Annotated in this window: 55 protein-coding genes and 2 tRNA genes (1 of these 57 running past the window's edge); 41 read left to right on the forward strand and 16 right to left on the reverse strand. The window is 71.7% G+C overall.

What is annotated here, in order from left to right; translation table 11 throughout:
- From U5640_RS27905 to U5640_RS27940, 8 genes are all read left to right on the forward strand, one after another.
- A protein-coding gene (locus tag U5640_RS27905) for a nitrate/nitrite transporter (RefSeq protein ID WP_340378465.1) crosses the window boundary here: on the forward strand, positions 1-869 show its 3' portion. Its footprint begins 538 nt before the window's first position; only the last 869 of its 1407 coding nucleotides appear in the window; its start codon lies beyond the left edge, outside the window; the stop codon is at positions 867-869.
- A gap of 100 nt (positions 870-969) precedes the next feature.
- Positions 970-2145 (forward strand): uroporphyrinogen-III synthase, encoded by a 1176-nt coding sequence (locus tag U5640_RS27910; protein WP_340378466.1) that lies wholly within the window; start codon positions 970-972, stop codon positions 2143-2145.
- Between the two features lie 137 nt (positions 2146-2282).
- A complete protein-coding gene (locus U5640_RS27915) occupies positions 2283-2903 on the forward strand; it encodes an ABATE domain-containing protein (RefSeq protein ID WP_340378467.1) in 621 nt (206 codons plus the stop codon).
- Positions 2904-3239: 336 nt separating this feature from the next.
- The gene (locus U5640_RS27920) at positions 3240-3761 is read left to right on the forward strand and encodes a sigma-70 family RNA polymerase sigma factor (protein ID WP_010039908.1); all 522 of its coding nucleotides are present in this window, start codon (positions 3240-3242) and stop codon (positions 3759-3761) included.
- Positions 3762-3811: 50 nt separating this feature from the next.
- Positions 3812-4588: a zf-HC2 domain-containing protein gene (locus tag U5640_RS27925; RefSeq protein WP_340378559.1), complete on the forward strand. Its 777-nt coding sequence runs from the start codon at positions 3812-3814 to the stop codon at positions 4586-4588.
- 96 nt (positions 4589-4684) lie between these two features.
- Entirely contained in the window at positions 4685-7078 is a 2394-nt protein-coding gene (locus U5640_RS27930; RefSeq protein WP_340378560.1) for a UvrD-helicase domain-containing protein, read from the forward strand.
- A gap of 339 nt (positions 7079-7417) precedes the next feature.
- Complete coding sequence (locus U5640_RS27935) at positions 7418-8836, forward strand: NAD-dependent malic enzyme (RefSeq protein ID WP_340378562.1); 1419 nt, start codon at positions 7418-7420, stop codon at positions 8834-8836.
- A 322-nt stretch (positions 8837-9158) separates the two neighbouring features.
- Complete coding sequence (locus tag U5640_RS27940; RefSeq protein ID WP_004000874.1) at positions 9159-9440, forward strand: HU family DNA-binding protein; 282 nt, start codon at positions 9159-9161, stop codon at positions 9438-9440.
- A 94-nt stretch (positions 9441-9534) separates the two neighbouring features.
- On the opposite strand, the gene murA is transcribed toward U5640_RS27940, so the two are convergent.
- A complete protein-coding gene (gene murA, locus U5640_RS27945; RefSeq protein ID WP_340378584.1) occupies positions 9535-10881 on the reverse strand; it encodes a UDP-N-acetylglucosamine 1-carboxyvinyltransferase in 1347 nt (448 codons plus the stop codon).
- A gap of 346 nt (positions 10882-11227) precedes the next feature.
- Between murA and U5640_RS27950 the strand changes: the two genes are divergently transcribed.
- The 7 genes from U5640_RS27950 to U5640_RS27980 all read left to right on the forward strand — a co-directional run bounded on the left by U5640_RS27950 (position 11228) and on the right by U5640_RS27980 (position 21048).
- Positions 11228-11800, forward strand: a complete 573-nt coding sequence (locus U5640_RS27950) for a YqgE/AlgH family protein (protein WP_067243668.1) — start codon at positions 11228-11230, stop codon at positions 11798-11800.
- A gap of 29 nt (positions 11801-11829) precedes the next feature.
- The gene (locus U5640_RS27955) at positions 11830-12120 is read left to right on the forward strand and encodes a DUF3039 domain-containing protein (protein ID WP_079078617.1); all 291 of its coding nucleotides are present in this window, start codon (positions 11830-11832) and stop codon (positions 12118-12120) included.
- 503 nt (positions 12121-12623) lie between these two features.
- Positions 12624-14282 carry a beta-N-acetylhexosaminidase gene (locus tag U5640_RS27960; RefSeq protein ID WP_340378589.1) on the forward strand — a complete coding sequence of 553 codons (1659 nt, stop codon included), beginning with the start codon at positions 12624-12626 and terminating at the stop codon, positions 14280-14282.
- A gap of 254 nt (positions 14283-14536) precedes the next feature.
- Complete coding sequence (locus U5640_RS27965) at positions 14537-15430, forward strand: FAD binding domain-containing protein (protein ID WP_340378591.1); 894 nt, start codon at positions 14537-14539, stop codon at positions 15428-15430.
- Positions 15427-17244: a 2Fe-2S iron-sulfur cluster-binding protein gene (locus U5640_RS27970; RefSeq protein ID WP_340378593.1), complete on the forward strand. Its 1818-nt coding sequence runs from the start codon at positions 15427-15429 to the stop codon at positions 17242-17244. The genes U5640_RS27965 and U5640_RS27970 overlap by 4 nt, the downstream gene beginning before the upstream one ends.
- On the forward strand, positions 17241-19550 hold the full coding sequence (locus U5640_RS27975) for a molybdopterin cofactor-binding domain-containing protein (RefSeq protein ID WP_340378595.1): 2310 nt from the start codon (positions 17241-17243) through the stop codon (positions 19548-19550). The genes U5640_RS27970 and U5640_RS27975 overlap by 4 nt, the downstream gene beginning before the upstream one ends.
- 307 nt (positions 19551-19857) lie before the next feature.
- Positions 19858-21048 (forward strand): SUKH-4 family immunity protein, encoded by a 1191-nt coding sequence (locus U5640_RS27980; protein WP_340378597.1) that lies wholly within the window; start codon positions 19858-19860, stop codon positions 21046-21048.
- A gap of 101 nt (positions 21049-21149) precedes the next feature.
- On the opposite strand, the gene U5640_RS27985 is transcribed toward U5640_RS27980, so the two are convergent.
- Positions 21150-21221, reverse strand: a tRNA-Cys gene (locus U5640_RS27985).
- Positions 21222-21654: 433 nt separating this feature from the next.
- On the opposite strand from U5640_RS27985, the gene U5640_RS27990 reads away from it, so the two are divergent.
- The 5 genes from U5640_RS27990 to U5640_RS28010 all read left to right on the forward strand — a co-directional run bounded on the left by U5640_RS27990 (position 21655) and on the right by U5640_RS28010 (position 26048).
- A complete protein-coding gene (locus tag U5640_RS27990) occupies positions 21655-21849 on the forward strand; it encodes a hypothetical protein (RefSeq protein ID WP_340378599.1) in 195 nt (64 codons plus the stop codon).
- Positions 21846-22244, forward strand: a complete 399-nt coding sequence (locus U5640_RS27995) for a type II toxin-antitoxin system death-on-curing family toxin (protein ID WP_340378601.1) — start codon at positions 21846-21848, stop codon at positions 22242-22244. Before U5640_RS27990 ends, U5640_RS27995 begins: the two co-directional genes overlap by 4 nt.
- Before the next feature lie 104 nt (positions 22245-22348).
- Positions 22349-24151 (forward strand): DEAD/DEAH box helicase, encoded by a 1803-nt coding sequence (locus tag U5640_RS28000; protein WP_340378603.1) that lies wholly within the window; start codon positions 22349-22351, stop codon positions 24149-24151.
- Between the two features lie 370 nt (positions 24152-24521).
- Positions 24522-25163: a helix-turn-helix domain-containing protein gene (locus U5640_RS28005; protein WP_059202790.1), complete on the forward strand. Its 642-nt coding sequence runs from the start codon at positions 24522-24524 to the stop codon at positions 25161-25163.
- 93 nt (positions 25164-25256) lie between these two features.
- The gene (locus U5640_RS28010; protein WP_340378606.1) at positions 25257-26048 is read left to right on the forward strand and encodes a S16 family serine protease; all 792 of its coding nucleotides are present in this window, start codon (positions 25257-25259) and stop codon (positions 26046-26048) included.
- Here the strand turns inward: U5640_RS28010 and U5640_RS28015 are convergent.
- From U5640_RS28015 to U5640_RS28025, 3 genes are read right to left on the reverse strand one after another with little or no spacing between them, the layout of a single operon-like run.
- Entirely contained in the window at positions 26038-26232 is a 195-nt protein-coding gene (locus tag U5640_RS28015) for a hypothetical protein (RefSeq protein WP_340378608.1), read from the reverse strand. The genes U5640_RS28010 and U5640_RS28015 overlap by 11 nt on opposite strands.
- Before the next feature lie 14 nt (positions 26233-26246).
- A complete protein-coding gene (locus U5640_RS28020; RefSeq protein ID WP_340378610.1) occupies positions 26247-26819 on the reverse strand; it encodes a helix-turn-helix domain-containing protein in 573 nt (190 codons plus the stop codon).
- Between the two features lie 51 nt (positions 26820-26870).
- Entirely contained in the window at positions 26871-27350 is a 480-nt protein-coding gene (locus U5640_RS28025) for an Lrp/AsnC family transcriptional regulator (RefSeq protein WP_340378612.1), read from the reverse strand.
- A gap of 122 nt (positions 27351-27472) precedes the next feature.
- Here U5640_RS28025 and hppD point away from each other — a divergent pair, with 122 nt between their 5' ends.
- Complete coding sequence (gene hppD, locus U5640_RS28030) at positions 27473-28645, forward strand: 4-hydroxyphenylpyruvate dioxygenase (RefSeq protein WP_340378614.1); 1173 nt, start codon at positions 27473-27475, stop codon at positions 28643-28645.
- A gap of 5 nt (positions 28646-28650) precedes the next feature.
- Here hppD and U5640_RS28035 read toward each other — a convergent pair whose 3' ends face one another.
- A complete protein-coding gene (locus U5640_RS28035) occupies positions 28651-30090 on the reverse strand; it encodes a hypothetical protein (RefSeq protein WP_340378616.1) in 1440 nt (479 codons plus the stop codon).
- A gap of 92 nt (positions 30091-30182) precedes the next feature.
- On the opposite strand from U5640_RS28035, the gene U5640_RS28040 reads away from it, so the two are divergent.
- The gene (locus U5640_RS28040) at positions 30183-31589 is read left to right on the forward strand and encodes an FAD-linked oxidase C-terminal domain-containing protein (RefSeq protein WP_340378618.1); all 1407 of its coding nucleotides are present in this window, start codon (positions 30183-30185) and stop codon (positions 31587-31589) included.
- A 19-nt stretch (positions 31590-31608) separates the two neighbouring features.
- On the opposite strand, the gene U5640_RS28045 is transcribed toward U5640_RS28040, so the two are convergent.
- Positions 31609-32022, reverse strand: coding sequence for an SsgA family sporulation/cell division regulator (locus U5640_RS28045; RefSeq protein WP_340378620.1), 414 nt, complete (start codon positions 32020-32022; stop codon positions 31609-31611).
- A 253-nt stretch (positions 32023-32275) separates the two neighbouring features.
- Here U5640_RS28045 and U5640_RS28050 point away from each other — a divergent pair, with 253 nt between their 5' ends.
- Both U5640_RS28050 and U5640_RS28055 read left to right on the forward strand, forming a co-directional pair.
- On the forward strand, positions 32276-33760 hold the full coding sequence (locus U5640_RS28050; protein ID WP_340378622.1) for an RDD family protein: 1485 nt from the start codon (positions 32276-32278) through the stop codon (positions 33758-33760).
- Positions 33761-33841: 81 nt separating this feature from the next.
- Positions 33842-34591: an RDD family protein gene (locus tag U5640_RS28055; RefSeq protein WP_340378624.1), complete on the forward strand. Its 750-nt coding sequence runs from the start codon at positions 33842-33844 to the stop codon at positions 34589-34591.
- Between the two features lie 65 nt (positions 34592-34656).
- On the opposite strand, the gene U5640_RS28060 is transcribed toward U5640_RS28055, so the two are convergent.
- Positions 34657-34950 (reverse strand): hypothetical protein, encoded by a 294-nt coding sequence (locus U5640_RS28060; RefSeq protein WP_340378626.1) that lies wholly within the window; start codon positions 34948-34950, stop codon positions 34657-34659.
- A 356-nt stretch (positions 34951-35306) separates the two neighbouring features.
- Here U5640_RS28060 and U5640_RS28065 point away from each other — a divergent pair, with 356 nt between their 5' ends.
- Together U5640_RS28065 and U5640_RS28070 are read left to right on the forward strand one after the other, a co-directional pair.
- Positions 35307-37652, forward strand: a complete 2346-nt coding sequence (locus U5640_RS28065; protein WP_340378628.1) for an immune inhibitor A domain-containing protein — start codon at positions 35307-35309, stop codon at positions 37650-37652.
- A 133-nt stretch (positions 37653-37785) separates the two neighbouring features.
- The gene (locus tag U5640_RS28070) at positions 37786-38118 is read left to right on the forward strand and encodes a hypothetical protein (RefSeq protein ID WP_340378630.1); all 333 of its coding nucleotides are present in this window, start codon (positions 37786-37788) and stop codon (positions 38116-38118) included.
- Between the two features lie 88 nt (positions 38119-38206).
- Here the strand turns inward: U5640_RS28070 and U5640_RS28075 are convergent, their stop codons facing one another.
- Together U5640_RS28075 and U5640_RS28080 are read right to left on the reverse strand one after the other, a co-directional pair.
- Positions 38207-38794 (reverse strand): isochorismatase family protein, encoded by a 588-nt coding sequence (locus tag U5640_RS28075; protein ID WP_340378632.1) that lies wholly within the window; start codon positions 38792-38794, stop codon positions 38207-38209.
- 117 nt (positions 38795-38911) lie between these two features.
- The gene (locus tag U5640_RS28080) at positions 38912-40261 is read right to left on the reverse strand and encodes a nicotinate phosphoribosyltransferase (protein ID WP_340378634.1); all 1350 of its coding nucleotides are present in this window, start codon (positions 40259-40261) and stop codon (positions 38912-38914) included.
- 58 nt (positions 40262-40319) lie between these two features.
- Between U5640_RS28080 and clpS the strand changes: the two genes are divergently transcribed.
- From clpS to U5640_RS28125, 9 genes are all read left to right on the forward strand, one after another.
- On the forward strand, positions 40320-40637 hold the full coding sequence (gene clpS / locus U5640_RS28085) for an ATP-dependent Clp protease adapter ClpS (protein WP_055638081.1): 318 nt from the start codon (positions 40320-40322) through the stop codon (positions 40635-40637).
- An 11-nt stretch (positions 40638-40648) separates the two neighbouring features.
- On the forward strand, positions 40649-41257 hold the full coding sequence (locus U5640_RS28090; protein ID WP_340378637.1) for a DUF2017 domain-containing protein: 609 nt from the start codon (positions 40649-40651) through the stop codon (positions 41255-41257).
- Positions 41258-41607: 350 nt separating this feature from the next.
- Complete coding sequence (locus U5640_RS28095) at positions 41608-43047, forward strand: amino acid permease (RefSeq protein WP_340378639.1); 1440 nt, start codon at positions 41608-41610, stop codon at positions 43045-43047.
- Between the two features lie 138 nt (positions 43048-43185).
- Positions 43186-43608 carry a M67 family metallopeptidase gene (locus tag U5640_RS28100; protein ID WP_067243753.1) on the forward strand — a complete coding sequence of 141 codons (423 nt, stop codon included), beginning with the start codon at positions 43186-43188 and terminating at the stop codon, positions 43606-43608.
- A gap of 117 nt (positions 43609-43725) precedes the next feature.
- On the forward strand, positions 43726-43821 hold the full coding sequence (locus tag U5640_RS28105) for a putative leader peptide (protein ID WP_319180349.1): 96 nt from the start codon (positions 43726-43728) through the stop codon (positions 43819-43821).
- A gap of 98 nt (positions 43822-43919) precedes the next feature.
- Complete coding sequence (locus U5640_RS28110) at positions 43920-44198, forward strand: MoaD/ThiS family protein (protein ID WP_067243754.1); 279 nt, start codon at positions 43920-43922, stop codon at positions 44196-44198.
- 15 nt (positions 44199-44213) lie between these two features.
- Positions 44214-45164: a cysteine synthase gene (locus tag U5640_RS28115; protein ID WP_340378646.1), complete on the forward strand. Its 951-nt coding sequence runs from the start codon at positions 44214-44216 to the stop codon at positions 45162-45164.
- Positions 45165-45422: 258 nt separating this feature from the next.
- Positions 45423-47480 (forward strand): putative Ig domain-containing protein, encoded by a 2058-nt coding sequence (locus tag U5640_RS28120; protein WP_340378648.1) that lies wholly within the window; start codon positions 45423-45425, stop codon positions 47478-47480.
- 98 nt (positions 47481-47578) lie between these two features.
- Positions 47579-48034 carry a hypothetical protein gene (locus U5640_RS28125; RefSeq protein ID WP_340378650.1) on the forward strand — a complete coding sequence of 152 codons (456 nt, stop codon included), beginning with the start codon at positions 47579-47581 and terminating at the stop codon, positions 48032-48034.
- Between the two features lie 28 nt (positions 48035-48062).
- On the opposite strand, the gene U5640_RS28130 is transcribed toward U5640_RS28125, so the two are convergent.
- Complete coding sequence (locus U5640_RS28130; RefSeq protein WP_340378652.1) at positions 48063-48521, reverse strand: type II toxin-antitoxin system PemK/MazF family toxin; 459 nt, start codon at positions 48519-48521, stop codon at positions 48063-48065.
- 225 nt (positions 48522-48746) lie between these two features.
- On the opposite strand from U5640_RS28130, the gene U5640_RS28135 reads away from it, so the two are divergent.
- On the forward strand, positions 48747-49499 hold the full coding sequence (locus U5640_RS28135) for an MBL fold metallo-hydrolase (protein WP_067243772.1): 753 nt from the start codon (positions 48747-48749) through the stop codon (positions 49497-49499).
- Between the two features lie 147 nt (positions 49500-49646).
- On the opposite strand, the gene U5640_RS28140 is transcribed toward U5640_RS28135, so the two are convergent.
- A complete protein-coding gene (locus U5640_RS28140; RefSeq protein WP_340378655.1) occupies positions 49647-50897 on the reverse strand; it encodes a PTS transporter subunit EIIC in 1251 nt (416 codons plus the stop codon).
- Positions 50898-51147: 250 nt separating this feature from the next.
- Here U5640_RS28140 and U5640_RS28145 point away from each other — a divergent pair, with 250 nt between their 5' ends.
- From U5640_RS28145 to rdgB, 4 genes are all read left to right on the forward strand, one after another.
- On the forward strand, positions 51148-51381 hold the full coding sequence (locus tag U5640_RS28145; protein ID WP_067243776.1) for a PTS glucose/sucrose transporter subunit IIB: 234 nt from the start codon (positions 51148-51150) through the stop codon (positions 51379-51381).
- A 74-nt stretch (positions 51382-51455) separates the two neighbouring features.
- Entirely contained in the window at positions 51456-52193 is a 738-nt protein-coding gene (gene rph / locus U5640_RS28150) for a ribonuclease PH (RefSeq protein ID WP_340378658.1), read from the forward strand.
- Between the two features lie 98 nt (positions 52194-52291).
- On the forward strand, positions 52292-52711 hold the full coding sequence (locus U5640_RS28155; RefSeq protein WP_340378660.1) for a hypothetical protein: 420 nt from the start codon (positions 52292-52294) through the stop codon (positions 52709-52711).
- 46 nt (positions 52712-52757) lie between these two features.
- Positions 52758-53360 carry an RdgB/HAM1 family non-canonical purine NTP pyrophosphatase gene (gene rdgB, locus U5640_RS28160; protein ID WP_340378662.1) on the forward strand — a complete coding sequence of 201 codons (603 nt, stop codon included), beginning with the start codon at positions 52758-52760 and terminating at the stop codon, positions 53358-53360.
- 45 nt (positions 53361-53405) lie between these two features.
- On the opposite strand, the gene U5640_RS28165 is transcribed toward rdgB, so the two are convergent.
- From U5640_RS28165 to bcp, 4 genes are all read right to left on the reverse strand, one after another.
- Positions 53406-53489 (reverse strand) — tRNA-Leu (locus U5640_RS28165).
- A gap of 13 nt (positions 53490-53502) precedes the next feature.
- A complete protein-coding gene (locus tag U5640_RS28170) occupies positions 53503-54015 on the reverse strand; it encodes an HNH endonuclease (RefSeq protein WP_340378664.1) in 513 nt (170 codons plus the stop codon).
- A complete protein-coding gene (locus tag U5640_RS28175; RefSeq protein WP_340378667.1) occupies positions 54012-54662 on the reverse strand; it encodes an HNH endonuclease signature motif containing protein in 651 nt (216 codons plus the stop codon). Before U5640_RS28175 ends, U5640_RS28170 begins: the two co-directional genes overlap by 4 nt.
- Before the next feature lie 133 nt (positions 54663-54795).
- Positions 54796-55263: a thioredoxin-dependent thiol peroxidase gene (gene bcp, locus U5640_RS28180; RefSeq protein WP_340378669.1), complete on the reverse strand. Its 468-nt coding sequence runs from the start codon at positions 55261-55263 to the stop codon at positions 54796-54798.
- Positions 55264-55370: 107 nt separating this feature from the next.
- Between bcp and U5640_RS28185 the strand changes: the two genes are divergently transcribed.
- The gene (locus tag U5640_RS28185; RefSeq protein ID WP_340378671.1) at positions 55371-55700 is read left to right on the forward strand and encodes a DUF3618 domain-containing protein; all 330 of its coding nucleotides are present in this window, start codon (positions 55371-55373) and stop codon (positions 55698-55700) included.
- Positions 55701-55765: the final 65 nt, after the last annotated feature.

A 55765-nucleotide genomic window follows, 5' to 3' on the forward strand; every position in this document is an offset into this window, starting at 1 on the left:
GCGGCGGCAACATCGGCGTGCCGGTCCTCCAGCTCGTCGGCCTCGCCGTGATCGGCGCGAGCGGCGGCCCGCGCGTCCTGCTCGGGATCTACATCCCGCTGATCCTGATCGCCGCGGCCCTCGCCGCGCTTTACATGGACAACCTGGCCTCCGTGAAGAACGACACGGGCGCCGCCGTCGACTCGGCGAAGGACGCCCACACCTGGATCATGTCCTTCCTGTACGTCGGCACCTTCGGTTCGTTCATCGGCTACTCCTTCGCCTTCGGCCAGGTGCTGACGAACCAGTTCGGCCGTACGCCCCTCCAGGCGGCCTACCTCACCTTCATCGGCCCGCTGCTCGGCTCCCTGATCCGTCCGCTGGGCGGCTGGCTCGCCGACAAGTACGGCGGCGCCCGCATCACCCTCTACAACTACGTCGGCATGGCCGCCGCCACCGCGGTCCTGGTCTTCGCCAGCATGCAGAAGTCGCTGCCGCTGTTCGTCTCCGTCTTCGTGGTGCTGTTCGTGCTCAGCGGCCTCGGCAACGGGTCGACGTACAAGATGATCCCCGGCATCTTCCAGGCGAAGGCCGTCGCCCGGGGGCTCCAGGGCGAGGAGGCCGCCGCGTACGGCCGGCGGCTCTCCGGGGCCTCCATGGGACTCATCGGTGCGGTCGGCGCGCTCGGCGGCGTCGGCATCAACCTGGCCTTCCGTCAGTCCTTCCTCTCCTACGGCTCCGGCACCGGCGCGTTCGTCGCCTTCCTCGCCTTCTACGCGGCCTGCTTCGCGGTCACCTGGGCCGTATACCTTCGCCGCCCGGCGGGGAGGATCACCGCCGCAAGCCCCTCCTCGGAGGCGAAGGCACAGCTCAGCTATGCCGAGGTGTGACGTAACACCGGCGACATGAAGCCGAACCGAGCCTGTCACGCACCGTTGACAGGCTCGTCGGCATGTAGGTGCAGGGCGACTCGAGTGCGGGACGAGAGTGATGTACGTGGAACAGCAGCGACCGGACGCCACGACGCGGGAATCCGTCGAACACGGCCCCCTCGCGGGTTTCACCGTGGGCGTGACGGCCGCGCGCCGGGCCGAGGAGCTCGGCGCGCTGCTCCAGCGGCGTGGGGCGTCGGTGCTGCACGCGCCCGCGCTGCGGATCGTGCCGCTCGCCGACGACGGTGAACTCCTCGCCGCCACCAAGGACCTCATCGACCAGGCGCCCGACGTGGTCGTGGCGACCACCGCGATCGGCTTCCGGGGCTGGGTCGAGGCCGCCGAGGGCTGGGGGCTCGGCGAGCCGCTGCTCACCCGGCTCGGCCAGGTCGAACTCCTCGCCCGCGGGCCCAAGGTGAAGGGCGCGATCCGTGCCGCCGGGCTCACCGAGGAATGGTCGCCGTCGTCGGAGTCCATGGCCGAGGTGCTCGACCGGCTCCTGGAGGAGGGCGTCGAGGGCCGCCGGGTCGCCGTCCAGCTCCACGGGGAGCCGCTGCCCGGGTTCGTGGAGGCGCTGCGGGCCGCGGGCGCGGAGGTGGTGGGCGTCCCCGTGTACCGGTGGATGCCGCCCGAGGACATCGCGCCGCTCGACCGGCTCCTGGACGCGGCCGTCTCGCGCGGCCTGGACGCGATCACCTTCACCAGCGCGCCGGCCGCCGTGTCCCTCTTCTCCCGCGCCGAGGAGCGCGGGCTGCTGTCCGAGCTGCTCTCCGCGCTCCACCACGACGTGCTGCCGGCCTGTGTCGGACCCGTCACCGCGCTGCCGCTCCAGGCGCGCGGCCTGGACACCGTGCAGCCCGAACGCTTCCGGCTCGGCCCGCTGGTGCAGCTGCTCTGCCAGGAACTCCCGGGCCGCGCACGGGCGTTGCCGGTCGCCGGGCACCGGATGGAGATCCGCGGGCACGCCGTGCTGGTCGACGGCCTCCTGCGGCCCGTGCCGCCGGCCGGGATGTCCCTGCTGAGGGCGCTGTCGCGGCGGCCCGGCTGGGTCGTCCCGCGCGCCGACCTGCTGCGCGCGCTGCCCGGTGCCGGCCGCGACGAGCACGCCGTGGAGACGGCGATGGCCCGGCTGCGCACCGCCCTCGGCACGCCCAAGCTGATCCAGACGGTGGTCAAGCGCGGCTACCGGCTGGCCCTCGACCCCGCCGCCGACGCGAAGTACGCGGACGCGTGAGCCACGGCTGACGGGCCGGACCGGTGGTACGGGGGTTCCGGCCGGGGCGGGACTCAGGGCACTGTGAGGGGAACGCTTTTCCGGTTCCTCTCTCGTTCTGCTGTTTCCCGTTCATCTGTCGGTGCAGGCGGTGGCGCATGACACTGGGCACGGCCACGGACCCCTACGAGCTGCGGTTCGACGCCGGACGCAGTTGTCTCGACCTCCTCGCGACCAGCCATCCCCGTGAACACCTGGACGGCGTCGGCCCGTTGTGCGCCTGGATCCGCGGCGCCGGGCTCGTCCCGCCGGGCACCCCGCTCGCCCACGCCGACCCCTCCTGGCCCCTCGCCTTCCGTGAACTGCGCTCCGGCGTCGACCGGTTGGTGCGGGACTGGCTGGGCCGCACGCACCCCGGCCGCTACGACGTCGACCTCGGCCGGCTCAACGACGCCGCGCGTGCGGCGCCGCCCGTCCCCCGTGCCGTGCGGGACGAGGACGGGACCCTCGTGCGGGAGTTGGACGGTCCGCCGGAGTGCGCCGCGCTGCTGGCCGCCGTCGCGCGGGACGCCGTCGAACTGCTCACGGATCCCGTGGCGCGGGCGGCGCTGCGGCAGTGCGCGGGGGACGGCTGCCCGATCGTCTACCTCGACACCTCCCGCGGCCGGCGCAGGCGTTGGTGTTCGAGCGAGGTCTGCGGCAACCGGGAGCGGGTCGCGCGGCATCGACGGCGCGCCGCCTTGGCACGCGACCAACTGCCCGGTATACGCCTTCTCTGATGACCTGACAGTAATTGCACAGGGTCACACGATGGCTCGCCGAAAAATCGACGAAGTGATTTGGGCAACATCATGTTTGCCCACGTCTGGGTAAGGGCAGCCCGCGTGATTCCGCCCGTGTGGCGAAAAGGTGAAGAAGAAGCGGTGGGAATGTGCCGCCATGTCCCCCTCGTCATGACACCCCGAAGAAAACTGTCGCCTCGGTTTGAACACGCCGAACACCCCTTCCGTACCTGTCAGCGAGCGACCGACTGGGGGATCCCCCGGACACCGGAGGTGGGCGTGCGCAAGGATGCGGCCGTGGCCAATGAACATGGATCGAGGGCCCGACATCGCATGTCCCAGCCCTCGGAACCCGACGAGGAGCTGATGCGTGCTCTGTATCGGGAGCACGCCGGACCCCTGCTTGCGTATGTCCTGCGCCTGGTTGCCGGAGACCGCCAGCGTGCCGAGGACGTGGTGCAGGAAACACTCATCCGTGCCTGGAAGAACGCCGGCCAGCTCAATCGAGCGACCGGATCGGTACGCCCCTGGCTGGTGACGGTCGCTCGCCGCATCGTCATCGACGGCCACCGCAGCCGGCAGGCCCGGCCGCAGGAGGTCGACCCGTCGCCGCTGGAGGTCATCCCCGCGGAGGACGAGATCGACAAGGCGCTGTGGCTGATGACGCTGTCGGACGCGCTCGACGACCTGACCCCGGCCCACCGGGAGGTGCTCGTCGAGACCTACTTCAAGGGGCGTACCGTCAACGAGGCGGCCGAGACGCTGGGCATACCCAGCGGCACCGTCCGCTCCCGGGTGTTCTACGCCCTGCGGTCGATGAAGCTGGCTCTGGAGGAGCGGGGGGTGACGGCGTGATGAGCATGTACGGGGGATTCGGATCAGGTGGTGCGGGTATGTCTGGCCCCATGCAGGGATCTGTAGGATCTCCGAGCCCGAGCGAACACGAGACCGTGGGCGCCTACGCCCTCGGCATCCTCGACGACGCCGAGGCGACCGCCTTCGAAGCACATCTCGCCGGATGCGAGTGGTGCGCGCAGCAGCTCGACGAGCTCGCCGGGATGGAACCGATGCTCGCCGCGCTCGCGGACCTGCCCGGCTCCGGCACCCCGGCCATCGGCGACTCGCTCTCCGCCCGGCCCAGCCCGCGCCTCGTGGAGAAGCTGGTCGACGAGGTGTCCGAACGGCGCGCCCAGAAGCGCCGGCGCGGCTTCTACCTCGTCGCGGCCGCCGCGGCACTGATCATCGCGGGCCCGGTCGGCGTCATGGCCGCGACCGGCGGCGACGACGGCGGCAAGGCACCGGTGGCCAGCAGCACCACCAACCCCGCCAAGTCGACCTTCGAGACGCTCTCCGACAAGGTCTCCGCGACCGACTCCGCCAGCAAGGTGACGGCCACCGTCGCCATGGGCGAGAAGGCCTGGGGCACCGAGGTCGGCGTCGAACTGAAGAACGTCTCGGGCCCCGAGAAGTGTTCGCTGATCGCCGTCGGCAAGGACGGCAAGCGCGAGACCGTCTCCTCCTGGTCCGTCCCGGAGTGGGGCTACGGCCTCCCGAACGCCAAGACCGAACAGGCCAAGAACCCGCTCTACGTCATCGGCGGCGCGGCCTTCAAGCCGAACGAGATCGACCACTTCGAGGTCATGACCTTCGACGGCAACAAGCTCGTCCAGGTCGACGCCTGACGGAGGACGCCGGGCCCGCCTCCGGGCGGGCCCTCGCCTCCACCGGTCCCCTTCGCGTACGGTTGACGGCTGCCCAGCACGTCAGAAGGGGGCCCGGTGGCCGCACAGGCTCAGCAGGAAACCGCGGTCAGCGCCGCACCGGACACGGTCCGGGACCGCGAGATCGGCGTCGAACAGGAACACCTCGACCGGGTGTACCGGCGCCTCGAGGAGAAGATCCACGAGGCGGAGTTCCTCATGAACGACGCGGCGAAGCGCGGCCAGGTGGGAACACCCGGCGCCCTCGCCGAGCGTGACGCCCAGGTCTTCCGGGCCGGGGTCCACCTCAACCGGCTCAACAACGAGTTCGAGGACTTCCTCTTCGGCAGGATCGACCTCCTCCTCGGCAAGGACGGCAAGAAGGGCCCCGACGGCGCCTACACCGCCGTGGAACCCGCCGAGGGCGCCGTACGCCCGGACAACACCGCCGACATCGCCGAGACCCTCCACATCGGCCGCATCGGAGTCCTGGACTCCGAGTACGCGCCCCTGGTCATCGACTGGCGCGCCCCCGCCGCCGCCCCCTTCTACCGCTCCACCCCGGTCGACCCCGGCCGGGTGGTGCGCCGCCGCGTCATCCGCTCCAAGGGCCGCCGCGTCCTCGGCGTCGAGGACGACCTGATGCGCCCCGAGCTGACGGCCTTCCTCGACGGCGGCGCACTGCCCGTCATCGGCGACGGCGCCCTGATGGCCGCGCTCGGCCAGGCCCGCGGCCACACCATGCGCGACATCGTCGCCTCCATCCAGGCCGAGCAGGACCTGGTGATCCGCGCCCCCGCCGCCTCCGTGACCTACGTCGAGGGCGGCCCCGGCACCGGCAAGACCGCCGTCGCCCTGCACCGCGCCGCCTACCTCCTCTACCAGGACCGCCGCCGATACGCCGGCGGCATCCTCATCGTCTCGCCCACCCCGCTGCTGGTGGCCTACACCGAGGGCGTCCTGCCCTCCCTCGGCGAGGAGGGCCAGGTCGCCATCCGCGCCATCGGCTCCCTCGTCGACGGCGCCGAGGCCACCCTCTACGACGCCCCCTCCGTGGCCCGCGCCAAGGGCTCCTCCCGCATGCTCCGGGTGCTGCGCAAGGCGGCCCGGGGCGCACTGGAGCTGGGGCCGGGCGGAACCCGGACGGGCGGTGACACCGACGGCGACGGACAGCTCGCCTTCGACGACACCCCCTCCGGCAACACCCCCTCCGGCACCGCGGCCGTCACCCCCACCCGGCTCCGGGTCGTCGTCTTCGGGCGGCGGCTGGAACTGGAGGGCGCCGACCTGGAGCGGATCCGGCAGAGCGCCCTCGGCGGCACCGCCCCCGTCAACCTGCTGCGCCCCCGCGCCCGCAAGCTCCTCCTGGACGCCCTGTGGGAGCGCTCCGGCGCCGCCGGCCGGCACACCGACCCCGAGCTGGCCGCCGAACTGCGCTCCTCCTTCGACGAGGACGTGACCACCGAGGACTCGTTCCTCGCCTTCCTCGACGCCTGGTGGCCCGAGCTGACCCCGGCGGCCGTCCTCGCGGCGATGGCCGACGAGCGCCGGCTCGGCCGCTGGGCCCGCCGCATCCTCAACCCCGGCGAGATCCGCCGGGTCGCCCGCTCGCTGCGCCGGGACGGCCTGTCCGTGCACGACATCGCGATGCTCGACGAGCTCCAGGCGATCCTCGGCATCCCGGCCCGCCCCCGCAAGAAGCGCGAGTACGACCCGCTGGACCAGCTCACCGGTCTGGAGGAGCTGATGCCGGTGCGCGAGGAGTCCCAGCGCGAGCGCGCCGAGCGGCTCGCCGCCGAACGCGTCGAGTACGCCCATGTCATCGTCGACGAGGCCCAGGACCTCACCCCCATGCAGTGGCGCATGGTCGGCCGCCGCGGCCGGCACGCCACCTGGACGGTCGTCGGCGACCCCGCCCAGTCCTCCTGGTCCGACCCCGACGAGGCCGCCGAGGCCCGCGACGAGGCCCTCGGCACCCGGCCCCGCCGCCGCTTCCAGCTGACCGTCAACTACCGCAACCCCGCCGAGATCGCCGAGCTGGCCGCCAAGGTGCTGGCCCTCGCCATGCCCGGCGCAGAGTCCCCCTCGGCGGTCCGCTCCACCGGGGTCGTCCCCCGCTTCACCGCCGTGCGGGACACCCTCGGCGCCACCGTCCGCGCCGAGGCCGAACGCCTCCTCGGCCAGGTCGACGGCACCGTCGGCGTCGTCGTCGCCATGCAGCGCCGCGAGGAGGCCCGCCGCTGGCTCGCCGGGCTCGGCGACCGGGTCGTCGCCCTCGGCAGCCTGGAGGCCAAGGGCCTGGAGTACGACGCCACGGTCGTCGTCTCGCCCGCCGAGATCGCCGACGAGTCCCCGGCCGGCCTGCGGGTGCTGTACGTCGCCCTGACCCGGGCCACCCAGCAGCTCACGGTGGTGTCGGGGGAGCGGGACGACGCGGACGCGCGGGGGGTGCCCGACCTGCTCCGGGACTGACCCCGCCCGGGTCCGGACGAACGTTTTCCGTGAACCGCCCCGGACGGGAATGGTGTTCGGGGATCCGTTTGTTAGCCTGGGTGTGACACCGGCTCGATCCAAGCCCCCGGGCCCAACCTTCGTCGCCACGAGCGACCACTTGCCGCGAGGCGAGCATGGCGGGTCGGTGTCATGAACGGACGGAGAGGCCCACATCCGATGTGATGTGGGCCTCTTCGCGTGACGTCCCCGCACGAACAAAACGACCGTAAGTTGAGGCGACTTTCCCGTACTCATCAGTAGGTGCGACGATCGGACGGCAATCCCGCGACCCACCCAGCAGTGCAGAGGAAGTCGGCCATGGCAACGGCGCCCAGCGTCTCCTACTCGATGACGGTCCGGCTGGAGGTGCCCGCGAGCGGAACCGCGGTCTCTCAGCTCACCACGGCCGTCGAGTCCCACGGAGGCTCGGTGACCGGCCTCGACGTCACCGCCTCCGGGCACGAGAAGCTCCGCATCGACGTCACCATCGCGGCCACCTCGACCGCGCACGCCGACGAGATCGTCGAACAGCTGCGCCACATCGAGGGCGTCACGCTCGGCAAGGTCTCCGACCGTACGTTCCTCATGCACCTCGGCGGCAAGATCGAGATGCAGTCCAAGCACCCCATCCGCAACCGTGACGACCTCTCCATGGTCTACACGCCCGGTGTGGCCCGGGTCTGCATGGCGATCGCCGAGAACCCCGAGGACGCCCGCCGCCTCACCATCAAGCGCAACTCCGTTGCTGTCGTGACCGACGGCTCCGCCGTGCTGGGCCTCGGCAACATCGGCCCCAAGGCCGCGCTGCCCGTCATGGAGGGCAAGGCGGCCCTGTTCAAGCGGTTCGCCGGCATCGACGCCTGGCCGCTCTGCCTCGACACCCAGGACACCGACGCGATCGTCGAGATCGTCAAGGCCATCGCCCCGGGCTTCGCCGGCATCAACCTCGAGGACATCTCCGCCCCCCGCTGCTTCGAGATCGAGGCCCGGCTGCGCGAGGCCCTCGACATCCCCGTCTTCCACGACGACCAGCACGGCACCGCGATCGTCGTCCTCGCCGCGCTGACGAACGCCCTGCGTGTGGCGGCCAAGAGCATCGAGTCGATCCGCGTCGTGATGTCCGGCGCCGGCGCCGCCGGCACCGCCATCCTCAAGCTGCTGATCGCGGCCGGGGTGAAGAACGCGGTCGTCGCCGACATCCACGGCGTGGTGCACGCCGGCCGCGAGGACCTCGTCGGCGCCGCCCCCGGCTCGGCGCTGCGCTGGATCGCCGACAACACCAACCCCGAGGGCCTCACCGGCACCCTCAAGGAGGCCGTGCGCGGCGCCGACGTCTTCATCGGCGTCTCCGCCCCGAACGTCCTCGACGGTGACGACGTGGCCGCCATGGCCGAGGGCGCGATCGTGTTCGCGCTCGCGAACCCCGACCCGGAGGTCGACCCGGCGGTGGCCCGTCAGACGGCCGCCGTCGTGGCCACCGGCCGCTCCGACTTCCCGAACCAGATCAACAACGTGCTGGTCTTCCCGGGTGTCTTCCGCGGCCTGCTGGACGCGCAGTCCCGCACCGTCAACACCGAGATGATGCTCGCGGCCGCGAAGGCCCTCGCGGACGTCGTCAGCGACGACGAGCTGAACGCGAACTACATCATCCCGAGCGTCTTCAACGACAAGGTCGCGGGCGCGGTCGCGGGCGCCGTCCGGGACGCCGCGAAGGCGGCCGGGGCGTCGGCCTCGTAGTCCCGCAGGACGTACCCGAAACGCCGCACGGACCGTCGCGCAGGCCGTGGCGGGGACTGTGAGGATCACCACGGTCCCCGCCTCCGGCGCGTCGGGGGACCCGGTCCGGGGGGCTGTGTCTATCGTGGCCAGAGCCACAGGCGCGCTTCGGGTGACTCCCAAGGGTGTTCTCCCGACTCCTGCGGGTGCCGGATTGGCTTTCCCGCCGCAGGTAGGGGCAGGATGCGTCCCTGGGCGCGAGCACATCGCACTTCGCTGTGCCCGCTATGCGGCTCCGCCGCGTGGCACGCCGCAACGGCAAGAAGAACACGGGAGTAACAACATGAACCGCAGTGAGCTGGTGGCCGCGCTGGCCGACCGCGCCGAGGTGACCCGCAAGGACGCCGACGCCGTGCTGGCCGCGTTCGCCGAGGTCGTCGGCGACATCGTCTCCAAGGGCGACGAGAAGGTCACCATCCCCGGCTTCCTGACCTTCGAGCGCACCCACCGTGCCGCTCGTACCGCGCGCAACCCGCAGACCGGTGACCCGATCCAGATCCCGGCCGGCTACAGCGTGAAGGTCTCCGCGGGCTCGAAGCTCAAGGAAGCGGCCAAGGGCAAGTAAGCCTCAGTCGTACGCAAATGGGGTGCGTACGAGACTCGGCAAAGCCAATGGGGCGGCACCCGGACCGGGTGCCGCCCCATCGCCGTACCGTCGGCTAGCCGAGCGCCTTGCCCGGCAGCTCCACCTTCGCGCCGAGCTCCACGAGCTTCTCCATGAAGTTCTCGTAACCGCGGTTGATCAGGTCGATGCCGTGGACGCGGGAGGTGCCCTGGGCCGCGAGGGCGGCGATCAGGTACGAGAAGCCGCCGCGCAGGTCGGGGATGACCAGGTCGGCGCCCTGGAGCTTGGTGGGGCCGGAGACGACCGCCGAGTGCAGGAAGTTGCGCTGGCCGAAGCGGCAGTCCGAGCCGCCCAGGCACTCGCGGTAGAGCTGGATGTGGGCGCCCATCTGGTTCAGCGCCGAGGTGAAGCCCAGCCGCGACTCGTAGACCGTCTCGTGGACGATCGACAGACCCGTGGCCTGGGTCAGCGCGACCACCAGGGGCTGCTGCCAGTCGGTCTGGAAGCCCGGGTGCACGTCCGTCTCCAGCGCGATGGACTTCAGCTGGCCGCCGGGGTGCCAGAAGCGGATGCCCTCGTCGTCGATCTCGAAGGCACCGCCCACCTTCCGGTAGGTGTTCAGGAACGTCATCATCGAGCGCTGCTGGGCGCCGCGGACGTAGATGTTGCCCTCGGTCGCCAGCGCCGCCGACGCCCAGGACGCGGCCTCCAGACGGTCCGACAGCGCGCGGTGGGTGTAGCCGCCGAGCTTGTCCACACCGGTGATGCGGATCGTGCGGTCGGTGTCCATCGCGATGATCGCGCCCATCTTCTGCAGGACGCAGATCAGGTCCTCGATCTCGGGCTCGACCGCCGCGTTGGACAGCTCGGTGACGCCCTCCGCGAGGACGGCCGTCAGCAGCACCTGCTCGGTCGCGCCGACCGACGGGTACGGCAGCCGGATCTTCGTGCCGCGCAGCCGCCGCGGGGCCTCCAGGTACTGACCGTCGGCCCGCTTCTCGATCGTCGCGCCGAACTGCCGCAGCACCTCGAAGTGGAAGTCGATGGGCCGGCCGCCGATGTCGCACCCGCCGAGACCGGGGATGAAGGCGTGGCCGAGCCGGTGCAGCAGCGGCCCGCACAGCAGGATCGGAATACGGCTCGACCCCGCGTGGGCATCGATGTCGGCGACGTTCGCGCTCTCCACGTAGGTCGGGTCGAGCACCAGCTCGCCCGGCTCCTCACCCGGACGGACCGTCACCCCGTGCAGTTGCAGCAGACCGCGTACGACCCGCACGTCACGGATGTCCGGAACGTTGCGCAGCCGGCTCGGCTCACTGCCCAGCAGGGCGGCGACCATGGCCTTCGGGACGAGGTTCTTCGCACCGCGGACCCGGATCTCGCCCTCGAGCGGGGTTCCGCCGTGGACAAGCAGTACGTCGTCAGAGCCGTTGACGGTCATGTGTCTCGCGTTCCATGGGTGGTGGACTGGGGCAGGGGCCGATGGATCGGGGCAAGGGCCAGAGGAGACAGGGTAATCGCCACCGGGGCCCCTCAAGTAAGCCCGAGGGCGACCCAGGAAGGTCATAGCTGTGTCACAACACGAACCGTTCCGCGGCGGGTACGTGCGGTCACCGTGAAGGCCCGTCCCCGTTCGTGCGCCCGGACCGCATCCGTGCGCCCGCACGTCTCCCACCACCACCCTCGACCGAGGCCCTGACGGGCCGCACCTGCTGATTCCGCTGCCCCTCGCCCAGGTGTCCGCATTGCCTCCCCACTTCACGGGAAGATGCGGGATCATGTCTGGCATGACCGAGGTGTCCTCGCTCACAGGGCGGCTGCTCGTGGCCACGCCCGCCCTGGCGGACCCGAACTTCGACCGTGCGGTGGTGCTCCTTCTCGACCACGACGAGGAGGGTTCCCTCGGTGTCGTCCTCAACCGTCCGACGCCCGTCGGCGTGGGCGACATCCTGGAGGGCTGGGCCGACCTCGCCGGGGAACCGGGCGTGGTCTTCCAGGGCGGCCCGGTGTCCCTCGACTCCGCGCTGGGCGTCGCCGTGATCCCCGGCGACTCCTCCGGCGACCGCGGCCCGCTCGGCTGGCGCCGGGTGCACGGCGCGATCGGCCTCGTGGACCTGGAGGCCCCGCCGGAACTCCTCGCCTCGGCCCTCGGCTCCCTGCGGATCTTCGCCGGGTACGCCGGCTGGGGCCCCGGCCAGCTGGAGGACGAACTGGTTGAGGGCGCCTGGTACGTCGTCGAGTCCGAACCGGGCGACGTCTCCTCCCCGGCCCCGGAAAGACTCTGGCGCGAGGTCCTGCGCCGCCAGCGCAGCGAACTCGCGATGGTGGCGACCTACCCGGACGACCCTTCGCTCAACTGATCGCTGTGACCTTCAGTACCCTTGGCGGCATGAGCACTCTCGAGCCCGAGCGCGGTACTGGTACGGGGACCCTCGTCGAGCCGACACCGCAGGTGTCGCACGGCGACGGTGACCACGAGCGCTTCGCGCACTACGTCCAGAAGGACAAGATCATGGCGAGCGCCCTCGACGGTACGCCCGTCGTGGCGCTGTGCGGCAAGGTGTGGGTGCCCGGCCGCGACCCGAAGAAGTACCCCGTGTGCCCGATGTGCAAGGAGATCTTCGAGTCGATGGGCATCGGCGGCGGCGACGACAAGGGCGGCAAGGGCGGCGGCAAGTAGCCTCCGGGTCCTTCCGCACCTCCGAGGGCCTCCGGGCGCGTTCTGGCGCGACCCGGGGGCCCTCGCCGTGTCACGGAGTGGTGCAGACCTCTTGTGGTCGTGTTCATGGAGTCCGTAGCCTTCCCGGTGTTGCACCTGACGGAACGTCCATTGCGCATGGTGCAACGCGATGGACTGCGAGGCCGTGGCGGAGGCATCCCTCATGAAGCGTGTCCGGGGGGCGGGAATTCGGCCGCCGCTTCCTCGACGGCACCCTCGACGACTTCCCGGACCACTTCTCCGACGCTCGGCCGGCCGGGTTTCTCCCTACGGTCGCCGCGGCCGCCGCGGCCCGATTCCGGTTTCACTTCCGGGCCGCCTTGCCGATCATGTTCCAGGAGGTCCGGACAGTGTCCCGGAACGAGCCGTACGCGCTTTCCGCGGCGGATTCCCCTCGCCCCGAAACGGCTTTCTCCGCGCCGAGCCAACCGTCATCCGCGGCACTTCCCAGGCAAAGGACTGACGTGACCTCTCCGGCGGATCTCATTCCCGTGCCCCGTGCCGTGCAAGGGTCCCCGCACGGCGGTGTCGTGCTCGACGGCGACACCACGCTGTGGGCCGCGCCCGGCACCGGGACCACCGAGCGCTGGCTGCGCTCCACCCTGGGCGCCGCCCTCGGGCTGGGCCTGCCGCCGGGCCCCCGGGACGCCCGCGACTGCGTGCGGCTGCTCGTGGACGACACGCTGGGACCGGAGGCGTACCGGCTGAGCGCCGTCGCGCACCGGGGCGTGGAGATCCGCGGCGGAGACCCGGCCGGTGTCTTCTGGGGCGCCCAGACCCTGCGTCAGCTCCTCGGCCCGCACGCCTTCCGGCGCGCGCCCGTGCGCCCCGGGGCCGGTCACGCGGTCCCGCACCGGATCATCGAGGACGCCCCGCGCTTCCGCTGGCGCGGTCTCCTGCTCGACGTCGCCCGGCACTTCCTGCCCAAGGAAGCCGTCCTGCGCTACCTGGACCTGATGGCGGCACACAAACTGAACGTCTTCCACTTCCATCTGACGGACGACCAGGGCTGGCGGATCGAGATCAAGAGGTATCCCCGGCTGACCGAGGTCGGTTCCTGGCGGCCCCGCACGAAATTCGGCCATCGCGCCTCACCCCTGTGGGAGGAGAAGCCGCACGGTGGCTTCTACAGCCAGGACGACATCCGGGAGATCGTGGCGTACGCCGCCGAACGGCATATCGCCGTCGTCCCCGAAATCGACGTACCGGGCCACTCGCAGGCCGCGATCGCCGCGTATCCGGAACTCGGCAACACCGACGTCATCGACACCACCCGCCTCTCCGTCTGGGACACCTGGGGCATCAATCCCAACGTACTGGCTCCCACCGACACCACCCTGCGCTTCTACGAAGGGGTGTTCGAGGAGGTCCTGGAGCTGTTCCCGGCGGACGCCGCCCCGCACACGGGATTCTCGCGGTTCGTCCACATCGGCGGCGACGAGTGCCCCAGGGACCAGTGGCGCCGGTCGCCCGCCGCGCAGGCCCGGATGGAGGAACTCGGGCTCGCCGACGAGGACGCGCTGCAGTCGTGGTTCGTACGGCACTTCGACACCTGGCTCACCGCGCGCGGGCGCCGTCTGATCGGCTGGGACGAGATCCTGGAGGGCGGGCTCGCACCCGGCGCCGCCGTGTCGTCCTGGCGCGGGTACGCGGGCGGGACCGCCGCCGTGCGCGCCGGCCACGACGTGGTCATGTGCCCCGAGCAGCAGGTCTACCTCGACCACCGGCAGGACGGCGGCCCCGACGAGCCGGTGCCCATCGGGTACGTCCGCACCCTGGAGGACGTCTACCGGTTCGAGCCCGTGCCCTCGGAGTTCACGCCCGAGGAGGGCGCGCACGTCCTCGGCGCCCAGGCCAACCTGTGGACCGAGGTGACGGAGGACCAGGCGCGCGTGGACTACCAGGCGTTCCCCCGGCTCGCCGCGTTCGCCGAGGTGGCCTGGAGCGCCCTGCCCGCGCCCGGGGAACGGGACTTCGCCGACTTCGCGCGGCGGATGGAGGCCCACTACGGCCGCCTCGACGCCCTCGGGGTCGGCTACCGTCCGCCCGAGGGGCCCCGGCCCTGGCAGCGGCGCCCCGGCGTCCTCGGCCGCCCGATCGACGGCCCGCCGCCGCACCGGTAGCCGCCGTGGCGGTGCCCGCGGACGGCGTCACGGAAAAACCCCGGCACTGTCACCGAAGAGTGGCAATTCACGCGCACCGGAGATGCCGTGCGAAAACGGACCATCTCCTGGTTGAGGTGGGCGAATGCCTCCTAGCGGACCCCCGTCTTCGGGTGCGGCGAACATGTGCCAGAGTTGCCACGTCCGCCCTGTCAGCACGTACCGTACGGCGCACAGGCGGGACCACGTGGGGCAGCGGGAAGGGGCAGCCGGTTTTGAGCACGCACGCACCGCAGGCGGCGCAGGCCGTCACGCTGCCGACGACGCTGGACGAGGCGGTGGCGGCCCTCGCGGCCATGCCCGCCGCCGTGCCCGTGGCCGGCGGCACCGACCTGATGGCCGCCGTCAACTCGGGGCAGCTCCGGCCCGCCGGGCTGGTCGGCCTCGGCCGGATCAGCGAGATCCGCGGCTGGCAGTACCAGGACGGCCACGCCCTGCTCGGCGCCGGGCTCACGCACGCGCGCATGGGCCGCCCCGACTTCGCCGCCCTGATCCCGGCGCTCGCCGCCGCCGCGCGCGCCGCGGGGCCGCCGCAGATCCGCAACGCGGGCACCCTGGGCGGCAACATCGCGAGCGCGGCCCCCACGGGCGACGCGCTGCCCGTGCTGGCCGCGCTGGAGGCGACACTGATCATCGCGGGCCCGGGCGGAGCCCGCCGCGAGATCCCGGTGTCGCACCTGCTGGCCGGCGTGGACATGCTGCGCGGCGGCGAACTGATCGCCTACGTGCGCGTGCCGCTGCTGCACGCCCCGCAGGTCTTCCTGAAGGCGACCGGCCGCACCGGCCCCGGCCGCGCCGTCGCCTCCGTCGCGGTGGTCCTCGACCCCGCCCGGCGCGGTGTGCGCTGCGCGGTGGGCGCCATAGCGCCGATGCCGCTGCGGCCCCTGGACGCCGAGCAGTGGGTCGCCCGGCTCATCGACTGGGACAACAACCGCACGATCGTCCCGGAGGCGCTGACCGCGTTCGGCGAGTACGTCGCCGCCGCCTGCATCCCGGACCCGACCCCGGGCGTGGACGGCTCCGTACCGGAGCTGCCGCCCGCCGTACTGCACCTGCGGCGCACCGTCGCCGCGCTGGCCCGACGAGCACTGGGGAGGGCGCTGTCGTGACCGACGACCAGCACGGAGAGGGCGCCCAGCCCCGCAGCGGCGGCCGCTGGGACCCGCTGCCCCAGGGCGACTACGACGACGGGGCCACCGCGTTCGTCAAGCTCCCCGAGGGCGGCATCGACGCGCTCCTGGCCGCCGACAGCCCGCTCGCCGCGCCCGGCCACGGGTACGTGCCGCCGCAGATAGCGGCCGCGCCCCCCGCGCCGGACGGCGCCTGGGCGGCCCCGGCCGGCGGCACCGAGTGGCCCGCGCCGCAGCTGCCGCCGGAGACCTCCGGCGGCGACCGGTTCACGTACAACCCCGGCTCGACCGGCCAGTGGAGCTTCACCGACACCTCGGCCGGCCCGGCCGACCCCGCGGCACCGCACGCGCCCGGTCACGACGTGACCGGCCAGTGGTCGATCCCGGTGGCCGGCGGTGACCTGCCGGACGAATCGGGCGAGTTCACCACGTCGGCCCTGGTCGAGCAGTGGGGCGGCACCCCGCCGGCCACCCTGCCGGGCGGCGCCGCCGCGCCCTGGGCGACCGGCTCCACCAACGGCGCGGGCCAGAACTGGGCCCAGCAGGCGCAGCAGGCCGGCCTGGCCGAGGCGGCGCACACCGGCGTCCGGGAGACCGGCCGACCGGCCCCGGACACCGCCGGGTTCGGGCACCGGGGGGAGCAGGACGCCGCGCACGACACGGGCCACGGGACCGCGTACGGGCTGCCCGACGGCACCGCGCACGACGGCGGCCGCACGCCCGCGTACGGCACCACCCACACGCCCGTGCACGACGCCCCGCACCCGCCCGCGCACGGCATCGACCACACCCCCGCGCACGGCATCGAGCACCGGCCTGAGCACGGGGTGGACCACGCCCCGGCGCACACCGCCGACCAGGCCCCCGCGGACTCCGCGCCGCAGGACCCCCCGGCGGCCGAGCCCGAGCCCGAGGGGTCCGCCCCCGCAGAAGAGGCGCAGGGGGCCCAGGAGCCCCTGGAGGACGCCTCCGACGCCGGTGCGGGCGCCCCGGACGCCCACGAGCCCGCGGAGGCCGCTCGGCGCCCCGCCGAGCCCCCCGCCGGACCCGACCCGCACACCGGCTCCGCCGACCCGGCCGCCCCCGCGCACGGGGACGCCGAAGCCGCCGCCGACGATTCCGGAGAGGCGCCCGCGGAGCTGCCCCCGCCCCCGGCGGAGGAACACCCGCTCGCCTCCTACGTCCTGCGCGTCAACGGCTCCGACCGGCCCGTCACCGACGCCTGGATCGGCGAGTCGCTGCTCTACGTCCTGCGGGAGCGCCTCGGCCTCGCGGGCGCCAAGGACGGCTGCTCCCAGGGCGAGTGCGGTGCCTGCAACGTCCAGGTCGACGGACGTCTCGTCGCCTCCTGCCTCGTGCCCGCCGTCACCACCGCCGGCAGCGAGGTCCGCACCGTCGAGGGCCTCGCCGTCGACGGGCAGCCCTCCGACGTGCAGCGGGCGCTCGCCCGGTGCGGGGCCGTGCAGTGCGGTTTCTGCGTGCCCGGCATGGCGATGACCGTGCACGACCTGCTGGAGGGCAATCCCGCGCCCACCGAGCTGGAGACCCGCCAGGCCCTGTGCGGCAACCTGTGCCGCTGCTCCGGCTACAAGGGTGTCCTGCGGGCCGTCAAGGACGTCGTCGCCGAACGCGAGGCCCAGGCCGAGGCGGACGCCGACGGCGACGAAGCACGTATCCCGCACCAGGCGGGTCCGGGCGCCGGCGGCGTCCACCCGTCGGCGTTCGAGAACCCGGCACAGCCCCACCCGCACGACCCGGTGTACGGACAGGGCCAGGACGGAGGCCAGGCGTGAGCAACGAAGCAGCCACCGCGACGACCACCGCGGAGGCCGCCCCGGCCCCCGAGCCGATCCCGCACGGCCTCGGCGCCTCCCTGCAGCCCGCCGACGCGCGCGCGAAGACGGAGGGCACCTTCCCGTACGCGGCCGACCTGTGGGCCGAGGGCCTGCTGTGGGCGGCCGTGCTGCGCTCCCCGCACCCGCGCGCGCGGATCGTGTCGATCGACACCTCCCACGCGCGCGAGATGCCCGGCGTGCGCGCCGTCGTCACCCACGAGGACGTCCCCGGCAGCCCGGTGCACGGCCGCGGCAAGGCCGACCGGCCCGTGTTCGCCTCCGAGGTCGTACGCCATCACGGCGAGCCCATCGCGGCCGTCGCCGCCGACCACCCCGACACCGCGCGGATGGCCGCCGCGGCCGTCATCGTCGAGTACGAGGTGCTCGACCCGGTGACCGACCCGGAGCTGGCGTTCGAGGCCGACGCCCTGCACCCCGACGGCAACCTGATCCGGCACATCCCGCTGCACCACGGCGACCAGAGCGCGACCGGCGAGATCGTCGTCGAGGGCCAGTACCGCATCGGCCGCGCCGACCCCGCCCCCATCGGCGCCGAGGCCGGACTCGCCGTGCCCCGACCCGACGGCGGCGTCGAGCTCTACCTCGCCTCCACCGACCCGCACGCCGACCGCGACACCGCCGCGGCGGTCTACGGCCTGGCACCCGATCGGGTGAAGATCGTCGTCACCGGGGTGCCGGGCGCCACGGCCGACCGCGAGGACCAGGGCTTCCAGCTTCCGCTCGGCCTGCTGGCCCTGAAGACCGGCTGCCCGGTGAAGCTCACGGCGACCCGCGAGGAGTCCTTCCTCGGCCACGTCCACCGCCACCCGACCCTGCTGCGCTACCGCCACCACGCCGACGCCGAGGGCCGGCTGGTCAAGGTCGAGGCCCAGATCCTGCTGGACGCGGGCGCCTACGCCGACACCTCCGCCGAGGCGCTCGCCGCCGCCGTCTCCTTCGCCTGCGGCCCGTACGTCGTCCCGAACGCCTTCATCGAGGGCTGGGCCGTGCGCACCAACAACCCCCCGTCGGGCCATGTGCGCGGCGAGGGCGCCATGCAGGTGTGCGCCGCCTACGAGGCGCAGATGGACAAGCTGGCGAAGAGACTCGGGATCGACCCGGCCGAGCTGCGCATGCGCAACGTCATGGCGACCGGCGACGTCCTGCCCACCGGCCAGACCGTGACCTGCCCGGCCCCGGTCGCCGAACTCCTCCAGGCGGTCCAGGAGTACCCGCTGCCGCCGCTCCCCAAGGACACCCCCGAGGAGGAGTGGCTGCTGCCCGGCGGTCCCGAGGGCGCGGGCGAACCCGGCGCGGTGCGCCGGGGCGTGGGCTACGGCCTCGGCATGGTGCACATGCTCGGCGCGGAGGGCGCCGACGAGGTCTCCACGGCCACCGTGAAGGTCCAGGACGGCGTCGCGACGGTCCTGTGCGCCGCGGTGGAGACCGGGCAGGGCTTCACCACGCTGGCCCGCCAGATCGTCCAGGAGACCCTGGGCGTCGACGAGGTGCACGTCGCGCCCGTGGACACCGACCAGCCCCCGGCCGGCGCGGGCTGCCGGGGCCGGCACACCTGGGTCTCCGGCGGCGCGGTGGAACGCGCGGCCAGGATGGTCCGCACCCAGCTCCTCCAGCCCCTCGCGCACAAGTTCGGCATGTCCACCGAGCTGCTCCAGATCACCGACGGCAAGATCACCTCGTACGACGGTGTGCTGTCGACGACGGTCGCCGAGGAACTGGTCGGCAAGGAACTGTGGGCGACGGCCCAGTGCCGCCCGCACCCCACCGAGCCGCTGGACGGCGCCGGCCAGGGCGACGCGTTCGTGGGCATGGCCTTCTGCGCGGTCCGCGCGGTCGTCGACGTCGACATCGAGCTCGGTTCGGTGCGGGTCGTCGAACTCGCGGTCGCCCAGGACGTCGGCCGGATCCTCAACCCGGCGCAGCTCGCGGCGCGGATCGAGGCGGGCGTCACCCAGGGCGTGGGCATCGCCCTCACCGAGAACCTGCGCACCCCGCGCGGTCTGATCCGCCACCCCGACCTCACCGGCTACTCCCTGCCGACGGCGCTCGACGCCCCGGACATCCGGATCGTCAGACTCGTCGAGGAACGGGACGTGGTCGCCCCCTTCGGGGCCAAGGCGGCCAGCGCGGTCCCGGTGGTGACGTCCCCGGCGGCCATCGCCTCCGCCGTGCGCGCCGCGACGGGCCGCCCCGTCAACCGGCTCCCGATCCGTCCGCAGGCCGCGGTGGTGACGGGCCAGTGAGCGATCCGGAGCGCTACGAACCCCCGCCGAGCGTGGGCAAACTCCTGCTGTGGATCGTGGTGTTCGCGGTGGCGGCACTGGCCGTGGTGCTGGGCGGCGTCTACTTCACCTGAGCGTCCCGCGCGGCGGGGGCGACGGCCGAGGAGATGTGGGCCGGAAGGGAACGCACCAGGGCGGTTCGACGTCTCTTCAGTGGGGGCGGCTGCCGCCACCGGGGCGTCGTCGCAGGTCAGGGCCATTGTCAGTGGGCCCGCATAGGCTGCGGAGCAGTGGGACGGCGCACGCACCTTTCACGCACGGGGGACCGATGAGCACGACCAGGAGTACCACCACGATCGTTTTCACCGATGACGAGCTGAACCCGTACGTCACGCACGCCGCGACGCGCCGCTGGCTGACCGGCCCCGGACTGCCGGGCGAGGGCGGCCTGTTGACGTTCGAGGCGCTGCGCACGGACGGCCTGCGCACGGTCGCCGACTCCACCGGCGACCCCGAGGGCCGGCTGGCGGCGGAGCTGCGCGACCGCCTGGTGATAGGCGGCATCCTGGGCACCGACGGCCGCGAGCGGGAGTCCGTCCTGCTGGACGGCGCGACGGGCGAGATCTCCACGACGTACTTCCTGCACGACCGCCCCGACCTGATGGACACCCGCCCGCTGGCGCCCTCCCTGGAGAAGCTGCTGCGCTTCGCCACGGCGGTGGACGAACTCGCCGCCCTGCGAGGCCAGTTCGCCTCCTACGCGGGCCGGCTGGGCCCGCAGGCGGTCGCCGAGGCGAGCCGGCAGCTGCTCGCCGTGTTCGAGGCGGGGGCGGCCGGCGACGGAACCGGTCTGTTCTGGAAGCTGGCCGCCGTGATCCGTCCGCTCGCCCTGGTGGCCGGCCCCGGCACCGCGTCCGGACTGGCCCTGGACCTGCCGCCCCGCCTCCTGGAGGACGAGTTCGGCAGCGGCGAGGTCGCCCGTTTCGAGGACGTCGACTGCCCCAAGGCCCTCACGCACGCCCCGACCCGCCGCTTCCTGTGCGAGGTGGGCCTGCCGGAGGAGGTCGTCTGGTTCACGCTGGAGACGGACATGCCGCTGCAGACCCTCGCCGAGTACTGCGCCGACGCCTACGACGGCGTCCTCACCGACGAGCGGCTCCCGCTCAACGCGGACCGGCTGATCCGCCTCGGCCACCTCCTGGAGGACACCAGCCTGGTCGTCGACGGCGACTCGGGCGCCGTCCTCAGCTGGAGCGAGCCCGACCTCGCCCTGCGCCCGCTCAACGCCGATGTGTCCACCCTGGCGTTCACCCTCTGGCTGATACGCCGGGAGAAGGCCCTCGACGCCGTCCACGAACTCACCGAGGCCTACGACCAGCTCGCCGAGACGATGTGCCGCACCCTGGCCGCCGTGGACCCGGTCGCCTGCGACCCGACCCCGAACACCCCCACCGACGACGGCTGGCGCTACTGGCCGGGGATGTTCGAGGACGAGCCGGGCGGAGGCCTGTACGCCTGACACCACCGGCCGACGACGGCAGGCGACGGCCGAGGCCGACCGACGCACCGAAAGCCGTACGGCCGGCCACGGGTGAGCGGCCGGCCGTACGGCGGTGCGGGAGGCCATGGCGGGAATCGAACCCGCGTAACTCGCTTTGCAGGCGAGTCCCTAAGCCACTCGGGCACACGGCCGGGTCGGGGGGCGGGGGGTGGAACCCCGTTCCCTCTCGGTGAGATGACCGTACGGGCGGGGCGGAGGGCGGCTCAAGGGCGGCGGGCGCGCTGCAACGAGGCTGCCATGCTGCGTTCATGAACGGCGGGAGGCGTACGACCAAGGGGGGTCTGGGGGGCTGGAGTTCCTGGCCAGTCGTCTCCCGAGGTCCGCAGCCTCTGCACACCCGCCGCCCTGAGCACCGGTCATTCGTCCTCCCGGAGCCGGAAGCCCGGAGCCCGGAGGCCCTGAACACCCGGGGCCCGAATCCCTGTCCCTGGAATGCCCCCCAAATCCCCGCCCCCAAATCCCCTCGCCCTACGCCCCGCCCCTGCCTACCCTCACCCCATGCAGCCCCTCACCCCGACGTCAGTAACTTCCCCCACCCCCGTCCCTGCCCCGACGCGCGGCACCGTGCTCGCGGTTTCTCTCGGTCCCCGTCTCCATCGGGCTCTCCTGGATCTCGCGGACGCCACCGGGTGCACGCCGGAGGACATCGTGGTGGACGCCGTACGCGCGCGGCTGGGTGCGGAGGAGGGCAGGGTGCGGGAGGTCGCCGAAGGGCTCGCCGGGGCCCACACCGAGTTGTTGCGGAGGCTCGGGGAATGACCGCACGGAACGCCACATCGGCCAGGCGGCACCTCACCGTGGCCGAGGTCACCGACATCGCCCGGATCGCCTTCGGCGGACGGGCCCCCGAGGCCCGCGCGCCGGGGCTGCTCGCCTCCGCCGTGCACCGCCCGCGGGCCCGGATGTTCGGCACGCCCGCCTACGAGGACCTCCACGAGCAGGCGGCCGCGCTGCTGCACGCCCTCGCCACGAACCACCCCCTCGTGGACGGCAACAAACGCGCCGCCTGGCTCGCCGCCGCGACCTTTCTCGCCCTGCACGGCGTGGACCTCGCCGACTGCGACCAGGAAGCGGCGTACGACCTGGTCATCGATGTCGCCTCCGGCGCGGAGGCCGAGATCGGCGTGATCGCGGAGCGGCTGCGGGCGCTGTGACGTGGGTCCCACCGCGCGCCGCCCCGGCCCGGTTCGAGCGCGGTCGGTGCCGGGCCGCCGGTAGGGTGGCCCGGTTGTCGTACGCCGACCCCGAACCGGAGACCGTGAGTACTACCGCCGCCACCTCCACCTCGCACTCCCACCACCTCTCTCCCGCCTTCCCGGGCCGCGCCCCCTGGGGTACCGCCAGCAAACTGCGGGCCTGGCAGCAGGGGGCGATGGAGAAGTACATCCAGGAGCAGCCGCGCGACTTCCTCGCCGTCGCCACCCCCGGCGCCGGCAAGACGACCTTCGCGCTGACCCTCGCCTCCTGGTTGCTGCACCACCATGTCGTGCAGCAGGTGACCGTGGTCGCGCCGACCGAGCATCTGAAGAAGCAGTGGGCGGAGGCGGCCGCGCGGATAGGCATCCGGCTCGACCCCGAGTACAGCGCCGGACCGCTCAGCAAGGACTACCACGGTGTCGCGGTGACGTACGCGGGCGTCGGCGTACGGCCGATGCTGCACCGCAACCGCAGCGAGCAGCGCAAGACCCTCGTCATCCTCGACGAGATCCATCACGCCGGTGACTCCAAGTCCTGGGGCGAGGCGTGCCTGGAGGCGTTCGAGCCGGCCACCCGCCGGCTGGCGCTCACCGGTACGCCCTTCCGGTCCGACACCAACCCCATCCCCTTCGTGACGTACGAGGAGGGCGCCGACGGGATCAGGCGGTCCTCCGCCGACTACACCTACGGGTACGGCTCCGCGCTCGCCGACCATGTCGTGCGGCCGGTCATCTTCCTCTCCTACAGCGGCAACATGCGCTGGCGGACCAAGGCCGGGGACGAGATCGCGGCGCGGCTCGGCGAGCCGATGACGAAGGACGCGATCAGTCAGGCGTGGCGTACGGCCCTGGACCCGCGCGGTGAGTGGATGCCGAGCGTGCTGCGCGCCGCCGACCAGCGGCTCACCGAGGTCAGGAAGTCCATCCCGGACGCCGGCGCCCTCGTCATCGCCTCCGACCAGGACTCGGCGCGGGCGTACGCCAAGCTCATCCGGGAGATCACCGGCAGCAGGGCGACCCTGGTGCTCTCCGACGACGCCGGCGCCTCCAGCCGGATCGACGACTTCAGCGGCAGCACCGACCGGTGGATGGTCGCGGTGCGGATGGTGTCCGAGGGCGTCGACGTGCCCCGGCTCGCGGTCGGGGTGTACGCCACCACCATCTCCACCCCGCTCTTCTTCGCCCAGGCGGTGGGGCGTTTCGTACGGTCGCGGCGGCGCGGCGAGACCGCGTCGGTGTTCCTGCCGACCGTGCCCGACCTGCTGGGTTTCGCCAACGAGATGGAGCGTGAGCGCGACCACGCCCTCGACAAGCCCAAGAAGGAGGGCGAGGAGGACCCGTACGCCGAGGAGGAGAAGCTCCTCCAGGAGGCGGAGAAGCAGCAGGACGAGGACACCGGCGAGCAGGAGCAGTTCGCCTTCGAGGCGCTGGAGTCCGAGGCCGTCTTCGACCGGGTCATGTACAACGGCGCCGAGTTCGGCATGCAGGCCCACCCGGGGAGCGAGGAGGAGCAGGACTACCTCGGCATTCCGGGCCTCCTGGAGCCCGAGCAGGTGCAGTTGCTGCTGCAGAAGCGGCAGGCGAAGCAGATCGCGCACAGCAGGAAGAAGCCGGACACCGAGGCCGATCTGCTGGAGCTGCCGGCCGAACGGCGGCCGGTCGTCTCGCACAAGGAGCTGATGGAGCTGCGGCGGCAGCTCAACACGATGGTCGGCGCGTACGTCCACCAGAGCGGCAAGCCGCACGGGGTCGTCCACACCGAGCTGCGGCGGGTGTGCGGGGGGCCGGCGAGCGCGGAGGCGACGGCCGGACAGTTGCGACAGCGCATCGCCAAGGTCCAGGAGTGGGCCACCCGCATGAAATGAGGCCCCGTGGGCCTTCTATGGCCTTTCTTCGGGTTCTCTGTGGCCTTTCTCTGCCTTTCGGCGGTCTTTCCGTCGGCTTTGCGCGGTCCGACATATCACGGCAAAAGTGCGGCAAATGTACGTAGTCCCTACCGGCCATTGACCGGATTCTGGACGTTCTCTTCCGCTCAGCGAACCTGCTTCGCTACTGTCCCGCTACGCACACGCCCCGTGGCAGCGCCGCCGCGGAGCGCAGCCGTGAAGCGACCGGGCCCGGACATGCCGGGCCCCTCTGCCGATCGGCGGCCTCTCGAGCGCGTCACCGACGGGACTCGGGGACGCATCCGCCGCGACGGGGGCCGCCGACCTCACCACTGAAGGAGTGGGCGTCGTGACCGCGGAGACTTCCCAGACGCTCGACCGGGGCCTGAAGGTCCTCAAGCTGCTGGCCGACACCGACCACGGCCTGACCGTCACCGAGCTCTCCCAGAAACTGGGCGTGAACCGGACGGTCGTGTACCGACTGCTCGCCACGCTGGAGCAGCACGCCCTGGTACGGCGTGATCTGGGCGGGCGAGCCCGGGTGGGCCTCGGGGTGCTGAGGCTGGGCCGTCAGGTGCATCCGCTGGTCCGGGAGGCGGCGCTGCCCGCGCTGCGGTCGCTGGCCGAGGACATAGGCGCGACCGCCCACCTGACACTGGTGGACGGGGCGGACGCGCTGGCCGTGGCCGTCGTCGAGCCGTCGTGGACGGACTATCACGTGGCGTACCGGGCCGGGTTCCGGCATCCGCTGGACCGCGGGGCCGCGGGGCGGGCGATTCTCGCGGCGCGGCAGAGGCTGGCGGGGGAGCCGGGGTACACGCTGACGCACGGGGAGCTGGAGGCCGGGGCGAGCGGGGCGGCGGCGCCGCTGCTCGGGGTGACCGGCGTCGAGGGCAGCGTGGGCGTGGTGATGCTGGCGGACGCGGTGCCGGAGCGGGTGGGTCCGCGGGTGGTGGACGCGGCCCGGGAGGTGGCGGAGGCGCTGCGCTGAGGGAACACCCCCGGATCGCCTCCGGAGATCTCCGGGTCGCCCCCGGATCACCTGCGGAGCCGGGTGCACACCCTCGCCGGTTACATTGACCTCGTGCTCTCTCGTCTCACGCGTCTCCAGGCCGTCGCCCTCTGTGCCCTGCCCCTCGTGGTGCTCCTCGCGACGGCGCTGTTCGCGCCGCTGCCGTTCTCGGTGGCGCAGCCCGGGATGACGGCCAACGTGCTGGGCGAGAACCAGGGCACCGAGGTGATCACGATCTCCGGGGCGCCCACCCGGGACACCTCCGGGCAGTTGCGCATGACGACGATCGAGGCGACCGGGCCCGACGCCGACGTCCGGCTCGGCGATGTGATCGACGGCTGGTTCCGCACCGACCAGGCGATCATGCCGCGGGACTCCGTCTACCCCAGCGGTCAGTCCACCAAGGAGATCGAGCGGCACAACACCCAGCAGATGCAGGAGTCCCAGGACGCGGCCACCCAGGCCGCCCTGCGCTACCTCGACCGCACGGGCGACGGCATCAAGGTCACCCTGAAGCTGTCCGACGTCGGCGGCCCGAGCGCGGGCCTGCTGTTCTCGCTGGGCATCGTCGACAAGCTCGACGGCAACGGAACCGGCGGCGATCTCACCGGTGGCCGCACCATCGCGGGTACGGGCACCATCGACGCGGCCGGTACGGTCGGCGCGGTCGGGGGCGTCTCCCTGAAGACGCAGGCCGCCCGCCGGGACGGGGCGACCGTCTTCCTCGTGCCGAAGGACGAGTGCAGCGACGCCAAGTCCGAGCTGCCCAAGGGGCTCCGGCTGGTCCCGGTGACCACCCTCAAGGGCGCGGTGAACGCGCTCACCGCCCTGGAGAGCGGCAAGGGCGCCGTGCCTAGCTGCTGAGCGCCGGCGCGGCCGGCCCCGGTGCGGCCAGCCGCAGTCCCACTTCGACGAGGGTCCAGCCGAGCCGGGTGCGCAGGGCGCGGGGACGCGCGGCGGCCGAGGCGGCCAGACGGTGGGCGGCGGCTGAGGCGTGCAGTTCGGCGGCGCGGGTGCGGTGGAGGGCGAGGTGGGTCTCGGGATGCATGAGGAGGTCGCCTTTCACTGCGGGGGGCTGGGGAAGAGGTGTGTGTGGATGCGGACCGTCTCGGCGCCCGGGGTGTTCTCGGCCACCGGCCGGTAGCTCTCGATCAGCGCGTGCATCTTCTGGATGAGTTCGCGGGCCATCTCGGGTGTGAGCCGTCCGCTGAAGTCGCTCAGATCGCTCGCGCTGTCCCACTCCTCGGGGTAGGCGTGCCGGTTGCCCAGCCAGGTGGTGAGCTCCTGCGTGTGGATGGTGGCGACCTCGTAGCCGAACACGGCTGCGGCGCCCCGCACCTCGGGGTCGGGGTCCCTGAGCAGGGCCTCGTCGAACATCAGGCTCTGGTCCACGGCACGCCACCATCGCTCGCGGCCCTTGCCCTGCTCCGGCGCGTCCTCGACGAACCCGTGTGCGGCGAGCTGGCGCAGGTGATAGCTGGTTGAGCCGCTGGACTCGCCGAGTTTCGCGCCCAGTTGGGAGGCGGTGGCGGGACCGTCGCGGCGCAGTGCGGCGAGCAGTCGCATACGGAGCGGGTGGGCGAGGCCCCGCAGGGATCGGGCGTCGAGATGCCGGGACGTCGATTCATCGGGCATGCGTACAAAGCTATCCTTGCAAAGAAGACTTTGCAACGCTTCCTTTGTAAGTCACCGCTCCCGCTCCTCCCCGGCCGCCTGCTCCACCAGCGGGATGATCCGCAACGGCACCGCGTTCTCCATCACGATCGCCGTCGACGCCCGGACGATCCCCTCGAAGCCGACGACCCGGTCGATCACCCGCTGGAGGTCCGCGTTGGAGCGGGCCACCAGCCGGCACATCATGTCCCCGCTGCCCGTGGTGGTGTGCAGCTCCAGGACCTCCGGCACGGTCGCGAGGTGGGCCCGAACGTCCGCGCCCTGCCCCTGGCGGATCTGCAGCGTGGCGAAGGCCGTCACCGGATAGCCGATGGCCGCCGGGTCCACCTCCGGCCCGAAGCCCCGGATGACGCCGCTCGACTGGAGCCGGTCCAGCCGGGCCTGCACGGTCCCCCGGGCCACCCCCAGCCGCCGGGACATCTCCAGCACCCCGATCCTCGGCTCCCGTGCCAGCAGCACGATGATCCGGCCGTCCAGATGATCGATCGCCACGCCCGCCTCCCAGATGGTCACCCTGTACGGAAAGCCCGCCGAAACCGTCGTACCACTGACCGGATTGCCCGGTGAAGAGGCGAACTGTTGCGCACCTTGCGCCCCGGAGTGAGGCTTTCGCTATGACGCAGACCACACGTTCCGGTCCCGAGGCCGCCCGGCCGGCCGATCCCTTCCCGGTCGGGGGAATGGACGCGATCGTCTTCGCCGTGGGCAACGCCCGGCAGGCGGCGCACTACTACTCCACCGCCTTCGGTATGCAGCTGGTCGCCTACGCGGGCCCGGAGACCGGCAGCCGGGAGACCGCGTCGTACGTGCTCACGAGCGGTTCCGCCCGGTTCGTCCTCACCTCCGTCGTCAAGCCGGCCACCACCTGGGGCCACTTCCTCGCCCGGCACGTGGCCGAGCACGGCGACGGTGTCGTCGACCTCGCCCTCGAGGTCCCGGACGCGCGCGCCGCGTACGCCCACGCGGTCGAGCACGGCGCCCGGTCCGTCGCCGAGCCGTACGAGCTGAAGGACGAGCACGGCACCGTCGTCCTCGCCGCGATCGCGACCTACGGCGAGACCCGCCACACCCTCGTCGACCGCTCCGGCTACGACGGCCCCTACCTCCCGGGCTTCGTCGCCGCCGACCCGATCGTCGAGCCGCCCGCCTGGGGGCACCTCCCGGCCGACGGCCGGGGGAGCACCTTCCAGGCGATCGACCACTGCGTCGGCAACGTCGAACTCGGCCGGATGGACGAATGGGTCGGCTTCTACAACAGGGTCATGGGCTTCACGAACATGAAGGAGTTCGTGGGCGACGACATCGCCACCGAGTACAGCGCGCTGATGTCGAAGGTCGTCGCCGACGGGACCCTGAAGGTCAAGTTCCCGATCAACGAGCCGGCGATCGGCAGGAAGAAGTCGCAGATCGACGAGTACCTGGAGTTCTACGGCGGCCCGGGCGTCCAGCACATCGCGCTCAACACCGGCGACATCGTGCGGACGGTCCGCACCATGCGCGCCGCCGGGGTCCGCTTCCTCGACACCCCGGACTCCTACTACGACACGCTCGGCGAATGGGTCGGTGACACCCGGGTGCCGGTGGAGACCCTGCGCGAGCTGAAGATCCTCGCCGACCGCGACGAGGACGGATACCTGCTCCAGGTCTTCACCAAGCCGGTGCAGGACCGCCCCACGGTGTTCTTCGAGATCATCGAGCGCCACGGATCGATGGGCTTCGGCAAGGGCAACTTCAAGGCCCTGTTCGAGGCGATCGAGCGTGAGCAGGCGAAGCGGGGCAACCTGTAGCCCCCTCAGGACTCCGGCAGCGGCTCGTCCGGCACCTCGCCCAGCCCCGCCAGCGCGGCCCGGGCCGTCCGGGCGTGCAGCGGGGAGAAGTACGGGTTCAGCCGCAGCGCCTCCGCGAGATGCCGGCGGGCGTTCGCCGTCCGCTCCAGCGCACGTTCGATCATGCCGCGATGGTAGGAGTACGACGCGCTGAGCACCGCCCCGCCGTGCACCCGGTCGGTGGCGGTCGTCGCGTACGTCAGCGCCTCCTCGTCCGCGCCCGCCCGGTGCAGCGCCCAGCCCAGCGCGTCCGCCACCGCGATGCCCGGCTGGCGCCGCCACTCGGCCCGCAGGCGCCGTACCGCCGACGCCGGATCACCGTGATCCGCCTCGAACAGCCCGAGCACCAGCGCCCCGTCCACCCCGCCCGCCGCGTCCCGGCGCACCCGCTCGCGCAGCAGCGCGTACTGCTCGCGCGCCGCCCGGGTGCGCCCCGACGACTCGTACAGCTCGCCCAGTTCGAGCGCGTACTGCGGCAGCGGCTGCCCCGCCAGCGCCGCGCGGTACGCGGTCAGCGCCGGCCCGGTCCGGCCCAGCGCCGCCAGCGCCCGCCCCTGCCCGGCCCGCGCGGCCCACTGGTCCGGGTCCAGCCGCAGGGCCGCCTCGAAGTGCCGCAGCGCGCTCTCCCGCTCCCCGCGCTCGAACGCCAGCTGCCCGGCCCGCTCCAGCCACGCCGCCTCCTCGGCGGGGGAGGAGGCCCCGGCCGCCGCGTCGGCCAGCGCCGCCTGCGCGTCCTCCCGGAGCCCCTGCTCCCAGTACACGCCCGCCGCCCGCGCCAGGACCGCCGGGCCCGAGCGCAGCTTCCGCAGCCGATCCAACGCCGCGCGGGCCCTCTTGTGGTCGCCGAGGCCCGTGTACGCGTCGACGAGCTGCCCGTACGTCGTCCAGCGCGCCGCGGACACCCGCTCCGCGGCCCGCGCCCACGTGAGCGCCGCGGGGAAGTCCCGGCGCGCGTTGGCCAGCGCCGCCAGCCCGTCCAGCGCCTCGGCGTTGCCCCGCGGCCGCACCTTCAGCGAGGTCCGCAGCGCCCGCTCGGCCTTCGGATACAGCACGTCCGCCCCGGCGGTACGCCGCCCCTGCTCCAGGTAGGCCGCCCCGAGCACCGCCCACGCCCCCGCGTCCCGGGGGTGCTCGCGCACCCGGCTCTCCCGCGCGCCGATCAGCTCCGCCAGCCCGGGCAGCGCCGCCGGAACCCCCGCCCCCACCGCCGCGGCCGCCCGCGCCCCCGCGGCCGGCGCCGCCGCCCCGCGCCGCGGCCCCTCCCCGGGCACCGACAGCAGCACCGCCCCACCGGCCAGCACCAGACCCCCCACGAGCGGGCCGACCACCGCCCGCCGCCGATACCAGGGCACCGCCCGCGCGGTGTTCTCTTCGTTTCGTACGACGTTGTCCGTGCCGTTGTCCATGGCGCTCACTGTGCGCCGGTCCGCGGGGCACGCCCGGGCAGGTGACGGCCGCCGGGGACGGGGTTCACACCGATGGCCCCGGGTGCGAACCTGTGATCATGAGCCGTATCGAAGCGCCACGCGACGAGGTCACGGGCAACCTCCTCGATCGTCTGCTCGCCGGCCTGCCCGCCGACGCCGTCCTCACCGACCCCGACGTCACCGCCGCGTACGCCCACGACATGGCGAGCTTCTGCCCGGCCGGCGCCCCGGCCGTCGTCGTGCTGCCCCGGACCGTCGAACAGGTCCAGCACGTCATGCGCACCGCCACCGAGCTGCGCCTGCCCGTCGTCCCGCAGGGCGCCCGCACCGGCCTGTCCGGCGCCGCCAACGCCACCGACGGCTGCGTGGTGCTCTCCTTGACCAGGATGGACCGCATCCTGGAGATCAACCCGGTCGACCGGATCGCCGTCGTCGAACCGGGGGTCGTCAACGCGGCCCTCGCGCGCGCGGTGGACGACCTCGGCCTCTGCTACCCGCCCGACCCCTCCAGCTGGGAGATGTGCACGATCGGCGGGAACATCGGCACGGCCTCGGGCGGGCTGTGCTGTGTGAAGTACGGGGTGACGGCCGAGTACGTCCTCGGCCTCGACGTCGTCCTCGCCGACGGCCGGCTGATGTCCACCGGCCGGCGCACCGCCAAGGGGGTCGCCGGGTACGACCTGACCCGGCTGTTCGTGGGCTCCGAGGGCTCCCTCGGCATCGTCGTCCGCGCCGTCCTGGCCCTCAGGCCGAAGCCGCCGCGGCAGCTCGTGCTGGCGGCGGAGTTCGCGTCGTCGGCCGCCGCCTGCGACGCGGTCTGCCGGATCATGGCCGGCGGGCATGTGCCGTCCCTGCTGGAGCTGATGGACCGCACGACCGTCAAGGCGGTCAACGCCCTCACCCGGATGGGTCTGCCCGAGACGACCGAGGCCCTCCTGCTGGCGGCCTTCGACACCACCGACCCGGCCGCCGACCTCGCCGCCGTCGGCGCGTTGTGCGAGGAGGCGGGCGCCACCGAGGTCGTCCCGGCCGACGACGCCGCGGAGTCCGAACTGCTCCTGCAGGCCCGGCGTTCGTCCCTCGTCGCGCTGGAGGCCGTCAAGGGCACCACGATGATCGACGACGTGTGCGTGCCCCGCTCCCGCCTCGGCGACCTGGTCGAAGGCGTCGAGCGCATCGCCGACAAGCACCGTCTGACCATCGGCGTCGTCGCCCACGCCGGCGACGGCAACACCCACCCCACCGTCTGCTTCGACGCCCGGGACCCCGACGAGTGCCGGCGCGCCCGCGAGTCCTTCGACGAGATCATGGCGCTCGGCCTGGAACTCGGCGGCACCATCACCGGCGAGCACGGCGTGGGCGTCCTGAAGAAGGAGTGGCTGGCGCGCGAGATCGGCCCGGTGGGACTGGAGATGCAACGGGCCGTCAAGCAGGCGTTCGACCCGCTGGGGATCCTCAACCCGGGCAAGCTGTTCTGACCCGCGCGCACCCCCCGGCTCACTGCGCGAGCAGCTCGGCCAGACCCTCGTCCAGACCGAGCTGCTCGCCCTCGGTGCCCGGCGGCACCGCCCGCAGCGTCCGCTCCAGCCACGCCGACACCTGCGCGGAGGGCGCCTCCAGCAGGGCGTCGCCGTCCGGTGAACTGAGCGCCATCAGCACGACGCTGCGCCCCTGCGACTTCGTCGGCCACACCCGCACGTCCCCGTTGCCGCAGGGCCGGAACACCCCCTCCACCAGCAACTCCCGGGCGAACGTCCAGTGGACGGGCTGCTCCGAGTTGATGTGGAAGATGACGTGCACGGCGAACGGGTCGTCGCTGCGGTAGGCCAGCCGGGCCGGGACGGGGATGCTGCGCTCCGGCGACAGGATGAGCCGGAGCTCCAGTTCGCGCTCCACCACGGTGTGCTGCATGGTCGTTCTCCTCTCCGTACGGATGTGTACGGAGGGAGAGAGCGTGAGGGATGCGGAGCATTACGCGGGTTCGGAGAACTTTTTTCCACGTGTTCGGTCGGGGAGCCGCGGCGGACGGTTCCGAACGTGTGAAGCGTGTGCACGGGGTTGCCCGGAAAGGGGCGGGTACGGCGGGACTGGCGGTGGTGGTTGCGTCCGTCTGATAGATGTGGATGCCCCCATCCGACCTCCGAGCAGATACGGGACGACGGACATGAGCGCCCCAACCCCGGCCCCCGGCGACGACAGGCCCCGCGAGGGGTATTACCCGGACCCGTCCATCCCCGGATACGTCCGGTACTGGAACGGCTCCGCCTGGGTACCGGGCACCAGCCGCCCGGCCCCGTCGGACGGTACGCCGCTCACTCCTCCGGCCTCACCCGTGGAGGAGACCGGCCCGCACTTCTTCGACGAGGATCCGAACCCGGCCGACCAGGTCGGCGGCGGCCGCCCCGAGCCCGCCTCGGCCTGGGGCGCGGACCGGGCCCACCAGTCCGGCTTCGGCGGTGACCAGGACCGCAGGGTGTCCTGGGGAGCGGCGCAGGGCGCCGACCCGAGGGCCCTGGCGCAGTCGGCGGTGCCGGCCCAGCAGGGCGGACCGGGGTCCCCGGCGCAGCCCGACGGCTGGTCCGCCAGCACCGACGGGACGGCGACCATCCCGCCGGCCGAGCCGGAGACCGGTGACGTGGCGTCGGGCGGGACGTTCGTCTTCCGCCGTCCCGGTGCGCGGGACGCGGCCGGAGGCGGCGCGGCGGGCAGCGCCAGGCCCGGCTTCGGCGCGGGCAAGGCGGCCGCCGAGCGGGCCGCCGCCGCGCAGGCGGCACAGGCGCAGGGTGCCCCCGGCCTCCCGGGCCCGGCGGCCCGCATGCCGGCCCAGCAGGGCCCCGCGGTCCAGTCTCCGGCCGTGCAGTCTCCCGCCGTACCGCCTGCTGCCGTACCGCCTCCCGGCGGACAGCCCTCCGCGGCGCAGCCCCCCGCCCGGCAGCAGGGCCCGGCCGCCTTCCCGCCCGCCGCGGGGCAGACCGGCGGTCCCGGCCCGGCGCCGCAGCCCGCGCCGGGTGTCCCGCAGCAGTCCGCCCCCATGGCCGCCGGCTCCGGCGGGGGGCAGTCCTCGTGGGCGCAGCAGGTGCACCGGCTGGCGGGGGCCGACGAGCAGCCCCCGCCGTGGAAGCCGCCCGTCGAGGACATCTTCCAGGCCGCCGCCCGCAGACAGGCGGCGGCCCGGCCCGCCGGGCTCGGCAGGCGGTTCGCGGCCCGGCTGGTCGACACCCTCGTCCTCGCCGCCGTCACCTCGGCCGCCGCCGTACCGCTCGGGGTGAAGGCCCTGGACCACGTCAACGAGAAGATCGACGAGGCCGAGCTGACCGGACGGACCGTCACGGTCTGGCTCCTGGACGGCACGACCTCCGTCTACCTCGGCATCGTCCTCGGCGTCCTGCTGGTCTTCGGGATCGTCTACGAGGCCCTGCCGACCGCCAAGTGGGGGCGCACACTGGGCAAGAAGCTGCTCGGTCTGCAGGTGCGGGACATCGAGGGGCACGAGCCCCCGGCCTTCGGCGCGGCCCTGCTGCGCTGGCTCGTCTACAGCGTGCCCGGGCTGCTGGTGATCGGCGTCGTGGGCGTGGTGTGGGGGGTGTTCGACCGGCCGTGGCGCCAGTGCTGGCACGACAAGGCCGCCCATACGTTCGTGGCCGGCTGACGCCCGCGCCCCCGGCCGGGCCGACACCCGTACGGCCGCTCGCCGGATGCGGTGGCCCGGGCCGCGGGTTCCACTCGGGCCATGACCACCGAACCGCCGCCCGGCTCCGGCGGCCCGCCGGAGGACGATCCGCTCCGGAAACACCCTCCGCAGGAGCCGCCGCACGAACCCCCGGGGGAGTCGCCGCGCGAGCCGCCGCGGGGCTCACCGTACGACGCGCCGTACGACGGGGAGCCGCCCCCGCCGTACTCGGGCGGTGGCGGCTCCTACGGCGGCGGGTCCTACGGCGGCGGTCCCTCCGGTGGCGGTCCCTACGGTGGCGGTTCCCACGGCGGCCGGGGCGGTGACCCCTACGGCGGCTACCCGCAGGACCCGCTCGCCGGGATGCCGCCGCTCGCCGAGAGCGGCCGGCGCACGCTGGCCCGGATCATCGACATGGTGCTGGTGTACATCGTGGTGGCGCTGCTGGTGTGGGCCTTCCGGGTGGACCAGTACACGGTCGACGCCGACAAGATCTCGTTCGGCAAGACCCTCGGCCGCGAGATCGTCACCGCCGTCCTCTACGTCGCGTACGACACGATCCTGATCGCGCGGACCGGCCAGACCCTCGGCAAGAAGTGGTTCGGCATGCGGGTCGCCAACCTGGACGACGGCTCCACGCCCTCCGTGCAGACCTCGCTGGTCCGCGCCCTGGTGCTGTGGATCCCGTTCGCGTTCTGCTGCGCCTGTGTGTGGACCGCGATCGCGGGCGGCTGGAGCTACTTCGACAAGCCGTACAAGCAGGGCCTGCACGACAAGGCGGCCAAGACGGTGGTGGTCGGCCTCGGTTGACGCGCCGGGCACGAAGGAGGGCCCGAGTCGGCAGAGAGCTCGGGCCCTTCCCGTGCGCCGTTCGGTCAGGGGGCCGGTTCTCGGACGGGCTCGGGCGCCGCGGCCACGGAGGCGGAGGCGGGTACGGGTACGGGCTCGGGCGCCGCCTGCTGCTCCGGCCGCGGCTGCGGCACGGGGGCGGGCGACGAACGCGTCACCGGCACCGTCAGGGCGACGAGCACGCCGAGCGCGAGCGCGGCGACGGCGACGACGGCGATCCCGGGTCCCGAACTCGTCTGTGACAGCAGCAGCATGGCGAGCGTCGAGACGATGACGGTGCAGGAACCGTACGTGAGCTGTGCGACAGTCGGACGAGGCATGGCAATCGTGTCCTCGGAAGCGGGGGAGATCTCGACTCTATGGGCCTGCATGCCCGAGCGGAACGAACGGTAAGCGTGACCTAACCCACGGTGCCGGTGCACAGGGGGCGCACGGAGTCATGGCGTCCAGCAAGTGGACGGTCCCGCGCGCCTGTTCCGGTTACGGTCATGTGTCCGTAATGCGAACACCGGCTCTCAATAATGCACTTGATCTGTCCAAGTCAAGGTCTGTCTTTTCTCGCAAACCAGTAGTCAAATGGCGTCACTTGACTACACGCGTATAACAGCGCGCGGACCTTCCTTGACAGGGATCCCCCCTTTTCCGCGCGTACGGTCGCGTTAGGGGAGGACATCAAGTGACCAGTAGATCCTGGACGTTCAGAACGGCCGCGACGGTCGTCGCCCTTGCGGCGGCCACGACGACGTTCACCACGTTCGCTGTGGCACAGGCCGCGGAGCGTGGCACGGGCGCGGCGGTGGACCGGCGGGACCCGCAGCCGGCCAAGGCCAAGGAGCACGACTTCGACGGCCCGCTCAGCAAGACGCAGGAGGCCCAGCGCGAGGAGGCCCTCAAGCAGGTCATATCCGGCCAGGCCACCGTCAAGGACCGCAACGGTTCCAAGGTGGTCAAGCTCGCCGGCCGCAAGGGCGACAGCAAGTACGTCGAACTGGGCCGCGAGAAGACCGACAAGATCTTCACGATCCTGGTCGAGTTCGGCGACAAGGTCGACCCCCGCTACGGCGGCACCACCGGCCCGCTGCACAACCAGATCGCCGCACCGGACCGCGCGAAGGACAACTCCACGGCCTGGCAGGCGGACTACAACCAGGCGCACTTCCAGGAGCTGTACTTCGGCACCGGCAAGAAGACCGAGTCGCTGAAGAAGTACTACGAGAAGCAGTCCTCGGGCCGCTACTCGGTCGACGGCAAGGTCACCGACTGGGTCAAGGTGCCCTACAACGAGGCCCGTTACGGCTCCAACGACGCCGCGACCGGCGCCTGGTACGCGGTCCAGGACGGCGTCAACGCCTGGGTCGCCCAGCGCGAGGCCGCCGGTGACACGGCCGCCCAGATCAAGGCGGAGCTGGCCCAGTTCGACCAGTGGGACCGCTACGACTACGACGGCGACGGCAACTTCAACGAGCCCGACGGCTACATCGACCACTTCCAGATCGTGCACGCCGGCGAGGACGAGTCGGCGGGCGGCGGCGCGCAGGGCGCGGACGCCATCTGGGCCCACCGCTGGTACGCCTTCGGCACCGACGCCGGCTCCACCGGCCCGGACACCAACAAGCTCGGCGGCGCCCAGATCGGTGACACCGGCATCTGGGTCGGCGACTACACCATCCAGCCGGAGAACGGCGGCCTGGGCGTCTACGCCCACGAGTACGGCCACGACCTCGGCCTGCCGGACGAGTACGACACCACCGGCGGCGGCGAGAACTCCACCGGCTTCTGGACCCTGATGTCCTCCGGGTCCTGGCTCGGCACCGGCAAGGAGGCCATCGGCGACCTGCCCGGCGACATGAACGCCTGGGACAAGCTCCAGCTGGGCTGGCTGGACTACGACGTCGCGTTCGCGGGCAAGAAGTCCACCCACAAGCTGGGCGTCGCGGAGTACAACACCAAGAACGCCCAGGCGCTCGTGGTGCAGCTGCCCGAGAAGACGGTCACCACCGACGTCGTCACCCCCGCGCAGGGCTCCACCCAGTGGTGGAGCGGCAGCGGCGACGACCTGCGCAACACGCTGACCCGCACGGTCGACCTGACCGGCAGGACCTCCGCGTCCCTCACCCTGGACGCCTGGTGGGACATCGAGCAGAACTACGACTTCCTGTACACCGAGGTCTCCACCGACGGCGGCGCCAGCTACACCCCGCTCGACGGCACCCTGGCCGACGGCACCGCCATCCCGCGTGACGGCAGCGACAAGCCCGCCCTCACCGGCACGGCGGCCGCCTACCAGAAGCTGACGTTCCCGCTGGACGCCTACGCCGGCAAGCAGATCAGCCTGCGCTTCCGCTACGCCACCGACGGCGGCGTGGCCCAGAAGGGTTTCGCGGCCGACGAGATCACGGTGACCGCCGACGGCGCGACCCTGTTCTCCGACAACGCGGAGGCGGCGGACGCCGCTTGGACCGCGAAGGGCTTCTCCCGCATCGGCTCGACCATCACGGACGACTACGCGCAGTACTACATCGCCGAGAACCGCCAGTACGTGTCGTACGACAGGACCCTCAAGGTCGGCCCGTACAACTACGGCTTCTCGACGACCCGTCCGGACTGGGTGGAGCACTACGCGTACCAGAACGGTCTGCTGATCTGGAAGTGGGACACCTCCCAGGCGGACGACAACACCAGCGCCCACCACGGTGAGGGCCTGATCCTCCCGATCGACTCGCACCCCACCCCGCTGAAGTGGGCGAACGGCACCCTGATGCGCAACCGCATCCAGGCCTTCGACTCCACCTTCAGCCTCTATCCGACGGACGCGATCACGCTGCACAACGCGGACGTCGCGACCAAGATCAAGTCGCGTCCGGGCGTCCCGGTCTTCGACGACGGCAAGTCGACCTACTACGACGCCACGAACCCGCTGGCGGGCGTCAAGGTCACTGACACCAACACCTCCATCAAGATCGTCAGCGAGCCCAAGGACGGCTCGACGATCACCGTGAAGGTCGGTCCCTCGGCCAAGTGATCTGAGAAACCGCAGGTCAGAAGCGTATCGGCGGCAACCCCTTGGCGGGTTGCCGCCGGTCGTGTTTAGGTGCCTCCTGTGACTCCGTTATTGACGACGACCTTGATACCGACTCGCACGGGGGTGTGACCGCATGGCCGCAGGAGGCTTCTGCAAGCTGCCGAACGGCAGGGTGGTGGTGGCCCTGAACCTGCCCAGCCCGAGCACCGCGGACCCGGACGCCGCCGTCCGCGTCCTCGTCCACGCCCAGAACCGGGCGAGGGCCCTGACCAGGCTCCGCAACCTCGGCCTGCGCGCGGTCTACCTCCGCGGCAACGCGGCCCCGCCGACCCCGGACGAGATCACCGCCGTACTCCACCACCCGGACGGCCTGATCTGGCGCACCACCCCTGACAACGCTGTCCCGGCGACGGTCCCGGAACTCTGGAGACCGATCAGGGCCCTGCTCCGGGGAGCGGCCGCCTAGTGCCGTGACCGGGAAGGCTTGCCGGGCGTCGCGAGCCGGTGAACCTTTCCGGTCACGGCACAAGGGTCGGGTGGCCCCAGGGCGCTGCTCAGCTGACGACCGGCTTGCCCGTCAGTTCGACGCCGGCCGCGCGCAGCTCCTCCAGTGCGCGGTCGGTGGTCTCCCGGGCCACCCCGGCGGTCAGGTCGAGCAGGACCGTCGTACGGAACCCCTCGCGGACCGCGTCCAGCGCGGTGGCCCGGACGCAGTGGTCCGTGGCGATCCCGACCACGTCGACCTCGTCGATCTTCCGGGTCCGCAGCCAGTCGCCGAGCGTGACACCGTTCTCGTCGGCGCCCTCGAAGCCGCTGTAGGCGGCCGCGTAGGCCCCCTTGTCGAAGACGGCGTCGATCCCGCCGGAGGCGACCGCCGGGGCGAAGTTCGGGTGGAAGCCGACGCCCTCGGTGCCGGCGACGCAGTGCGCGGGCCAGGACCGGACGAAGTCGGGGTTGTCGGCGAAGTGCCCGCCGGGCGCGATGTGGTGGTCACGGGTGGCCACGACGTGCCGGTACCCGGCGGGGGCCTGCCCGATCAGCTCGGTGATCGCGGCGGCGACATCGGCACCCCCGGCCACCGCGAGGCTGCCCCCCTCGCAGAAGTCGTTCTGCACGTCTACGACGATCAAGGCGCGGCGCATGGTCGGTGTCCTTCGACTGAGGGTGAAGTCGACTGTCGGGTGAAGTAAGCAAGCCTAGAGATTTTCCGCCCCCGGCAACAGGGCCCCGCCCTCGCCGACGGGACCCGGGCACACCCCCTAACGCTCTTGCTGGCGCTCCTGGAGGTACTCCGTCGCCAGCACCGGCTCCCCCCGGGAGAGCTGGGTGGCGGACAGGGGCAGGTTGGCGCGGGCCGCCGTGTGGCGGTCGCGTACGGCGTCCAGGGGCTCGCGGCCGACCACGGTGCCGCCCCTGACCAGCTCCACGAGCAGCTGCCGGTCCGCGAGCCCGGCCGGCACCGGCCCGGTGCCGATGACCTCGGCCTCGGCGACCCCGTCCGCGTCCAGCCGCCGCGCCGCCCACTTGCGGCCGCCGACCGACGTCTTGCCGCCCGTGGACCGCTTCGCGACCGGCACCAGCGGCGCCTTCGGATCGGCCGACTCGGCGCGCGCGACCAGCTTGTAGACCATCGAGCAGGTGGGATGCCCGGACCCGGTCACCAGCTGCGTCCCCACGCCGTACGCGTCCACGGGCGCCGCCGCCAGCGAGGCGATGGCGTACTCGTCGAGGTCGGAGGTGACGATGATCCGGGTGCCGGTGGCGCCCAGGGCGTCGAGCTGCTGGCGCACCCGGTGGGCGACCAGCAGCAGGTCGCCGGAGTCGATGCGGACGGCGCCCAGCTCGGGCCCGGCCACCTCGACCGCCGTACGGACGGCCTCGGTGACGTCGTAGGTGTCGACGAGCAGGGTCGTGCCGCCGCCGAGGGAGTCCACCTGGGCCCGGAAGGCGTCCCGCTCGCTGTCGTGCAGCAGGGTGAAGGCGTGGGCGCTGGTGCCGACGGTCGGGATGCCGTAGCGGAACCCGGCGGCCAGGTCGGAGGTGGAGGTGAAGCCGCCGACGTACGCGGCGCGGCTCGCGGCGACCGCGGCCAGCTCATGGGTGCGGCGGGCGCCCATCTCGATCAGCGGCCGGGCGCCGGCGGCCGAGGACATCCGGGAGGCGGCCGCCGCGATCGCCGAGTCGTGGTTGAGGACGGACAGGATCACCGTCTCCAGCAGCACGCACTCGGCGAAGGAGCCCTCCACGCGCAGGATCGGCGAGCCGGGGAAGTAGACCTCGCCCTCCGGGTAGCCCCAGATGTCACCCGAGAAGCGGTAGGCGGCCAGCCAGTCCAGCGTCTCGTCGTCGACGAGGGCGCGGCGGCGCAGGAAGCCCAGGACGTCCTGGTCGAAGCGGAAGTTCTCGACCGCGTCCAGGACCCGCCCGGTGCCCGCGACGACCCCGTAGCGCCGCCCGTCCGGCAGCCGCCGGGTGAAGACCTCGAACACGCTGCGCCGCTCGGCCGTCCCGGCCTTGAGCGCGGCCTGCAGCATGGTCAGCTCGTACTGGTCAGTGAAGAGCGCCGTAGAGGGAACGTCCACCGGCAGCCCAAGGTCCGCTGTGTTCATGGCGACAGATGCTACACCCCTTTGCGTCAGTGTGACGATTTGTGGGGCCCGTGGCAGCATGGGCCTTGTGACGTCACCCGCTCCCCTTGAGATCGAACGGACCGAGTCGGCGGAGGAGGTCTACGCCGTCCCCGAGCCGGACGTCCCCTGGGTCACCATCGTCCACAACGACCCGGTCAACCTCATGAGCTACGTGACGTACGTCTTCCAGACGTACTTCGGCTACAGCAAGGACAAGGCCACCAAGCTCATGCTCGACGTCCACCACAAGGGCCGGGCGGTCGTCTCCAGCGGCTCCCGCGAGGAGATGGAACGCGACGTGCAGGCCATGCACGGCTACGGACTGTGGGCCACCCTCCAGCAGGACCGGAAGTAGCCTGCTCACTGATGCCTGGACACTTCGAACCGCTTCCCGGCGGCGGCGCGGCCGTCGCGCTCGACGACGTCGAGATCTCCATCATCCGGTCGCTGGCGGTCCAGCTGCTGGAACTGATCGGGCCCGGCCCCGCCGAGGACGCCCCCGACGACCCGCTCGCCGAGCTCTTCGCGGAGGGCCCGAGCGAGCCCCCCGCCGACCCGGTGCTCCGCCGGCTCTTCCCGGACGCCTACACCGACCCGGAGGGCACCCCGGGGCCGCGGCAGGCGGACGAGCAGAAGGCGCACTCCGCCGAGTTCCGCCGCTTCACCGAGAACGACCTCAGGGCCGGCAAGCGCGCGAACGCCCTCGTGGTGGTCCGCACCCTGGACGGGCTGGCCGCCGAGGCGGCCGGCGAGGGCGGGGCCGTGCTGAAGCTCGCGCCCGGGGAGTCCCGGCAGTGGCTCAGCGCCCTCAACGATCTGCGGCTGGCGATCGGGGCCCGGCTGGAGATCACCGACGAGGACGACACCGACGTCCTCTACCGGCTGCCGGACGAGGACCCGCGCAAGCCGATGGTGATGGCGTACCTGTGGCTGGGCGGCCTCCAGGAGACGCTCGTCTCGACCCTTATGCCCTGATAGATCCCGCCGGAGTGTTCGCTCAGAGGACGCTCAAATCCGGATAACGATCGCGTCACCGCCCCCGTGGCGAATGTCCGCTTCGGGGGCAGTTCCTGCGCTTCTCCCTGTGTCGTGCGCCACACGGGAGAGGCGCGATCCACGTTACGGCCGTGATAAATCTTCACGACCGCCCGGCGAACACCACCCGAATGTTCGGCCGGGTGCGCCACCGAGCCGGCGACCGCCGGCCAGGCTCAGCGGGTTCGGGGCACTCCGAACCCGCTCGCTCCATCATCCGGGGGGATCGAAACCCGATCCGAGGCCGACGAGAGGCCCGGGTCGGCATGGAGAAAGGGCGCACCACACACATGACCTCCGCTCAGGTCGACACGGACGGCAGCGGCGCCGAGACGGCGCCCGAAGAGGGGTACGAACGCGGACTCGGCAGCCGCCAGGTCCAGATGATCGCCATCGGCGGCGCCATCGGCGTCGGCCTCTTCCTGGGAGCCGGCGCGAACATCGCCAAGGCCGGTCCCAGCCTCATCCTCATGTACGCCCTCGCGGGCGCGATCGTCTTCTTCATCATGCGGGCGCTCGGCGAGCTCCTGCTCTATCGCCCGGTCTCGGGCTCCTTCGCCGAGTACTCCCGTGAGTTCCTCGGCCCGTTCTTCGGCTACTTCACCGGCTGGACCTACTGGCTGATGTGGGTCGTCACCGGCATGGCCGAGCTGACGGCCGCCGCGATCTACGTCAACTACTGGTTCCCGGACGTCCCGCGCTGGGTCACCGCCCTGGTCTTCCTGGTGATCCTCTTCGGGGTCAACCTGATCTCCGTGAAGCTCTTCGGCGAGCTGGAGTTCTGGTTCTCGATGGTCAAGGTCACCGCCCTGATCGGCATGATCGTCATCGGTCTCGGCGTGCTCACCTTCGGCTTCAGCAGCGCCGGTGACACCGCGTCGGTCGCGAACCTCTACCAGTTCGACGGCTTCTTCCCCAAGGGCATCGGCTCCTCCCTCATGACCCTCCAGGGCGTGATGTTCGCCTACCTCGCGGTCGAGCTGGTCGGCGTCACCGCGGGCGAGTCCGAGGACCCGGAGAAGACGCTCCCGAAGGCCATCAACACCCTTCCGTGGCGCATCGCCCTGTTCTACGTCGGCGCGCTCACCGTGATCCTGTGCGTCGTGAAGTGGACCGAGTTCGCCCCGGGCGTCTCGCCGTTCGTCGAGGCCTTCGCGAAGATCGGCATCCCGGCCGGCGCCGGCATCGTCAACTTCGTCGTCCTCACCGCGGCCCTGTCCTCCTGCAACTCCGGCATGTACTCCACCGGCCGCATGCTGCGCACCCTGGCCGACAGCGGCGAGGCCCCGGCGGCCTTCCGCAAGCTGTCCGCCACCAAGACCCCGGCCTTCGGCATCACGGTCTCGGTCCTCTTCATGGGCATCGGCGTGGTCCTCAACTACGTCGTCCCCGAGAAGGCCTTCGGCTACGTCACCTCCGTCGCCACCGCGGCCGGCATCTGGACCTGGCTGATGATCCTGATCAGCCACGTCCTCTACCGCCGCGCGGTCGTCGCGGGCCGGCTGCCCGCCTCGTCCTTCCCGGCGCCGGGCGGCTCGGTGTGCAGCTGGATCGCCATCGTGTTCCTGCTCTTCGTCACGGGCCTCATCGCCTACGACGCCGACTCCCGGGTCTGCCTGTACGTCATGGCCGGCTGGGCCGCCGCGCTCGGCGTCGGCTGGGCGGTCCTCAAGGGCCGCAACCCGGAGGTCACGAGCCACCGCGAGCCGGAGCTCGAGAAGACCGGCTGACCGGGTCCACCCCAGGACGTCCGCCCGCAGGGAGCACTCGTGGCGCCCCGCTGCGGCTGCCGCTCAGGGCGTCCGCCATGTGGGCCGTTCCGTACCGCACCCCGGTACGGAACGGCCCCTCTGTCTATCCTGACGAACATGCTGACCATCACCCAGGCCCTCGTCGACCAGATCGTCGCCCACGCGCGCAAGGACCACCCCGACGAGGCGTGCGGCGTCGTCGCCGGGCCGGCCGGCTCCGACCGCCCCGAGCGCTTCATCCCCATGCTGAACGCCGCGATGTCCCCCACGTTCTACGAGTTCGACTCCGGGGACCTCTTCAAGCTCTACCGCGAGATGGACGACCGCGACGAGGAGCCGGTGGTCATCTACCACTCCCACACCGCCACCGAGGCCCACCCCTCCCGCACGGACATCTCCTACGCCAACGAACCGGGCGCCCACTACGTCCTCGTCTCCACCCGCGACACCGACGGCCTCGGCGACTTCCAGTTCCGCTCCTTCCGCATCGTGGAGGGCGAGGTCACCGAGGAGGAGGTCCGGATCGTCGAGGGCTACTGACCGTCTGCCGCCGCCGCCCCTCGCCCGCAGACGCCGTATCTCACTCACCGGCCCGATTCCGTCCACCATGTGGGATCACATTCCGGAAGCCGGGACGGGAATCGATACGATGAGCCCATGGTTTCCCACGACGTGAGCGAGAAGACGCCGGGCGCACTGCTCGTGGCGCGGCTGCACGTCGACCTGTGCAGGCTAGCCAGCGCCATCTGTTGACGCGGACCCCTGCCGCCGTACGGCCGTGAGCCGCGGCGATGTCTCACCACGCACGTATCCCGCGCTGCCCACCTTCCTTCCGACAGGAGCCCTGAGCCATGGCCATCGAGGTCCGCATCCCCACCATCCTCCGCCAGTACACCGACGGTCAGAAGGCGGTGGAGGGCAGCGGTGACACCCTCGCCGACCTCTTCAACGACCTCGAGACCCGGCACACCGGCATCCACGCCCGGATCGTGGACGAGGGCAAGCTGCGCCGCTTCGTCAACGTCTACCTCAACGACGAGGACGTCCGTTTCGTCGACGGCATCAACACCAAGCTGACCGACGGCGACACCGTGACGATCCTGCCGGCCGTGGCCGGCGGCATGGCCTAGGCCGGCAGACCCGGCATGCGTTACGACTCCCCGCTGGCCGCGGTGGGCAACACCCCTCTGGTGCGCCTGCCGCGGCTGTCGCCGTCCGCCGACGTCCGCATCTGGGCCAAGCTGGAGGACCGCAACCCCACCGGCTCGGTCAAGGACCGCCCCGCCCTGCACATGGTCGAGCAGGCGGAGAAGGACGGCCGGCTCACCCCCGGCTGCACCATCCTGGAGCCGACGAGCGGCAACACCGGCATCTCCCTCGCCATGGCGGCCAGGCTCAAGGGCTACCGCATGGTCTGCGTGATGCCCGAGAACACCTCGCAGGAGCGCCGGGACCTGCTCGCGATGTGGGGCGCCGAGATCATCTCCTCCCCGGCGGCCGGCGGCTCCAACACCGCCGTGCGCGTCGCCAAGGAGCTCGCCGCCGAGCACCCCGACTGGGTGATGCTGTACCAGTACGGCAACCCGGACAACGCCGGCGCCCACTACGCGACGACCGGCCCGGAGATCCTCGCCGACCTGCCCTCCGTCACCCACTTCGTGGCCGGCCTCGGCACCACCGGCACCCTGATGGGCGTCGGCCGCTATCTGCGCGAGCACAAACCGGACGTGCGGATCGTCGCCGCCGAACCGCGCTACGACGACCTGGTGTACGGCCTGCGCAACCTCGACGAGGGCTTCGTACCGGAGCTGTACGACGCCTCCGTCCTCACCACCCGGTTCTCGGTCGGCTCGGCGGACGCCGTGACCCGCACCCGTGAACTCCTGCAGCAGGAGGGCATCTTCGCCGGTGTCTCCACGGGCGCCGCGCTGCACGCCGCGATCGGCGTCGGGCGGAAGGCCGTCAAGGCGGGGGAGAGCGCGGACATCGTGTTCGTCGTCGCGGACGGCGGCTGGAAGTACCTCTCCACCGGTGTCTACACGGCGGCCACCACCGAGGAGGCCATCGAGACGCTCCAGGGCCAGCTCTGGGCCTGAGGCACTGGGCATAGCTCCGGCATAGGGCTCATCAACCACGCGCCAGCCCCCTCCTATGAGGGGGCTAAACGCTGTCCACGGGGCGGCAAAGAACGCCCGGGGGTACTGCCGGTAACCGGTGCGGCGGGGCTACGTTCTGCCCGCAGTCCCACCCTGTCCCCTGAGTGTCATGCTCATGATCGCGCCTCCGTCCGCCGCTACGCGCGTCACGTGCCTGCACCCCATACGAGATCCCCACTCCCGATGGAGGCAGTACCCATGCGCGAGCCACGCCTGCGAAGACTCCTGAGCGTCGCCGTCCCCGCCCTCACCCTCACCGTCGCCGGACTCCTCGCGGCCCCCACGGCCGGTGCCCAGCCCGCCGCCCGCACCGCGGCGGCCACCTCCCGCACCACCCAGAACGCCAAGGCCCTCACCGCCCCCGACCGGCAGACCGTCCACTCCACCGGCACGGCGGGCGAGAAGGTCCCCACCACCCACCTCTGCGGCGACCCGGCCCCCGGCCACGCCACCTGCTTCGCCCAGCGCCGCACCGACATCAAGCAGCGCCTCGCCACCGCCCTCGCCGCCGCGGCCGCCGCACCCTCCGGCCTCAGCCCCGCGAACCTGCACAGCGCCTACAACCTGCCCTCGACCGGCGGCTCCGGACTGACCGTCGCCGTCGTCGACGCCTACAACGACCCCAACGCCGAGTCCGACCTCGCCACCTACCGCTCCACCTACGGCCTGTCCGCCTGCACCAAGGCCAACGGCTGCTTCAAGCAGGTCGGCCAGACCGGCTCCACCACCTCGCTGCCCACCAACGACACCGGCTGGGCCGGCGAGGAGGCGCTCGACCTCGACATGGTCAGCGCCGTCTGCCCCAACTGCAACATCACCCTCGTCGAGGCGAACTCCGCCACCGACGCCGACCTCGGCACCGCAGAGAACGAGGCCGTCGCCCTCGGCGCCAAGTTCGTCTCCAACAGCTGGGGCGGCGACGAGTCCTCCTCCCAGACCGGCGAGGACACCTCCTACTTCAAGCACCCCGGCGTCGCCATCACGGTCAGCGCGGGCGACTCCGCCTACGGCGCCGAGTACCCGGCCACCTCCCAGTACGTGACCGCCGTCGGCGGCACCGCCCTGTCCGCCTCCTCCACCTCCCGCGGCTGGACCGAGTCCGTCTGGCACACCTCCAGCACCGAGGGCACCGGCTCCGGCTGCTCCGCGTACGACCCCAAGCCGAGCTGGCAGACCGACACCGGCTGCACCAGGCGCATGGAGGCGGACGTCTCCGCCGTCGCCGACCCGGCCACCGGCGTCGCCGTCTACGACACCTACGGCGGCTCCGGCTGGGCGGTCTACGGCGGCACCAGCGCCTCCGCCCCGATCATCGCGGGCGTCTACGCCCTGGCCGGCACCCCGGGCTCCGGTGACTACCCGGCGAAGTACCCCTACAGCCACACCGGCAACCTGTACGACGTCACCAGCGGCAGCAACGGCTCCTGCTCCACCTCGTACTTCTGCACCGCCAGGACCGGCTACGACGGCCCGACCGGCTGGGGCACCCCCAACGGCACCACCGCCTTCACCGCGGGCACCGGCACCGGCAACACGGTGACCGTCACCAACCCGGGCAGCCGCTCCACCACCACCGGAAGCTCGGTCAGCCTGCAGATCAGCGCCACCGACAGCGCGGGCGCCACCCTCACCTACAGCGCCTCGGGCCTGCCGACCGGCCTGTCCATCGCCGGCTCCACCGGCAAGATCACCGGTACGGCGACCGCCGCCGGCACCTACCAGGTCACCGTCACCGCCACCGACTCCACCGGCGCCTCCGGCTCGGCCTCCTTCACCTGGACCGTCGGCTCCTCCGGCAGCACCTGCACCTCCGCCCAACTGCTCGGCAACCCCGGGTTCGAGTCCGGCAACACCGTCTGGACCGCCGGCTCCGGCGTCATCACCACCTCCGGCAGCGAGTCCCCCCACACCGGCTCCTCCTACGCCTGGCTGGACGGCTACGGCTCCTCGCACACCGACACGCTCTCCCAGGCGGTGACCGTCCCGAGCGGCTGCAAGGCGACCTTCACCTTCTACCTGCACGTCGACACCGCCGAGACCTCCACCGGTACGCAGTACGACAAGCTCACCGTCACGGCGGGCTCGACAACCCTGGCCACCTACTCCAACCTCGACGCCGCCACCGGCTACACCCAGAAGTCCCTCGACCTGTCCGCCTACGCGGGCTCCACCGTCACCCTGAAGTTCAGCGGGGTCGAGGACTCCAGCCTCCAGACCAGCTTCGTCCTCGACGACACGGCCGTCACCACCGGCTGACCCGGGCCGGCCGCACCGGCCGCACCGCTATCACCCGTACGCCCGGCACGGATCCAGGCGTACGGGTGGTACGTCGAAGGGGGAGAAAGGAGGCCCCCATGCGCCGTACGACCCGTTCCACCGCCCTCGCCCTCGTGGTGCTGACGCTCGCCTTCGCCGGCTGCGGCACCGAGAGCGACGGCGCCTCGGCACCCCCGCCCTCCTCGGCGGCGGCCACCGACGAGGACTGCACGGCCACCCCGCCCGCCGAGCTCACCGCCGCCGACACCGGCCGCACCTTCTGCCTGACCGTCGGCGGACAGCTCCGCCTGAACCTCGACGGCACGAAGGAACGCCCCTGGTCCGCCGTCACCACCACCGGTGACGTGCTGAAACCCACCAACGCCGGCATCGTCGTCCTGCCCGGCGACGCCCTCGCCGCCTACGACGCGGTCGCCGCCGGCACCACCCGTCTCAGCGCCTCCCGCCCCCTGTGCGCCCAGCCCACCGGGGCGAGCCAGGCCGCCTGCAAGGGAATCCAGGAATGGACGGTCACCGTCCGGGTGACCGGGTGAGCGGGTGAGCGAAGCGGCGACACGCGGGTCAGGTCGCCAGATGCCGGACCTGGTCCCACAGCACCGGGTCCATCACGCCCACCCGGCGCCGGAAGTCCGCCACCGGGACCTGCCGCAGCTCGTCCGTCTCCAGGAAGCTCGGCCGCCCCCGCGCGTCACCCACCGCGCCCGGCGGCAGCGGAATCACCCCCGCGCGCCCGTCCCGGTACCTGCTGGTGATCTTCGCGACCGTCACCCGTTCGCCCCGCACCCCCAGCACCAGACACGGCCGGTCCTTCTGCCCGGGCCCGTCCTCGAACGGCACGTTCGCCCACCAGATCTCGGCCGGCTGCGGCCGCCCCCGGACCCCGTGCCCGCGGGTGGGCCGCCCCGGCGGCCGGGTCCTGCGCCCCGCGGGACGCCGCCCGCGCCCCCAGCCGTCGACGAGCGCGGCGACCAGCGCCAGCAGTACCACCGCGGCGAGCGCGAGCCACCAGGACGTGTCCATGGGACGACGTTACCGGCGCGCGCACGGCATCGCGCGCCCTTGTTCACGCCTCACAGACCCCTGGTCCAGCCGAACCGGTGACAGCACAGGTGAGTTCGCCCACAACAGCCCCTGGCGGAGGAGCGACCCGGGGTTTTGCGCCTTACGCTCGACAAACCGCACGACCCCCGTCGCCCCATATCCCTCGCACCACTTTCATATCCCGCCAGCGGAGGTTTCTGCTTTATGAAGCTCACCGTCGTCGGCTGCTCGGGGTCGTTCCCGTCCGCGGAATCGGCCTGCTCGAGCTACCTCGTCGAGGCCGACGGCTACAGGCTGCTTCTCGACATGGGCAACGGCGCCCTCGGCGAGCTGCAGCGTCACTGCGGTCTCTACGACCTCGACGCGATCTTCCTGAGTCATCTGCACGCCGACCACTGCATCGACATGTGCGCCTATTTCGTCGCGCGCTACTACCGCCACGACGGCGGGCGCTGCGACCCCATCCCGGTCTACGGCCCCGAAGGCACCGAACACCGCCTGACCACGGCCTACGCCGACACCCCCTCCGCCTCCTCGATGAGCGAGGTGTTCGACTTCCACACGGTCAAGCCGTCCACCTTCGAGATCGGCCCGTTCACCGTGCACACCGAACGCGTGGCCCATCCCGTCGAGGCGTACGGCATCCGCGTCGAGCACGGCGGCCGGTCGCTCACCTACTCCGGCGACACCGGCCTCAGCCCGGCCCTGGAGGACCTCGCCCGCGACACCGACCTCTTCCTGTGCGAGGCCGCCTTCACCCACGGCAAGGAGAACATCCCCGACCTCCACCTCAACGGCCGCGAGGCCGGCGAGACGGCGGCCCGGGCCGGCGCGAGACGCCTCGTGCTGACCCACATCCCCCCGTGGACCGACCCCCGGGTCAACCTCGCCGACGCCCGGGAGGTCTTCGCCGGCCCGGTGGAACTGGCGGCGCCGAGGGTGTCGTACGAGATCTAGTGCCGTGACCGGGAAGGTCTGCCGAGCCGGTGAACCTTTCCGGTCACGGCACTGGATCTGCCCCGCCGCCGTACGAGGTTCAGGCGCACGGCAGCGCGAAAGGCCCCGGAGCACGCTGCTCCGGGGCCTTCCTCGTCGACGTCGGGGCTATGCCTTCGTCAGGTCCTCGATCTCCTCCTCGGGCTCGCGGCCCGGGGTGGGGAGGTTGAACCTCGTGATGGCGAAGCGGAAGACGAAGTAGTAGATCGCGCCGAAGACCAGACCGATGGGGATGATCAGCCAGGGCTTGGTGGCCAGGTTCCAGTTCAGGGCGTAGTCGATGAAGCCGGCCGAGAAGGTGAAGCCGGTGTGCACCCCGAGTGCCCAGGTGACCGCCATCGACAGGGCGGTGAGCACCGCGTGGATGGCGTACAGCAGCGGGGCGATGAACATGAACGAGAACTCGATCGGCTCGGTCACACCGGTCACGAACGAGGTCAGCGCGACCGAGATCATCATGCCCAGCACGGCCTTGCGGCGCTCCGGACGGGCGGTGTGGGCGATGGCGAGCGCGGCGGCCGGCAGACCGAACATCATGATCGGGAAGAAGCCCGACATGAACTGACCGGCGGTCGGGTCCCCGGCGAAGAACCGGGTGAGGTCGCCGTGGACGATGTCGCCGGAGGCCTCCTTGAAGTCACCGAGCTGGAACCAGGCGACCGAGTTCACGAACTGGTGCATGCCGACCGGGATCAGCGCGCGGTTGATCAGGCCGAACAGCGCGGCACCGACGGCACCGAGACCGGTGATCCACTCGCCGACGTCCGAGATGCCCTCGCCGATCGGCTTCCAGACCAGGCCGAAGAAGACACCCATGAGCGTGCCGACGAACGCCATGATGATCGGCACCAGCCGGCGTCCGTTGAAGAAGCCGAGCCAGTCGACCAGCTTCTTGCGGTGGTACCGCTGCCACAGCACCGCCGAGAGCAGACCCATCAGGATGCCGCCGAGGACACCGGGGTTGTTGTAGGTCGCGGCTATGTCGGCGCCCGCCTGGACCTTCGCCTCGGTGACCGGGAACGCCTTGAGTACATTGCTGTAGACCAGGAATCCCACCAGCGCGGCGAGGGCGGTCGAGCCGTCCGCCTTCTTGGCGAAACCGATGGCGACGCCGATGCAGAACAGCATCGGGAGGTTGTCGAAGATGGCGCCGCCGGCCGTGCCGAACACCGCCGTGACCTTGTCGGGCAGGTGGAGCTTGTCTTGCACGTCCGTCTGCCCGAGGCGGAGCAGGATGCCTGCCGCCGGGAGCACGGCGATGGGGAGCTGAAGGCTGCGGCCGACCTTCTGCAGGCCCTGGAGCAGGCCGGATCCCCGCTTCTTCGCGGGGGCCGCCGATGGCGCGGTGGCGGTGGTCATGGTTCCTCCATCTGGGTGATGGTCTACACCACTCAGTGGTGTAGACCATGTTGTAGCAGATGAAGAAGAGATAAGGAACCCGCTGCGCGAGGCGGAAATCGCCCACGGGTTGGCGACCGTATGCCGGGTGGTGTAGACCAGTTCCGGACGATTGGGTTGCTGTCGATCGGGTTGCCGTGACGTCATCCTTCGGTACGCACGACACAATCGCTCGCGAAGCTGGGCCACCTGTGTGCGTGAGGAGACCGACATGGCCACCAAGGCAGAGAAGATCGTCGCCGGACTCGGCGGCATCGACAACATCGAGGAGATCGAGGGCTGCATCACCCGCCTGCGGACCGAGGTCTCCGACCCCTCCCTCGTCGACGACGCCGCCCTCAAGGCCGCCGGCGCCCACGGCGTCGTCAAGATGGGCACCGCCATCCAGGTCGTCATCGGCACCGACGCCGACCCGATCGCCGCGGAGATCGAAGACATGATGTGACCGGTGAGGGGCTCCTCCCGCACGATCACCGTGCGGGAGGAGCCCCTCCGCCGTCTACGGCTAGGCTCGGCGCCATGTCACGCATCGACGGCCGCACCCCCGAACAGCTCCGCCCCGTCACCATCGAACGCGGCTGGAGCAAGCACGCAGAAGGCTCCGTCCTCATCTCCTTCGGCGACACCAAGGTCTTCTGCACCGCCTCCGTCACCGAAGGCGTCCCCCGCTGGCGCAAGGGCAGCGGCGAGGGCTGGGTCACCGCCGAGTACTCCATGCTTCCCCGCGCCACCAACACCCGCGGCGACCGCGAGTCCGTCCGCGGCAAGATCGGCGGCCGCACCCACGAGATCTCCCGCCTCATCGGCCGCTCCCTGCGCGCCGTCATCGACTACAAGGCGCTCGGCGAGAACACCATCGTCCTCGACTGCGACGTCCTCCAGGCCGACGGCGGCACCCGCACCGCCGCCATCACCGGTGCGTACGTCGCCCTCGCCGACGCCGTCACCTGGGCCCAGGGCCGGAAGCTGATCCGGGCCGGCCGCCAGCCGCTCATCGGCACGGTCTCCGCCGTCTCCGTCGGCATCGTCGGCGGCGTCCCCCTCCTCGACCTCCGCTACGAGGAGGACGTCAAGGCCGAGACCGACATGAACGTCGTCTGCACCGGCGACGGCCGCTTCGTCGAGGTCCAGGGCACCGCCGAGGCCGAGCCGTTCGCCCGCGAGGAACTCAACTCCCTGCTGGACCTGGCCGTCTCCGGGTGCCGGGAACTGACCGCCCTCCAGCGCGCGGCACTTGATACCGTCCTCGAAAAGTAAAGGGCGTACCAAGAGAAGTGGTGCGCGGTGGCAACCTCACCGCGCACCACGGCGTCTTGGGCAGTACGCACCGCAGTTCAACGGGGAGGATCACCGCAATGGCCAAGACCGCGAGCCGCCGACACCGGGGCCGAGGCCGCCGTACCGCCATCGCCGCGAGCGCCGCGGCCGTCGCCCTCACCCTGGGCTTCACGGTCACCGGCTGCGACGCCGTCAACAAGGCCCTGGACTGCGTCCAGACCGCCGACGCCATCGCCGACAGCGTCACCGACCTCCAGCAGGCCGTGGAGAACGCGTCGAACGACCCGACCCAGCTCGACGAGTCCCTCAGCTCCATCGAGAACGACCTCGGCCAGATCGGCGACAAGACGGACAACGCCGACGTCAACAAGGCCGTCGACGACCTGAGCACGGCCGTGAAGAACGTCCGTACGGCCGTGGACAACGGCGACGCCACCCCCGACCTCAGCCCGGTCACCGACGCGGCGGGCGAACTGACCAAGGTCTGCACGCCCTGACGACCGGTGGCGGGACCCGGTGGCGGGGCTCGGGATACTGGGGGACATGACCCGCCTGATCCTCGCCACCCGCAACACCGGAAAGATCACCGAACTCAGGTCGATCCTCGCCGACGCAGGTCTGCCGCACGACCTCGTCGGTGCGGACGCCTACCCGGAGATCCCCGACGTCAAGGAGACCGGAGTGACGTTCGCCGAGAACGCCCTCCTCAAGGCCCACGCCCTCGCCCGGGCCACCGGCCTGCCCGCCGTCGCCGACGACTCCGGCCTCTGCGTGGACGTCCTGAACGGCGCCCCCGGCATCTTCTCCGCCCGCTGGGCCGGCACCCACGGCGACGACAGGGCCAACCTGGACCTGCTCCTCGCCCAGCTCTCCGACATCGCCGACGAACACCGGGGCGCCCACTTCGCCTGCGCGGCCGCCCTGGCCCTCCCCGACGGCACGGAACGCGTGGTCGAGGGCCGCCTGACGGGCACCCTGCGCCACACCCCCGTCGGCACGAACGGCTTCGGCTACGACCCGATCCTCCAGCCGGACGGCGAAACCCGCACCTGCGCCCAACTGACGGCGGCCGAGAAGAACGCGATCAGCCACCGGGGGAAGGCGTTCCGGGGGTTGGTGCCGGTGGTTCGGGAGCTGCTGGGCTGATACCGAAGGCCCGCCTTCGGAGGGCGGGCCTTCGAATCAAAGGCGTGCGGCCGGAGGGACTCGAACCCTCAAGGGATTTCTCCCACAGCATCCTAAGTGCTGCGCGTAGGCCAATTCCGCCACGGCCGCGTACGCCGCCATGTTACCGGTCGGGTGATGTTCGCTGGGAGGAACGTGCGCGGCCGCCTCGACACCAGGTGCTGGTGACCGCATGACAGTTGGGACAGAGCAACCTCAGGTTCTCCCGCCGGTCGTCGCTCCAGTCCCCGTTGATGTGATCGACCTCCAGAGTCATGGGCTTGCCGAGCCACTCGGGACCGATCCCGCATCCAGCGCACTCTTCCGGCGAGCCCACTTCCAGCAGCGCTCTGCGCAGCAGGTGGGTTCTCGTCCGTCGTTCGCCGTCGTGCTGGACCAGGATGTCGGCGGCGCGCCTGAGCGGTACGGTGCCAGGGCCGCCTCTCTGATGTGCCTGACCCAGGAAGTGCGCCGTCGTCAGATGCTCCTCGGCGATCCACTCACGCAGCAGCGCACGCTGTGTGTCGCTGTCGGGACGTCCTAGGCTGCGCAGCACCCCGGCGATGGAGACCGACTCGGCGACTGCCTCGCGCAATTCCACGGGCGTGGGACGGAGCAGCCGGCACCGCTTGCTCACAGGGCGCCGCCCTGATTTCGCCTCTTGCCGCGCCCTCTGTAACTGTCCGTTGTCGCGTGGCAGTTGGGGCACAGGAAGCGCAGGTTCTCGATGCGGTTGTTCCGCCAGTCGCCGTCGATGTGATCGACCTCCAGCGGCAGTGGCTGGCCCTGCCACACCGCCTCATTTCCACACAGAGCGCACTGTTCCGCGATTCCCGTGGTCGTCATTGCCCACTTCAGCCTGTCGCTCGGGATGCGTCTCGCAGTACCGGCGCGCTGCTCGACGAGCAGCCCTTCGGGTGTCCGGGGACGCCACGGTTTGCCTTTCCTGGTCGGCACCTGGAAATGCGACGTGTCGATCCCGTACGCCTTGATCCGGCGGCTGATGTGCGTGTGGTGACCGCCGACCACCTCCAGCCCGAGATGCCGCAGCACCTCGCACATGTTCGTGGAAGCGGCGACGGCGGACTCGAGGATTTCCCTCGTCCACTTCACCTCCCGCTCGAAGTGCGAGGTATCCACGCCCAGCTTCCTCATCCGCTCCCTGATGTAGCTGCGAGTCGAGCTCCCCGGCTCCACCCCCAGCCGCTCCAGCGCCTCCGACAGCGTCCGAGCCCCCCGAGCCGCCTCCTCCAGTCGCTCCCTGCTGTACGCACTCGCGACCATCAAACCCCCTCCGTCTCCGACCACCCGTTCGTGGTCTCGTACGGAGTAACGAACCGCTTATCGGACAGTTACGCCCGAAACGTAAAGCGGCCTGGGTCGGGGGCACCCCGGCGCAGGCCGCTGAAGCGGAGGTTCAGATCCCCAGATCCTTGATGATCTTGGCCACGTGGCCCGTCGCGCGGACGTTGTAGAAGGCGTGGGCGACCTTGCCCTCCTCGTCGACCACGATCGTGGAGCGGATCACGCCCAGGTACGTCTTGCCGTAGTTCTTCTTCTCGCCGAAGGCCCCGTACGCGTCGAGGGCCGTTTTCCCGGGGTCGGCCAGGAGGGTGACCTTCAGGGACTCCTTCTCGCGGAACCTGCCGAGCTTCTCGGGGCTGTCCGGGGAGATGCCGATGACGTCGTAGCCGGCGTCGGCCAGGAGATCGAGGTTGTCCGTGAAGTCGCAGGCCTGCTTGGTGCAGCCGGGGGTCAGCGCCGCCGGGTAGAAGTACACGATGACCTTGCGGCCCTTGTGGTCCGACAGGGACACCTCGTTGCCGTCGGCGTCGGGGAGGGTGAAGGCGGGGGCCACGTCCCCGGGCTGGAGTCGCTCGCTCATCGGTCCAGCGTAACCGGGGGTCCTGGCCGTGCGGTCCCGGGCAGAGCTGACAGACTGTCCAGAACAGGTATCGCAACAACGTATCGGCTGACTTCGGAGGCCTCACCGTGGCGGACACGTCGGAAACCAGAACCCCGGCGCAGATCGAGGCGGACATCAAGGCCCGCCGTGCGAAGCTGGCCGAGACGCTGGACGAGATCGGGGTGCGGGTGCACCCGAAGACCATCGTCGGGGACGCCAAGGCCAAGGTCGTCGCCAACGTGGACCACACCCTCGGCAAGGCCTACGTCCAGGTCAACCGGGTGGTGACGGACGTCAGGGCGCAGTTCGTGGACGAGGACGGCGCGCCGCGGCTCGAGCGGGTCGTGCCGGTGGCGCTCGTCGTGGTCGGCGTGGTCGGGCTGCTCGCGCTGAGCGGCCGGCGACGGAAGGCGTGAGGAGCCACCCGGTAGCCCTCCCGTACGGCGAAGGCAGGTAGGTTCGAGGCGTGAGCGGTAACAGA

The organism is Streptomyces sp. SS7, from assembly GCF_037993025.1.
Lineage (GTDB): Bacteria > Actinomycetota > Actinomycetes > Streptomycetales > Streptomycetaceae > Streptomyces.

Excerpts from the sequence above, each read along its gene's own strand:
- U5640_RS27910 (WP_340378466.1), top strand. The coding sequence starts at position 970 with ATGTACGTGGAACAGCAGCGACCGGACGCCACGACGCGGGAATCCGTC.
- U5640_RS27915 (WP_340378467.1), top strand. The coding sequence starts at position 2,283 with ATGACACTGGGCACGGCCACGGACCCCTACGAGCTGCGGTTCGACGCC.
- U5640_RS27920 (WP_010039908.1), top strand. The coding sequence starts at position 3,240 with ATGTCCCAGCCCTCGGAACCCGACGAGGAGCTGATGCGTGCTCTGTAT.
- U5640_RS27925 (WP_340378559.1), top strand. The coding sequence starts at position 3,812 with ATGCAGGGATCTGTAGGATCTCCGAGCCCGAGCGAACACGAGACCGTG.
- U5640_RS27935 (WP_340378562.1), top strand. The coding sequence starts at position 7,418 with ATGGCAACGGCGCCCAGCGTCTCCTACTCGATGACGGTCCGGCTGGAG.
- U5640_RS27940 (WP_004000874.1), top strand. The coding sequence starts at position 9,159 with ATGAACCGCAGTGAGCTGGTGGCCGCGCTGGCCGACCGCGCCGAGGTG.
- murA (WP_340378584.1), bottom strand. The coding sequence starts at position 10,881 with ATGACCGTCAACGGCTCTGACGACGTACTGCTTGTCCACGGCGGAACC.
- U5640_RS27950 (WP_067243668.1), top strand. The coding sequence starts at position 11,228 with ATGACCGAGGTGTCCTCGCTCACAGGGCGGCTGCTCGTGGCCACGCCC.
- U5640_RS27955 (WP_079078617.1), top strand. The coding sequence starts at position 11,830 with ATGAGCACTCTCGAGCCCGAGCGCGGTACTGGTACGGGGACCCTCGTC.
- U5640_RS27980 (WP_340378597.1), top strand. The coding sequence starts at position 19,858 with ATGAGCACGACCAGGAGTACCACCACGATCGTTTTCACCGATGACGAG.
- U5640_RS27995 (WP_340378601.1), top strand. The coding sequence starts at position 21,846 with ATGACCGCACGGAACGCCACATCGGCCAGGCGGCACCTCACCGTGGCC.
- U5640_RS28015 (WP_340378608.1), bottom strand. The coding sequence starts at position 26,232 with ATGCATCCCGAGACCCACCTCGCCCTCCACCGCACCCGCGCCGCCGAA.
- U5640_RS28020 (WP_340378610.1), bottom strand. The coding sequence starts at position 26,819 with ATGCCCGATGAATCGACGTCCCGGCATCTCGACGCCCGATCCCTGCGG.
- hppD (WP_340378614.1), top strand. The coding sequence starts at position 27,473 with ATGACGCAGACCACACGTTCCGGTCCCGAGGCCGCCCGGCCGGCCGAT.
- U5640_RS28035 (WP_340378616.1), bottom strand. The coding sequence starts at position 30,090 with ATGGACAACGGCACGGACAACGTCGTACGAAACGAAGAGAACACCGCG.
- U5640_RS28045 (WP_340378620.1), bottom strand. The coding sequence starts at position 32,022 with ATGCAGCACACCGTGGTGGAGCGCGAACTGGAGCTCCGGCTCATCCTG.
- U5640_RS28050 (WP_340378622.1), top strand. The coding sequence starts at position 32,276 with ATGAGCGCCCCAACCCCGGCCCCCGGCGACGACAGGCCCCGCGAGGGG.
- U5640_RS28055 (WP_340378624.1), top strand. The coding sequence starts at position 33,842 with ATGACCACCGAACCGCCGCCCGGCTCCGGCGGCCCGCCGGAGGACGAT.
- U5640_RS28060 (WP_340378626.1), bottom strand. The coding sequence starts at position 34,950 with ATGCCTCGTCCGACTGTCGCACAGCTCACGTACGGTTCCTGCACCGTC.
- U5640_RS28070 (WP_340378630.1), top strand. The coding sequence starts at position 37,786 with ATGGCCGCAGGAGGCTTCTGCAAGCTGCCGAACGGCAGGGTGGTGGTG.
- U5640_RS28075 (WP_340378632.1), bottom strand. The coding sequence starts at position 38,794 with ATGCGCCGCGCCTTGATCGTCGTAGACGTGCAGAACGACTTCTGCGAG.
- U5640_RS28080 (WP_340378634.1), bottom strand. The coding sequence starts at position 40,261 with ATGAACACAGCGGACCTTGGGCTGCCGGTGGACGTTCCCTCTACGGCG.
- clpS (WP_055638081.1), top strand. The coding sequence starts at position 40,320 with ATGGGCCTTGTGACGTCACCCGCTCCCCTTGAGATCGAACGGACCGAG.
- U5640_RS28090 (WP_340378637.1), top strand. The coding sequence starts at position 40,649 with ATGCCTGGACACTTCGAACCGCTTCCCGGCGGCGGCGCGGCCGTCGCG.
- U5640_RS28095 (WP_340378639.1), top strand. The coding sequence starts at position 41,608 with ATGACCTCCGCTCAGGTCGACACGGACGGCAGCGGCGCCGAGACGGCG.
- U5640_RS28100 (WP_067243753.1), top strand. The coding sequence starts at position 43,186 with ATGCTGACCATCACCCAGGCCCTCGTCGACCAGATCGTCGCCCACGCG.
- U5640_RS28105 (WP_319180349.1), top strand. The coding sequence starts at position 43,726 with ATGGTTTCCCACGACGTGAGCGAGAAGACGCCGGGCGCACTGCTCGTG.
- U5640_RS28110 (WP_067243754.1), top strand. The coding sequence starts at position 43,920 with ATGGCCATCGAGGTCCGCATCCCCACCATCCTCCGCCAGTACACCGAC.
- U5640_RS28115 (WP_340378646.1), top strand. The coding sequence starts at position 44,214 with ATGCGTTACGACTCCCCGCTGGCCGCGGTGGGCAACACCCCTCTGGTG.
- U5640_RS28120 (WP_340378648.1), top strand. The coding sequence starts at position 45,423 with ATGCGCGAGCCACGCCTGCGAAGACTCCTGAGCGTCGCCGTCCCCGCC.
- U5640_RS28125 (WP_340378650.1), top strand. The coding sequence starts at position 47,579 with ATGCGCCGTACGACCCGTTCCACCGCCCTCGCCCTCGTGGTGCTGACG.
- U5640_RS28130 (WP_340378652.1), bottom strand. The coding sequence starts at position 48,521 with ATGGACACGTCCTGGTGGCTCGCGCTCGCCGCGGTGGTACTGCTGGCG.
- U5640_RS28135 (WP_067243772.1), top strand. The coding sequence starts at position 48,747 with ATGAAGCTCACCGTCGTCGGCTGCTCGGGGTCGTTCCCGTCCGCGGAA.
- U5640_RS28140 (WP_340378655.1), bottom strand. The coding sequence starts at position 50,897 with ATGACCACCGCCACCGCGCCATCGGCGGCCCCCGCGAAGAAGCGGGGA.
- U5640_RS28145 (WP_067243776.1), top strand. The coding sequence starts at position 51,148 with ATGGCCACCAAGGCAGAGAAGATCGTCGCCGGACTCGGCGGCATCGAC.
- rph (WP_340378658.1), top strand. The coding sequence starts at position 51,456 with ATGTCACGCATCGACGGCCGCACCCCCGAACAGCTCCGCCCCGTCACC.
- U5640_RS28155 (WP_340378660.1), top strand. The coding sequence starts at position 52,292 with ATGGCCAAGACCGCGAGCCGCCGACACCGGGGCCGAGGCCGCCGTACC.
- rdgB (WP_340378662.1), top strand. The coding sequence starts at position 52,758 with ATGACCCGCCTGATCCTCGCCACCCGCAACACCGGAAAGATCACCGAA.
- U5640_RS28175 (WP_340378667.1), bottom strand. The coding sequence starts at position 54,662 with ATGGTCGCGAGTGCGTACAGCAGGGAGCGACTGGAGGAGGCGGCTCGG.
- bcp (WP_340378669.1), bottom strand. The coding sequence starts at position 55,263 with ATGAGCGAGCGACTCCAGCCCGGGGACGTGGCCCCCGCCTTCACCCTC.